The sequence below is a fragment of the Streptodolium elevatio genome (genome assembly GCF_040649515.1).
Classification (GTDB): Bacteria; Actinomycetota; Actinomycetes; order Streptomycetales; family Streptomycetaceae; genus Yinghuangia; species Yinghuangia elevatio.
The window spans coordinates 1-44,593 of sequence record NZ_JBEZFP010000076.1 but is presented as its reverse complement, the minus strand read 5'-3'; the positions used below and the strand labels follow the sequence as shown (position 1 = coordinate 44,593).

The following is a 44,593-nucleotide window of genomic DNA, read 5'->3' as shown; positions in this document are numbered from 1 at the left end:
GCGTGTTCGGCGTGTTCGGCGTGTTCGGCGTGTTCGGCGTGTTCGGCGTGTTCGGGCGCCGACGTCGGTGGCGGCCCCGTGGCACGTTCCGTGGTCGGGAACGCGCCCGGGGCCGCCGGCGTCTCCGCGTCGGCGGGCGCGGTGGTCCGGCGTGGAACCGCAGGTGTTCCTTCGTGTGGGCGTACCGGAAGGCGCCCTAGCTGTTGAGTCGAGCGTTTGATTGCCGTGAGAATGTCCGGCGTCCGCTCGCACCATGATTGACGGTTTGGTTCGGGCGGATTGTCGGCATTGCGACCGGCCGGGTGACGTCAGACGGCTACGCGCGTTGTGGAGAGTGGGAGAAGGTTTCGTCTCGGGCGGCACCACAGCCACATCGCGATGGCACGCTGAGAAGGTGTGGCGGGTGGTCGGGAGGCGCGGCACACTGATGATCCACATTCAGGCCGTACGGCTTCGTACGGACTGGGCGGCCGGGAAGACTCCGGCAGGGGGCGGTTGCACGGAGCGGGACGGGGACTGAGGAGAGCCATGGACGCAACCCCGCGGGGAGTCGGCGACGAACGCCCGGCCCCGCAGGGCAGGGGCGCTGCCGCGACCGGGACGCGCGACGACAGCGCGCCGGTCGCGGGAGCGGCGGATGCGGCAGGCGCCGCGACGGCCGATGCGGCGGGGGCCGAGGGGGCGCGGAGCGACGAGCGGCTTGGCGACAACGGGCTTGGCGACAACGGGCTTGGCGACAACGGGCTTGGTGGCGAGCGCGGTGCGGATGAGCGCACTGTGGACCAGCACGATGTGGACCAGCACGATGTGGACGAGCACGCCGCCGAAGCGCGGCGGGGCGAGCGCATGGGGCGGGCCGAGCGGGTGCGCCGCGCGGTGGAGGCCGAAGGACCGGCAGGTGTGCTGGGCAGCGACCTGAACGGGCGCGCCGATCTGTCGGCGGGTGAGTACGCCGGGGACGGCGTCGTGGGCGGCGCCGACGGCGCGCGTACGCACGATGCCGCCGGTACCGGCGCGGCGGAGGTTCCGTCGGCTTCCGGGGACGGGCCGGTGCCTCGGCGCGAGCGGCCGGGCCGGGTGGAATACCCGTGGCGGTTGGCTCGGTTCGACGACGCCGAGGTCGAAACGGACGACCGCGCGCCCGAGTTCGGGATGGGCGCGGCGGACGGTGCCGAGGGACGCGATACGCCACGCGATATGCCACGCGACGCGCGACGCGACGGACGCGACGGAAGTGCCGGACACGTGTCCGGCGGGCCGGTGTTCGAGCGGTTCGGGGTCGGTTCGTACGCGTCCGACGGGCACGACTCCGGCGGCAACGGAGCGAACGGCCACGAGGCCAACGGGCACGGGGCCAACGGGCACGCCCCCGGTCCTGGATCCGACGGGTATGCGCGCGACGGTCTGAACAAGGCGTACGTGCAGCCTGTTCCCGAGCCGGGGGCGGGCGCGGGGACCGATGCGCGGGCAGGGCGTACGACGCCTTTCGTCGGCGAACCGGCGGACTCCTCCGGCGGCTTCGAGGGCATCGGCTCGGCGGGTGCGCATGCGGGCCCGCCGATCGGGGCGTACCCCGCCCACAACGCGACGCCCGGACCCAACGCGGTAGTGCAACTGGCCGTCGGCGAACACCTGCTCACGATCGGTGGCCCGGACGGCAGTGAGGTCGTACCGCTGCCCGCGACGTCCCGCCCCCTGCCGGTCCGCGCTCCGGTCGCGCCGCGTTCGACCGGGTATCCGCCGCTGGGCAGGCAGGCCGAGATCGAGGAACTGCGCGGACTGCTCGCCCGCGGAACGTCGGTGCGGGTGGGCGGGCCCGCCGGGATCGGCCGCAGCACGCTGCTGAAGTACCTCGCGTCCGGTGATGCCGCCGGCGCGCCGGACGGCGTCATCGCGCTCAGCGGCCACGGGCGCGGTCTCGACGACCTGCTGCAGGAGTTCCACGACGCGTGCTTCTCGGGGGAGCCGTACCGGCCGACGCGCGCAGCCCAAGCCGAACTCCTGTCCGGAGTAGCCGCGTTGGTGGTCGTCGACGACCTCGACCTGTCGCCCGACGAGACCGAGGAACTGCTCGGCATCGCGCCCGAATGCGCGTTCCTGGTGGCGTCCAAGTCCTCGGCGGAGGGGATCGACGCCGCCGTACGCGCGGAGTCGCCGTTCTTCGAGATCACCCTCGGCGGACTCCCGCAGGAAGCGGCGTTCGCGCTGCTCGCGCGGGCGGCCGGACGGGAGTTGGACGACGAGGAGCTCGGCTGGGCGGCGGCTCTGTGGTTCGAGGTCGACGGGCATCCGGGCCGCTTCGCCCAGGCGGGCGCGCTGCTCGCGAGGCTCGGCACCGGAGTGGTTCGGCCCGAGAGCGACTACGACGACGAATTCGGGCTGCCGATACCGGAGTTGCCGTCCCCCGGTGAGCCCCAGTTGTTCGTGCCGAGACTCGTTCCGCTGTTGTCGCGACCGGCTCAGCAGGTGCTGCGACTTGGTGCGGCGCTGGACGGTGTCCTGCCCGACCCCGCGCACCTGCCCGCGCTGACCGGCGCGGTGGACGCGCACGGCGCCGCCGCCGAACTCGTCTCCGCTGGACTGGTCGTCCTGGAGGGCGGTCGCCACCGCCTGGCCGGCGGGGTCGTCGACGAGTCGGTGGGCGTGATGCGCGGCCCGTCCTCGTGGGCGGTCGCCGCGATACAGCACTTCACGTGGTGGGCCTCGCATCCCACGGTGACGCCCGCCCAGGTCGCCGACGAGGCGGACGTGATCCTCGCCTGCCTGCGCGAGGTGGAGCGGCTGGGCAAACTGAGTTCGGTACGCGTGCTCGCGCGCGCCGCCGCACCGGCCTTCGCGTCGGCGTTGCGGTTCGAGGCCTGGCGCGACTGCCTGGAAATCGGCGCCGCGGCCGCGGCGGCTTCCGGCGCGGTCGGCGAACAGGCCTGGTTCCGTCACGAGTTGGCCGTACACGCGCTGTGTACGGGCGAGCCGCAGCGGGCCCGCGAGGAGGCGACCGCGGCGACACGGCTGCGCGACGCGTCGGACAAGCGCGGTCTGGCCGCGGACCGGCGCATTCTCGTACTGTCCGGCGAACGGCCCGGTGCGTTCTCGACGCAGGAGGCCGGTTCCGCGGCGCTCGGTCGGCGCCGGGCAATGTCGGCGTCCATGGCGGGCAAGCGCGGCGTCATGACACTCGGCGCGGCCGGACTGCTTGTGGTGACGCTCGCCGTCGTCGTGGCCCTCGGCAGCGACGCGCCGGGCAGCGGCGGCGGGCCGACCGACGACACGACGGTGAGTGTGTCGGACGTACCGGTGGGAGACGGCAGTTCGCCGGTGGGAGCCGCGGTGCCCCCCGCTTCGCAGGCGGGCCGCGCACCTTCGACGGGGACGTCGGCAGGAGAGTCGGAATCGGCCACACCGACCGGCATACGCAGCACCCCGGGTACCAAGTCTCCGTCCGCGACGGCGACCACCCGGGGTGCGACCACCGCGCCGGCCACCCAACCGGGCCAGAACCCCGGGCCGGGGCCGTCGCAGCCGCCGCCCGTGATACCGCCTCCGGTGACGTCGCCTCCGCCGACGCCGCCCAAGTCGACGCCACCGGCCAGCCCCCCGACGACCACGCCGCCGGTTACGACTTCGGCGCCGACGACGGAGCCCGGGACGGGGACCGCGGAACTGGCGGCAGTAGGTGTCGATTCGTCTGCGAGTTGACGCCGTACATAGCAACTTCGCGCTGGTTGGCTAGACTTCGGGACGCGGCTTTGTGCGGTACTGATGCTTCCAACGGGGGAGGCGAGCACCTTGTATCTGTCGCCTGAGGATCGGGCGTACGTCGGCAAGCTGAAAATGGACCTGGCGTCGCTGACCGAGTTCGAGCGGAGCGTCCGGTCGGCGCTGGACGAACTTCTCGTCGAGACCGGCTCGATGGCCAAGTTCGGCGGACTCGGCGTCGCCGGCGCCGACCATGGAACAGGGTTCAACGAGGCGTACGCGATCGGTATCGTCACCGCCTTTGCCGTCGGCGATGTCAGCGACTTCCTGCGCATGCTCCACCGGCAGATGGAGGCGTTGGCGCTGACGATCAAGATGATCAGCGACGAAACCGCCGAGACCGACGAAGAGCGGCGCGCCCAACTCTCGAAGCTGTTGTACGGCGACAAGCCCGGCAGGGAGCCCTGGAACGCCGACCCGGCGCCGCAGGGTGCCGCCGTTCCGCCCGCCGCCGTTCCGCCGACGAACGCGGCGACACCCGGCAGCGTTGCCGGTACCGATGGCTGAGTATTGCGACCACACGGGGGAGGCGACGGCGCGTGGAGTGGGTGGAAACGAATTTTGAAGTCATGAGTCATGAGGCACTGCTTGGCCTGATCTCGGGAGGACACGGGGAGAGGGTCGCAGCGGTCGGACGGAGCCTGGTCAGTGCCGCGGACAAGATCCAGGAGGCGGCGGACGCGCTGCGGATGAAGTCCGGCCAGGTGGCCTGGGAGGGAGGCTCCGCCCAGGCGTTCCAGTCGTGGACGTCGGACCTGGTCACCGCGGGCTACCAACTGGCCGACTTCACCAGGGGGACCGGGACCAACGTCGAGATCGCCGGCAACAAGCTCGCCGAGACGGTGAAGACGATCCCGAAGATCTCAGCCGAGGACGTGGCGCTCCTGAAGGTGATGGAGGACAACCCCGTCGCGGCCGCGATGTTCGACCCCGTCACCGGCGTGACCGCGTACGACCAGGCCAAGGCGGCAGTGGAAGGACCTCGCCTGGAGGCGGTCCAGCAGATGCACGCGCTCGCGTCGACGTACGTGAGCGCGGCCCAACAGATCGGTCGTCTGCCCAAGCCGCAGTTCAGGCCGCCGCCGAACCCGTTGAACGTCGGCCCGCGGTATGACGAAAACTACGAGGACATCGGTGGTGCCGCCGGTGTCGCGGGTGCCGCCGCCGTTGCCGCCGCGAGCCAGACCTCCCTGGCCGGCGGACCGTCAGGGAGCGGACCCGCCACCCCGTATACCTCGCCCTCGAATTCGTCGGTAGGCGCCTGGCCGCCACCGCAGAGCGCCGGCGCGCCGCCGGTCGTCACCGCCGGTCAGGTCACGCCGGGGGCGCTGCCGCCCGGCTCGAATCTGCTGGCTCGGACGCCGTCCGCGCCCACCACGGCGCGGCATCCGAGCGCGCCGTACCTGGGGCAGGGCAGCGGCTCCGGACCGAACACGACCGGCCCGACCGCGCCAGTGGTCGGTCGGCCGCCGGGGGCGGTTCCGCCGTCAACTGGTCCCGGTCGGGTCGGCGGGACAACCGGGAGCACGAAAGCCTCCGGACCGGTACGCGGCGGGACACCCGGCATGGCCGGGGGGACCTCGGGTGGCCAGGCGCGCCCCGGCACCACGGGAAGCGGACGTACACCAGGGGCTCCCGGCCTGCGCACCGGTGGCATCGAAGGCGGTACGACGCGACCCGGTCAGATGGCCGGGCCGGGTGAAGCCCGCCCCGGGACAACTCCACGGACAGGCGTTCCCATGGGAGGTGTTGGCGGGGCCGGTGCGACCGGCGCCGCCGGGTCCACGAGTCGGACCATGGCAGGACGTCCCCCGATCGGGACGCCGGGCGGCGCGGTCGGCGGGGACCCGGCGCGCGGCGGCACCGCGAGCCGAGGGCAGTTCTCCTCCGGTGGCTCGGGACTGCGTTCTGGACTGGCTCAGTCGGTACACCCGGAAGGCACCACGCCGGGTAGTGCAGGTCAACGCTCCGCCCGCCCGATGGGCGGGATGATGGGGGCGGGCGCAGGCGCGGGTTCCGACGAGCGTGCTCGCCGTCGCCGGGCGGACTACCTCGAAGAGGACGAAGAGACCTGGGGCGACGGGCAGCCCGGCGGAGCCGTACCTCCGGTGATCGGCTGACGTGTGCGCTCTTTACGAAGTGGTCGAAGCAGATTGCTCTGCGGGATGGGTGCGGCGGTTCTGCTGACCGTCACGGGGCTGGTCGCCGTACCGACGGCACAGGCTGCCGTGGAACCGATGCGACCGAAGCAGTGGTACCTCGACAAGTGGAAGATCGACGAGGTATGGAAGACCACGCAAGGAGAAGGGGTCACGGTCGCCCTGATCGATTCCGGCGTCGACTCGACCCACCCGGACCTCGTCGGCCAAGTCGTCGGCGAGCCGTACGGCACCGGTGACGCCGACAGTCCAAGGGGCCACGGGACCGGAATGGCTTCGCTGATCGCCGGTACAGGGCGTGGCGCGGACGGCAAGGGCATCGTCGGGGTGGCACCGAAGACGAAGATCGTCTCGTACAACGTCGTCAGGCCTTCGGGTGGCGTCGACTTCACCTACGAGCAGGCTGTTCGCATGGCCGCGGACTCGCCCGCGAAGATCATCAGCGTTTCCAAGGGAGACGGGCCGTCTCAGTCACTCGCAGAAGCTTTTGCGTACGCTCAGAGCCGCGGAAAACTCGTGGTGGCGGCAAGCGGCAACCGAAATGAAGTGCCGCTGCTGATGCCGCCGTATCCGGCTGGATACCCGGGAGTTCTCGGAGTCGGCGGGTACAGCAACGGCGGCAAGCTCTGGGACGGTTCGGTGCAGGGCTATTGGGTCTCGCTGGCCGGCCCGGCGGAGGATGTCCCGTCCGCGTGTACCGGTCCCACCCGCTACTGCATCGGGGACGGCACGTCCGCCGCGACCGCCCTCACCTCCGGTGTGGCCGCGCTCCTCTGGGCGAAGCACCCCGACTACACGGCCAACCAGATCATCAAGGTCCTGACCGACTCGGCCAACAAACCGCTGGAAGGGCCCGTGCCGAACGACGCCCTCGGCTACGGCAACGTCAGTCCCCGCAACGCCCTCAACTGGACGGGGGATCCGGGCCCGCCCGACGTGAACCCCTTGGTGGGCAAGCGAGGCAATCTCCCGACCACCGCCCCCTCGGGGCAACCCGCGCCGTCGACCGCCCCCTCCGCCGCACCCGCGCCCGCCTCGACCACACCGGCCGCGGACACCGCAGCCGACGCGGCCGCCGGAGACGATGACGGCGGCGGTTCCGACAGCCTCGTGCCGGTCGTCGGGATCCTCGTCGGCGGGGTCGCGGTCCTCACGGTGATCGTGTGGGTGTACGTCCGCTCCCGCACCAAACGCCGAGGCCCTCCCGGGGCAGGCCCGCCGCCCCCGGTGCCGACGTACGGGCCCCCGCCACCACCCGGGCCGTATCGCTGACCCCGGCGGGTCGAACGTTCAACTCTCAGCAGGCCGGGACCAGTTCGGTGACTTCCGCCTCGGTCAGCACCCAGACGTCGGGGACGTAGCCGGTCTTGCCGCCGGGTGTGGTGACCTTGTCCCACAGTGTGGTGGCAAGGCCGTTGCGGCCGTACACCTTCGGCCCGGTGGCGTGGCAGATCAGGGTGACCGCGCTGTCGTACTCGATCCGCACGACGAAGTCACCGGTGTGCGCGGGCGCCGAACGGACAATCAGGCCCTGGGGGTTGCGCGTGTACGCGGTCTTCCCCTGGGCCACGTGTTCCGCCGTCGCCGATGCCGCGCCGGAGGCTCCAGGGGCCGGGGCCGGCTGGCCCGCCGGGGGTCGGCCCGCCTGGGTGCCGGGCGAAGCGGAGGCGGCTCCCGGCGATCCGGGTGCCACCGAACCGGCGTCCGGGGAACTGGAATCGGCGGTATTGGCGGTGGGGGTACCGCCGTTGCCCGAGGTCAGAACCACGATCACCACGACGATTGCGAGCGCAACCGCGATCCACATGCCCCGGGACAACCGGAGTCCGCCCCCCGCGCCCGGTGTCTCGTCCCCATCGCCCTTGGGCCGCCGTTGCACCTGGTTGCGGAGCCAGGAAAACAACGAGGGCGCCTCGTCGGCCACTTATGGCCCTCCTCGGTCGAACTCGCGTGTCCGAAAACCAGGCTACCTACCACGCAGCGATCCGGTACGGGCAAATCCGGCGATTAGCCGGAAAGTTGATCGCCCGTCAGCCGACTTCCATCCAGTCGTTTCGCTTCACGGCACCCCGCGGGCAGGGTCGAGAGCCGTACCACCCGCGGCGGCTCAGCGGCTCAGCCATGCGCCGACGTGCTGCGCGACGTGCTGTGACGTGCTGCAACGTGCTGCGACGTGACGTGACGCGCGGCTGATACGAAGGTGACGCGCGCTAATCCGAGGCGCCAGAAGGCGGCGGAAGGCGGCGCGCGGCCGCTCGATCCACCCGCTAGAACAGCTTGAGCTTGTCGTCCTCGACGCCGCGCAGCGCGTCGTAGTCCAGGACGACGCAGCCGATGCCCCGGTCCGTCGCGAGGACCTTGGCCTGCGGCTTGATCTCCTGCGCCGCGAAGATGCCCTTGACCGGCGCGAGCAGGGGGTCGCGGTTGAGGAGTTCGAGGTAGCGGGTCAGCTGCTCCACGCCGTCGATCTCGCCGCGGCGTTTGATCTCGACGGCCACGGTGCCGCCGTCGGCGTCCTTGCACAGGATGTCGACGGGGCCGATGGCGGTCGGGTACTCGCGGCGTACGAGGGTCCAGCCGTCACCGAGGGTGGTGATGCGGTCGGCGAGGAGTTCCTGGAGGTGTGCCTCGACGCCGTCTTTGACGAGGCCCGGGTCGACGCCCAGTTCGTGCGACGAGTCGTGCAGCTTCTCCTCGATGGTGATGATCAGCTTCTCGCCGGTCTTGTTGATCACCGTCCAGGTGCCCTCTTCCTCCTTGAGGGTGCACGGCGGGCTCATCCAGTTGAGCGGTTTGTACGCTCTGTCGTCCGCATGGATCGACACGCTCCCGTCGGCCTTGACCATGATCAGGCGCTGGGCGGAGGGCAGGTGGGCGGAGAGCCGTCCCGCGTAGTCGACGGTGCAGCGGGCGATGACGAGACGCATGGGCCCCAGCCTAACGGGCGGGGCGACAGTGGCCGCCCGCGACGGCCGGACGGCGGAAGGCTTCGACGCCGCCACGGCACGGGTCGGCAAGTGGCCCGGAGTCGAGAACAACACCATGGATCGCGTGCAGGCGCCGTTCCCATCGAGGGGCGCCGGTGGGACGGGGCGGGCGGTCCGTCGCCGGGTCGGGCGACCCGCGGCTCTGGTACATCCCGTGCCGACTGACTTACGGTGAGTCAAGCCTTCTGGCCCGTAAGCCAGTTGGTGGGAGGGAGTTCAGTATGTCGCTCGATGTGCCGCCGGGTCTTCTGGCGCAGGCCGAAGCCGGGGACGTCAACGAAGCCGAATTCGTCGAATGTATCCGCACTTCCTTGCCCTACGCGTGGGACCTGATCGCCGAGTTGGTCGTCCGACTCGACGTGGACGGCGGGGAGTTCGCCGACAACCAGGTGCCGCCGCCGGATGAGGAGGCGCGGGGGCAACTGCTGCGCGCGCTCGCCAGCGACGCCATCCGGGGTGCGCTGGAACGGCATCACGGTGTGAAGCTGGCGTTCCAGAACTGCCATCGCGTCGGGGTGTTTCCCGCGGGTACGGAGGAGACCGCGCGGTACCGCGCGTTCACGTCGGTCCGCGGTCAACTGCTGAACCAGTCGCCGCTTCTGCGGGACTGCTGAACCGCTTCGACAAGACACCGGCCGGGCCTGTTGCCAGCAGGTCCGGCCTGCGGTTTGCTGAGCTGAGCGAGCGCTAGTAAATGATCTACCGCGGTCTCGACCGCCCCCGCAAGTTCCCTCTTCCGACCTCATCAGGGGAGCTCATGGGCATCATTCAGCCTCTGCACCGCCACGCACAGCAGAGCCCCGACAAGCCGGCGCTCGTCGAGGGCACCGCGACCGTCACGTACCGCGAACTGCGCGACCGCGTCGCCCACAGCGCCGGCGCCCTCCAGGCACTCGGCCTCGGCGACGGCGAGCGCGTGGCGATCCTGTCGCTCAACTCGATCCGCTACATCGAGGTGCTGGCCGGCACGATCTGGGCAGGCGGGGTGCTGAACCTGGTCAACATCCGGTGGAGCCCCATCGAGATCGCCTACTCCCTCGACGACTCCGAGACGAAAGTGCTCGTGGTCGACGACGTGTTCGCCCCCATGGTCCCGAAGCTGCGCGAGCTGAGCAAAAGCCTGGAGACCGTGGTGCACTTCGGCGTCGGGCCGACCCCCGAGGGCATGCTCGCCTACGACGACCTGTTGGCCGACTCCGCGCCCGTCCCCGACGCCGGGCACGGCGGCAGCGACCTCGCCGGCATCTTCTACACCGGCGGAACGACCGGCTTTCCCAAGGGCGTCATGCTCAGCCACACCAACCTGTTGACGTCCGTGATGGGCGGCCTGGTGGCCACCGCGCGCCTGCGCGACGGCGAGGACTCGTCGGTGCTGCACGCGGCGCCCATGTTCCACATGGCGGGCTTCGGCACCTGGCTGATGGCCTCGGTCATGGGCATCAAGCAGATACTGCTGCCGTTCTTCGAGCCCAAGGCGGTCCTGGAAGGCGTCGAGAAGCACCGGGTCACCGAGATTTTCCTGGTGCCCACGATGATCCAAATCGTGCTGGACCACCCGGACTTCGCCAAGCACGACCTGGGGTCCATCCGCTTCCTGTCGTACGGCGCCTCGCCCATCAGCGACGCGCTGCTGGAGCGTACGTCGCAGGCGCTGCCGGACGCGCGGCTGTGCCAGGCGTACGGCCAGACCGAGTTGTCGCCCCTCGTCACCATGTTGCTGCCGGAGGACCACGAGGAGCGGAACCCCGGCCGCCTGCGCTCCGCGGGCCGCCCCCTGCCGCACAACGAGTGCCGCGTCGTCGACCCCGACGACAACGAGGTCCCGCGCGGTGTCGTCGGCGAGATCTGCGCGCGCGGCGACCACATCATGCTCGGCTACTGGAACCGCCCCGAGGAGACCGCGGAGGCGCTGCGGGGCGGCTGGATGCACTCGGGCGACCTGGGGTTCATGGACGACGACGGATACGTGACCGTCGTCGACCGGCTCAAGGACATGATCGTCACCGGGGCCGAGAACGTTTACTCGGCCGAGGTCGAGAACGCCATCAGCGCGCACCCGGCGGTCGCGGCGTGCGCGGTCGTGGGCGTACCGGACGAGCGGTGGGGCGAGCGCGTGCACGCGGTCGTCGTGCTGCACCAGGGCGCCGAGCTGACCGAGCGGGAGCTGCGCGACCACACCCACGGGCTCATCGCGGGCTACAAGTGTCCGAGATCGGTGGAGTTCGTCGACGAAATGCCGCTGACGGCCGCGAACAAGGTCGCCAAGAACGTGCTGCGCGAGCGCGTGAAGGCCGCCGCGGCCGCGACACCCGAGGAGGCCACGTCATGACCACGTCCGTCGAGTCGCCGGCGGTCCAGCCGGTGCGCGAAACGTTTCCCTCGCTGAACCCCGCGAACGGCGCCGAGATCGCCCGCTACCCGGTCGACGGCGAGCCCGAGGTCGCGGACGCCGTAGCGCGCGCCCGCAAGGGTGCCGAGTGGTGGGCCGCGCTCACCGCCGGCGAGCGCAAACGCCGCCTCGGTGCCTGGGCCGCCACCATCACGCGGGACCGGCGGGCATTGTGCGAGCTGGTGCACGAGGAGAACGGCAAGCCGCGCGACGACGCGTTCCTCGAGGTCCTCCTCGCGTTGGAGCAGCTCACCTGGGCGGCGAGCCACGCGGGCCGGGTCCTGCGCCGCCGCCGGGTCGCCGGCAGCCTGGCGATGATGAACCAGGCCGCGACCGTCGAGTACCACCCGCTGGGCGTCGTCGGCGTGATCGGGCCGTGGAACTACCCGGTCTTCACGCCGATGGGGTCCATCGCGTACGCCCTCGCCGCCGGCAACGCCGTCGTCTTCAAACCGAGCGAATTCACCACCGCCTCAGGGGTGTTCCTGGCGGACTCCTTCGCCCGCGCCAACCCCGACGCGGACACCGGCGTCTTCCAGGTCGTCACCGGGTTCGGCGCCACGGGTGCCGCGTTGTGCTCCGCCCGCGTCGACAAGGTCGCGTTCACCGGGTCGTCGGCCACCGGCCGCAAGGTCATGGCGGCGTGCGCGCAGAACCTGACGCCCGTGCTGATGGAATGCGGCGGCAAGGACGCACTGATCGTCGCGGAGGGCGCGGACGTCAAGGCGGCCGCGGACGGCGCCCTGTGGGGCGCGCTGGCCAACGCCGGCCAGACCTGCGTGGGGATCGAGCGCGTGTACGTCGTCAAGGGCCTCGAAGACGCGTTCATCGACGCGATCCGCGAAGGCGCGGCCGAACTCAAAACCGGCGCCGACGCCGAGGACCGGGTGTACGGGCCGATGACCATGCCCGGCCAGATCGACGTCGTACGCCGCCACATCGAGGACGCCATCGCCAAGGGCGCCACGGCCGTGGTCGGCGGAGTCGACTCCGTCAAACCGCCGTTCATCGACCCGGTGGTGCTCGTCGACGCACCCGAGGACAGCGCCGCGGTGTGCGAGGAGACGTTCGGCCCGACCATCACGGTCCGGACCGTCGCCGACGCGGACGAGGCCGTGCGGCTGGCGAACGCGACCGAGTACGGGCTCTCCGCTTCGGTGTACGCCGGCAGCGCCCGCCGCGGCGCGGAGATCGCCCGGCGGCTGCGTACCGGCATGGCCTCGGTCAACGCGGTCATCGCCTTCGCCGGAGTGCCGGGCCTGCCGTTCGGCGGCGTCGGCGAGAGCGGGTTCGGCCGCACGCACGGCGAGGACGGGCTCAAGGAGTTCGCCCGCGCCCAGTCGGTCACGCGCAAGCGCTTCTCGGCGCCGCTCGACCCCACGACGTTCAGGCGCAGCCCCGCGACCATGAAGGTGCTCGACCGGTACGTGACCCTGAGGTTCGGCAGGAAGTAGCCGCAAACACAAGCCGGTTGCCGGTGTGGGGCACGCCTGCGCGCACCGCCGCGGAGGCAAGAGTGCACGGCCCGCCGCGTAGCTGACCGCGTACAGCTGACCGCGTACAGCTGACCGCGTACAGCTGACCGAGTTCAGCTGACCGAGTTCAGCTGATCGAGTTCAGCTGATCGAGTTCAGCTGATCGAGTTCAGCACCGTGCGCACGGCCCCGCACCGGCATTCGGTTCCCGGCTCCGGCACCCGGACGAAGGACGAGACGCCATGCCGTCGCCCCCGCACGACGGCCGTGCGCCGCGACACCATGTCGCGCCCGGTCAGGACCCGCCGCCTCGAAGACGGTCGCGCCGCTACGCCTTGCTCGCGATCGCCTGCGTGGTCGCCGTCGGCGCCGCGGGCTTCGTCACCGTGCGCACCTTCGAGGACGACCGGCCCGCCGGCGACGGATCCCTCTGCTGGGGCACGCTCACTCCCGCCGAAATCGGCGAACTGCTCCCGCAGAGCAAGCAATACCGGGACACCGCAGGGCCGTTGGGCTATCCGGCAGCCCCCGAGGAACGCTGCGCGATCTTCTCCGGCACGACCGGCACGGTGTTCCCCGAGCTGGAGTTCGTCATCTACCGGGGGTACGACGCCCTGGTCCGCGACGACTGGTTCGGCCCCGACTCCTCCGTCTCGACGCCGCTCGGCAACAGCGTGCTGGGCGCGGCGTCCGGCTCTGAGGGGTGGGTCGAACTACCCAAGTGCATGCCGCGGGACGGCGAGCGCTACGCCCAACTCCGGGTCAGGATCCCGGTTGCCCGTCAACTGCTCGCCGAGACGCTGGTGCGGACCGCCAACCGGGTACGGAAGCAGGCAGGGTGCAGCGAAGGCAGCCTCCCGCCGCCCGAACCCCGCCCCGAGCGGCCTTCGTCGTCCTTCGATGCCGCGACACTCTGCGGGATCCCGCTCGCCCCCTCACTGCTCGCTGCGCGAACCGACTGGGTGCAGTTGTGGAGCGGCCGCGACGAGCGGCACGAGGACTGCATCGTCGTGGACGGGTCGGCGGAGACGCCGCCGTCGCAGTCGCAGCCGTTGATCCGCGTCGAGGTCTACCGGGACGAGCTCGCCCGTCTCGAGATCTCCCAGCGGCGCGGCAACCAGAAGGCGGGCGAGGTGGCGGAGGCGACGTACAGCTACGGGGGAACGGCCGCGATGTGGGCCATCTGCGGGAACGGGGCGGTGTCGTACATGGTCGGCGTGAAGGCCGCCGCGGGCCCACCAGGCGCTGCGGGTCCGTCCGACGCCGCACATCCACCCGGCGCGGCGGCAGGCTTGCCCAGCGCGGCCGACCTGCTCTATGCGGTGATCGCGGGCAGTCGCGAACGAGACGGCTGCGAATGGTCGCCCCGCACCCCCACGTCCAACTCCGGCCCCTCGTCTCGGTTCTAGGTCTAGCCCTGGCCCCGGCGTCGGCCCCGGCCCTTGCCTCACCCCGTGGTTTGCCTCACTCCGTGGGCGAGCAGTCGGCCGGCCGACCCGACTCCTGCGGCTGTCGCGCCCGAGCGCGGTCAGCCGCGCCGCGTCGCCAGCCGGTAAGTCAGCGTGCGCCGGGCCCAGTTGGTGGTGACCCGGCCCTCGGCGTTCTTGTACCAGCTGTTGCAGTCGGCGGCGAACGCGGTGTCGCGCAGCGCGGCGGCGAGGCGGTCCTGGTGCCGGTCGAACGCGTCCTGCGCGACCTCGTGGACGCCGCCCTCGCGGATCTTGCCGAGGATGAACGCCGCCTGCGACTCGATCATGTGGATGATCGAGTTGTGGCCGAGGTTGGTGCCCGGCCCGTACAGCATGAACATGTTGGGGAAGCCGGGCACCGTGATGCCGAGGTACGCGGCGGCGCCGTCCTTCCACACGTCCTGTAGCGCCACGCCGTCACGTCCGGTGATGTCCATCGGCTTGAGGAACTCGGTGGCCAGGAACCCCGTTCCGTAGATCACCGTGTCCACCGGGCGGTGTACTCCGTCGACGGTGTCGATGCCGGTCCGGATGACGCGGCCGACCGGTTCGGTGACCAGCTCGACGTTGTCGCGCGCAAGCGTCGGGTACCAGTCGTCGGAGATCAGGATGCGTTTGCAGCCGATGGGGAAGCGTGGGGTGAGCTTCGCGCGCAACGACGGTTCGGTGATCTGCTTTTCCAGGTGCTTGCGGGCTGCGAACTCGGCGAGCTTGGCCAGCCTGCCGCCCCTGATGGCCCAGTAGATGACGGTCTCGGCGCGAACGTACGTGAGGCCGCGCAGGAACAGCCGGACGGGCGCCACTTTGTCACGCAGGGTCAGTTCGCGGCGGCCGAACTCGCGGTCTGGCTTGGGCACCACCCAGTTCGCGGACCGCTGGAAGACGAAGAGCTTTTCGGCCTGCCGGGCTATCTCCGGGACGAACTGCACCGCGCTCGGGCCGGTGCCGATCACCGCGACGCGCCGCCCGGTGAGGTCGTGGTCGTGCCGCCACTCGGCGGAATGGAAGGCGGTGCCGGCGAAGTTCCGGAGGCCGGGGATGTCCGGGTAGCGGGGGCGGTTGAGCTGTCCGACGCCGGAGACGAGTACGCGGGCGGCGTGCTCGTCCCCGGCCGCCGTGCGCAGGCGCCAGACCTCTTCGCTCTCGTCGAAGCGGGCGGAGACGATCTCGGTGCCGAGCCGGATGTGCGCGTTCAGGCCGAAGTCGTCGGCGCAGCGGCGCAGGTACGCCAGGATCTCGTCCTGCCGCGGGAAGCTCCGCGACCAACGGCCGTGCTGGGCGAAGGAATAGGAGTACAGGATGCTCGGGACGTCGCAGCCCGCGCCCGGGTAGGTGTTGTCGCGCCACACGCCGCCCAGGTCGTCGGCCTTCTCGTACACGGTGAAGTCGTCGATGCCCGCCTGGCGGAGCCGGATCGCCATGCACAGTCCGGCGAATCCGGCTCCGATGACGGCGACATGCCGCACCCGTGCGTCCGTCCCGGCGGCGTCCCGCCGCTCCTTCGTCTCCGGCACGATCCGCAAACCCCTCCGTCGGGTCCCGTCACCCGGTGCGGGACGTCACGGCCAGTACGGCTTGAGCACGTCGAACGCGTTGGGCAGTCCGAGCCGGAAGCGCAGGTCGTCCGCCCGCCGGAAGCCGGCCAGCGCGGGTTCCTGGTACATCTCCAGGACCCGTGCCGGCGTCGCCGGCGAACCGGCCGCCGCCAGCACGCCGTTGGCCGCTTTGCGCCCCGCCTCGTTCGCCCCCTCCATGGTGGCCAGGTTGACCGAGACCCGTACATAGTCCCCGGCGAGGAAGAGGTTGGGAATACGCGTCGTCGCCTCCGGCCGGTCGTCCCAGGAGCCGACCGTGTTGACCATCAGCGGCTCGTCGTTGGCGACGGACGGGGTGCCGGGCCCGGTGATGCCCGGGTCGAGGAACCACGAGTGGATCGCGGAGTCCGGTACGAGGGAGGCGCCGTTGTCGAGGTTGCCGCGGACCTGGGCGAGGACTTCGTCGACGATCTGCCGGGGGGTGCACTTGCGTGCGGAGACGCCGTACACGATGCCGGGGGAGTCCCAGTCGGAGAGGTCGAGCGACAAGCAGTCCTGCACGCTGCCGTCGCCGTACGTCGCCGCGAAGTCGTTGCGCCAGAACTGCCCTTGCGTGAGCCCGGTGACGGCCCACGGGGAGTCCATGAAGGCCAGGTGTCCGTGCGTGATGGGCGTCCTGCGCTTGAGGTAGATCATCAGGCCGTTCATCCAGTCGGTCTGGAGGCGGCGCAGGCGGCCGAGAGCGGGGTCGGCGGCGACGAGCGCGGGGCTCATCAGCGGTACGGCCCGCTCGACGGGTACGGCGAGGACGTAGTGGTCGGCGTCGACCGTCCCCGCGTTGCCCTGCGGATCGGTCATGCGCGCACCGGTGACGCGGCCGCCCGCGTAGTCGAGCCCGGTGACGGTCCAGCCGACCTTGAACTCGACGCCCATCGAGGTGAGCAGGGCGTGCCAGGGGTCGATCCAGGCCTCGTTGGTGGGGCCGTTCAGCACGCGGTCGGGTGCGCCGTCGTTGCCGCGGCCGAGCATGGTCCACAGGAAGATCTCCACCATCATGGTGATCGTGCGCGTGCTGGCGACGTTCTCCTTGGCCGCGACGAGAGTCGAAGTGAAGGACCGGACAAGGATGTTGCGGTACGCCTCCGACATCCGGTCCATCTGGAGGTACTCGGAGTACGGCATGTACTCCCACTGGTGCCGCCGCCGCAGGTCGCCGCTGGTGAAGAACACGATCATCTTCTCCGCCCAGAAGGCGATCTCCCACCACGGCACCTGGCCGGCCACACTGGCCATCGTCTTGAGTGCGGCGCGGATCGCCTCCGGGGTGAGGTCGTCGAGTCCGCTGGGCAGGACGAGCCGGTTGTCGGGGCGACCGGCCTGCGCGAAGATCGCCTCGGGCGCGTCCACGAGGTTGTCGTGCACGCCGTTCGGATTGCCGGGGAACGGGATGCGCCGCATCGTGTCCGGCACGTTGAGGTAGAAGCCGGGGAAGAAGCGGAACCCGTGCTCGCCGGGCAGGTCCCGGCGGCCGCCTGTGCCGGTACCGGTGACGGGGATGCTGCGCGCCTTGCCGCCCAGCGACTTGCGCTCGTACACCGTGACCTGGAAGCCGCGTTCGGCCAGTTCGTGGGCCGCGGTGAGACCCGCCATGCCGCCGCCGAGGACGGCGACGCGGCGGCCGGGTGCCGCGGCGACGAGTGGGGCGCCGAACGCGGAGGCGGCGAGGGCACCGGTGCCGCCGAGGGCGACGCCGGCCGCCGCCGCGGCGCCGACGCCCACCGCGCCGGACACGAACTTCCGCCGGGTGGGCGGGATTTGCTCCCGCGTGGTGGCGGGCGGCGCCGCCGTGTGCGGCGCGGTGCGGGGGAGGTGCTGCTCGTGCGTGGACACGGGGCCTCCTATGCGGGGTCTCTCCTCGGATCTCCGAAGACGCGGCCGTCGCCACGGCCGCCCTTGGGCTGTGCGGCGTGTGGAGTGCGGGAGTGCTGCCTCAGACCGGTGCTAACCGACACATGTGTCGGCAGGATGCAAGCCGACTATGGCGTCCGTGATACAGCGGGTCAAGAGATGTACCGTTGCCTGTTTTTGACGGAGCGTCAGTGGATCTCGACAGGCTTCGGAGCGTGCTTCGGCCCGCTTCGGGGGCGTGGAATCCGGCGCCGCGGCAGGTGTGTCGGCAGACGTATCGGCAGGAGCCTCAGAGCGTGTCAGGGGCGAATCGGCTGCCGAATCGGCTCGTGTGGCGCGGCCGGACCCGGTCGTCCGGCGGGCCGGCGAGCCGAAAGGCTAGGCGGTCGGCGAATCCGGGAGCGAATCTGGGAGCGAATCGGGCAGCGAGCCCGGGAGCGAGTCGGGTGCGGCGTCGCCCGGTGGGTTCAGCCGCTCCAGGCCGCCCCAGAGCACGTTCGCGGCCATCGTCTCCAGCGTCGCGCGCGGCGTCTCCGGGTGGTGCGCCCACCACTGGGCGACCCCGTCCAGGCTGCTGATCAGCAGCTCGATCAGCACTTCCGCCTCGGGGGACCGCGGATCCAGGCCGGCCCGCTCGGTGTCGTGCGCCATCATGGCCATCACCGACCGCGTGCGCGTCTGCCGGATTCCCCAGCGGACGGCGCTCAGTTCGGGGTCGCCCTCGTCGGTCTGGTCGAACAGCAGGCGCCGGGCGACCGGGTTGGCCTCGGCGAAGTCGAAGTACGCCGCCACCGTGGCCCGCATGCGGGTGTGCCGGCCGCCGCGTCCGGTGATGGCCGCACCCATGTGCGCGACCAGGGTCGCGTTCTGCTCACCCAGCACGGTCAGGAACAGGACGCGTTTGGTGGCGAAGTGCTCGTACAGCACGCTGCGGGTGACCCCGGCGGCCTCGGCTATCTCGCCCATGGAGGCGGCCCCGTAGCCCTTCGCGCCGAAGACCGCGAGCGCGGCGTCCTCGATGCGGCGCCGACGCGCCGGACCGGGCATGCGGCGGCGCACCGCGGAAGGCGGCGTGGTGGGCGCCCCTGCCGAGGGGCGGTCCGGGTGCGGGAGGGCTGCCATGCGCTCAGCGTAGCCGCGCAGGGGGTCTTGTCCGGGGCGCTGTGCCGGGTTTAGCGTCACCAAGAACCGACGTGCCTGTCGGTTGAGATCTTCCGGTGCGACCTTCCGGTTCCGCGCCCTACCTCAGGTTCCGCGCCTCCTCGCAAGTTCCGCGCCTTCCGCGGGTTCCGTGCCTTCCGGAAGTGACACGTCCCGCAACGGCCCGTTCCCGCACGGCGATTCAGGGGGATTCCGTGAGCGAAGAGCACGTCGACGCCATCGTGGTCGGGGCCCGCTGCGCCGGATCGGCCGCGGCCACCGCACTTGCCAGGGCCGGCCGCCGGGTGGTCGCGGTCGACGCGGGCAGATTCCCGTCCGACACGGTCTCCACGCACCTGCTCTTCGCGGGCGGGGTCGCCGAACTGGACCGGCTCGGCGCCCTCGAACGCGTCGAAAAGCTGGACCCGCCAAAGCACTTCGACGCGTACATCGGGTCTCCCGATGCCGAAGTGCGCGGCACCTACTCGCCCGTGGACGGCATCGCGTACGGCATGTGCGTGCGGCGGCCCGGACTCGACTTCGCGCTGGTCGAGACGGCGCGCGCGGCCGGGGCCGAGGTGCGCGAGGGCGTCAAGGTGACCTCGCTCGTGCGGGAGGACGGCCGCGTCGTCGGCGTACGCGCCACCAAGCGCGGCGTGAACGGCGAACTCACCCTGCGGGCACCGCTGGTGATCGGCGCGGACGGACGGCGCTCGACGGTCGCCCGGCTGCTCGGCGTCGACGTCCCCTACCTGTCCAACGCCAACGAACGGGCCGGCTACTACGCGTACTACGAGGACCCGCGAACCGAATGGCACGGCACCGCCGCGATGTGGCTCGAAGGCCGTGAGCTGGGAACCGCGTTCCCCACCGACGGCGGGCTCGTGCTGGCCCTCTTGATGCCGCCCAAGGAGCGGGCGGACGCGTTCCGCCTCGACCTGGAAGGCGAGTACGACCGCACGGTGGCGTCGATCCCCGGCCTGGCGAAACGCCTCGCCGGTGCCACGCGCGCGTCGAAGATCGTGACCTCGGTCGAACAGCCCTCGTACTTCCGCAAGTCCGCGGGACCCGGCTGGGCCCTGGCCGGAGACGCCGGGCACTTCAAGGACCCGGTCACCGCGCAGGGCATCCGCGACGCGCTGCGCTTCGGCCGTCTGCTGGGCGAAGCGGTGGCTCCCGTACTCGGCAACCCGGAGCGGCTGGACCGCGTGGTACGCGCGTGGGAACGCCGCCTGGTCGCGGAGTGCCGCGAGACGTACCACTGGACCAACCGCTTCGCCCGCTCGGACGCGGTGAACCCCCTCCAGGAGCAGATGCTGCGCATGCTCGCCCGGGAACCGCACGGCTCCCGCCGGCTGCTGGATGTCTACTCGCGCGTGCGTAAGCCGAGCGGCCTGATGACCCCGGGCTTCGTCGCCGCCTGCGCTATCGGTGCGATGCGCCGGCGCGGCACCGACCGCAGGGCCCTCCTGCGCACGATCGTCGGCGAACTGCGCACGGAAGCCGCCGTCAAGCGCGACCTCTCCCGCCTCGCCCGCTCCGACGACGGGACGAAGTGACCGACAGCCAAAGGGCCTTCCCGAACCGCGTGGGACGCGCACCCGATGCGCCGCGCGGGATCAGGCGACCCTGACGCTGTGCGGTCCCACCCGCACGGTCACCTCCACCTCACCCCCGAGCGCGGCGGCGTAGGACCGCAATGTCTCCAACCCCATCTACTCAACCCGGCCCCGTTCGATCTGCGAGATTCGAGCCTGGGTAACCCCGAGAACAGCGGCAACTTCGCTCTGCGTCAGTCCGAGGGACTTGCGGAGCTCGGCAAGGTGGTAGCCGGCGATGTAAGCGGCGGTGGCGGTTTGGGCGGCCGCGAGGACGTCCGGATCGGCCATCTGCGGGCTGAGCCGATACGCATCTGCCTTCACGTCCTGCCAACGACGAGCAGTCACTCGGATTCCTTTCGTTCTTGCAGGTAACGGCCGTAACGCAGCTCTGCCGGCGGGAAGGCATGATCTTTCCGGCGAAGTCGGTGCGCGGCAGATGCGGGTGCGATAGAGCGCGCCAGCGCCGGGCTCTCACTGTTCCGCGTCGGCGCGGATCTCCGGGAGGACCTCTTTCCCCAGCCTGTGGATGTTGTCGAGGGTGCGTTCCGGCCGGCCGGCGCCCTCGGCGAAGAGGAGGTGGCGGCGGATGCCCGTGGCCTCGGTGGTACGGCGCAGCGCGGCGATGACGTCGCGCGGCGTGCCGACCGGGTGGATCTCGCACAGGTAGTCCGTGTACGCGTGCGGGTCGCGCATGGTCCGCGCCCGGCCGTCGACCGTCTGGTGCGCGGACAGCCCCCGGTTGAGCCAGCGCGGCAGGGCTGCCTTGAGCTCGCGGACCGCCTCCGCCCGCGAGTCGGCGACCAGCGCCACCGAGGCGGCGGCGTGCTCGACGCCGCGCGGGTCCCGGCCGCAGGCGCGCGCGGCGGCGTCGTACGCGCTGATCATCTCGGCCTTCTCGCAGTCGTCGGCGTGCATGCCGAGCAGCATCGGCAGGCCCTGCCGGGCCGCCAGCGCGGCGGAGGTGGCCGATGTGCAGGCGATGATCGCCGGCGGGTGCGGTCGCGTCAGCGGCCGGGGCACCACCGGGACCGGCCGGAAGCGGAAGTGCTTGCCCTCGGCGCCCACCCGGCGCAGGGTCAGCCAGCGCATCAGGAGGTCGACGGACTCGGCCCAGCCCTCCTCGTCGTACCGCTCGATGCCGCTGCCGAAGACCTCCAGGTCCACCCAGGGCCCGCCGCGGCCGATGCCCAGCGTGAAGCGCCCACCGGACAACTGGTCCAGCAGCGCCGCCTGCTCGCCGAGTGCGACCGGATGGGTGTTGGGCAGCACACTGATGGCCGTCCCTACTCGCAGCCGGTCCGTACGCCCCAGTAGCATTGCCGCAAACGTGACCGCTGACGGGCACAACCCGTACGGCACGAAGTGGTGCTCGGCGATCCATGCCTCGTCGAACCCGGCCTCCTCCGCGGCGCACCCCGCGTCCATGGCGGAGGTGAGCACCGTCCCCTGGTCTCCGGCCTCGAACTGGGCCGCGAGCAGGAAGATCCCCAACTTCATGTGGGCAGCCTCTCGGTATCCCCGCACCCGTCATAACGGGTGAAATCCCCATTGGGGCACGAACGGCTTGTCCGACCGGTCTGTGCCCGTTCGGCAGGGCCTGCAATACTCCCGGCACAGCGCAGGACTACTTAGCGGTAACCAGTGGGACCCGCACAGCAACCCTCAAGGCGTACTCCCCTCGGGGAGACGGCATTCAAGGAGCGCATGATGGCGCGTGACATCACAACGGTCGGCGTGGTCGGCCTCGGCACCATGGGTGCCGGCATCGTCGAGATCCTCGCCCGCGGCGGCGTCCGCGTCATCGGCGTCGAGGTGGACGACGCCGCGGTCGAACGCGGCCTCGCCCGGATCCGCACCTCCACCGCCCGGGCCGTCGAGCGCGGCAAGCTGACCGAGGACGAGCAGGCCGAGCTGTACGCGCGGATCAGCCTCGGCAGCGACCTCACCGCCGTGGCCGACGCCGACCTGGTCCTCGAAGCCATACCGGAGCAGCTCGACCTCAAGCAGGAGATGTTCGCCCAGCTCGACAAGATCTGCGGTCCGGACACCATCCTCGCCACCAACACCTCGTCGCTGTCGGTCACCGAGCTCTCGGTCGCCACCGGCCGCTCGGCCCGCGTCGTCGGCCTGCACTTCTTCAACCCGGCCCCGGTCATGAAGCTGGTCGAGGTCGTCCGCACGGTCGTCACCGAGCCCGACGTCCTGGAGGACGTCGTGGCGCTCGCCGAGAAGCTCGGCAAGGCGCCGGTCGTCGCGGGGGACCGGGCGGGGTTCATCGCCAACGGGCTGCTGTTCGCGTACCTCAACCACGCCGCGGCGATGTTCGAGGAGAAGTACGCCACCCGGGAGGACATCGACGCCGCGATGCGCTTCGGCTGCGGCCTGCCGATGGGGCCGCTCGCGGTGCTCGACCTGGTCGGCATCGACACGGCGTACAACATCCTCCAGCAGATGTACCGCCAGTCGCGCGACCGCCTGCACGCGCCCGCGCCGATCCTCAAGCAGATGGCCACCGCGGGCCTGCTGGGCCGCAAGAGCGGCCGCGGGTTCTACCGGTACGAGGCCCCCGGCTCGTCCGCGGTCGTCGCCGACACCGCGGTCGGCACCGCGGTCGCCGGGACGCCGCGCGAGATCGACTCCGTCGGCGTCGTCGGCTCCGGCACGATGGCGACCGGCATCGTCGAGGTGTTCGCGAAGTCGGGCTACACCGTGACCTTCGTCGCCCGCAGCGACGCGAAGGTCGGTGCGGTCACCGGCGCGCTCACCCGCTCGCTCGACAAGCAGGTGCAGCGCGGACGCCTCAGCGAGGAGGACCGCGACGCGGCGCTCGGCCGCGTCACCGGCACGACGCGCCTGGAGGACCTCGCGGACGCCGACCTCGTGCTGGAGGCGGTCGTCGAGGAACTGTCGGTCAAGCAGGCGCTGTTCGAGAACTTCGACGAGATCTGCAAGCCGGGCGCGGTGCTCGCCACGACCACCTCCTCGCTGCCGGTCATCGAGTGCGCGATGGCGACGAAGCGTCCCGAGGACGTCGTCGGCATGCACTTCTTCAACCCGGCGCCGGTCATGAAGCTGGTCGAGGTCGTGCGCACGGTCACCACCTCGGACGACGTGGTGGCCACCGTCCACGAGGTGTGCCGGCGTACCCGCAAGCACGCGGTGGACTGCGGCGACCGGGCGGGCTTCATCGTGAACGCGCTGCTCTTCCCGTACCTCAACGACGCGGTCAAGATGCTCCAGGCCAACTACGCGTCGGCGGACGAGATCGACACCGCGATCAAGACCGGCGCGGGCTACCCGATGGGTCCGTTCGAACTCCTCGACGTCGTCGGCCTCGACGTCTCGCTGGCGATCGAGCGGGTGCTGTACGCCGAGTTCCGCGAGCCGGGCTGGGCCCCCGCGACCCTGCTGGAGCACCTGGTCACGGCCGGCTACCTCGGCCGCAAGACCGGCCGCGGCTTCCGCGACTACGCGAAGAAGTAGCGGCCAAGGGCGTCGAGCCCCGCTACGAAGGGCCGGCGGGCCCCGTCCCGGAACGGGGCCCGCCGGCCTTCGCGCGTCCGCCTGCCTTCGCGCGTCCGGCAGCCGGTCCCCGGCCTCGTCCCGCTACCCTTTTCCCGTGCCACGTCGAAATCGCCCGCCGCGACCGGAACGCCCCGACCCGGGGGCCGGCTCCGGCGGCGGGTGGTTCGGGCTGGAGTCGCGGGAGTCGGGCCGCGACGGCGAGTGGATCGTCCGCCCGGTCTCCGGCGTCGCTGCGACCAAGACGTACCGCTGCCCCGGCTGCGACCACGAGATCCCGGTCGGCGTACCGCACGTCGTCGCGTGGCGCGCGGACGGCCTCGGCACGGTCGACGACCGCCGCCACTGGCACCGCGCCTGCTGGAACAACCGCGGCAACCGCCACCTCCGCCGCCGCCCCGGCCGCTGACCCCGCCCGTTGACCCTGCCCGTTGACCCTGTCCGTTGACCCCGGCGCGGTACGCGCGGACAGCCATGCTTCGCCGCGACGTCGCCGGAACCGGTGGTGAGGGCCCGCGGGTCTGTGCGGGAAGGCGGCTTGGGGCGTACCGTTTTCGGTGATCCGGGGTTGCTCGGGGTGGCCGTGGGCGGACTGAGGTGGGGTGGCCGTGGGGCGGGGCGTGCCGGACAGCCGTGACGACGGAATGGACCACCGCGGACTGCTGCTCGGCGACGAGCGGGTGCTCGGCGAGGTGTACGACGCCTACGCGGAGTTCGTGTACGGAGTGGCCCTGCGGGTGACGGCGGATGCGGCCGTCGCCGAGGACGTGGCCTGCGAGGTTTTCGTCGCCCTGTGGGAACGCCCGTACGCCTACGACCCGTTGCAGTGGTCGCTGGCGGCGTGGCTGGTGGCCGCCGCGCATCGGCGGGCGGTCGAACGCGTCGGCCGTGGCGGCCAATCCGCGGCAGGGGTCGGCGGCGAATCCCCGGACGAGGACGCCGTCGCGGCGTCCCTGGCCGGCTTGGCGCCGGACTTACGGGACGTCGTGGAGCTCTCGTACTTCCAGGGGCTGACGTACCGCCAAGTGGCCGCCAAGCTGGGCGTGGTCGAGAGCGTGGTGGCCGAGCGGGTCCGAATCGGCCTGGTGCGGTGGGACGCCGCGGCCCGCGACGGCGCGGGCGCGGTGGCGGATGACGGGACGGAGGCGCGCTCATGACGGGGCTGCCGGCAGCGGTACGGGGGCGTGTCGTCGCCGAGGCCCTGCGCAGACGCGAGCCGTCGATCCCGACCGGAGCGCATGCGCGCGCGTTCGCCGAGGCGTTCGCGGGGCTCGACGCCCTGCTGCGGGACCTCAGCAGCGAGGAGTGGGCGACGCAGGTCGTGCACGACTGGGATGTGCAGCAGACGGTCGTGCACCTGATGGCCGGCGACGGGGCGGTGTGCGCCGCCGCGGGCGTGCCCGAGGCGATCCGACTGCCGCCGTACGAAGGCCCGTTCGCGTCGATGCAGCACTTCGGCGGGCCAGTCGGCGAGTGGGAGGGCCGCAGCCGCTACATCATGGCCCGGCACCACGGCAGGCCGTACCGCATGAGCTGGCACGCGTGGCGCGCGCAGGCGCGGAGCCTGCTGAAGTGCCGGGCGGCCCGGGAGCGCGACGAGACGCCTGTCCAGTACGCGGGACGCATACTGCCGCTGGCCGACGCCTACCTCGCGCGCGGTTTCGAGACGTGGCTGCACGCGGACGACATCGGCCGGGCCGTGGGCAGGCGCTTCCCGGAGCCGTCGCCCGAACCCATGGCGCTGCTCGTCGAACTCGGCGTCGCCACACTGGGTTTGCTGAAGTCGCAGATCGGCGCCGTGCTGGTGATCGACGGGCCCGGGGCGGTCACCGCGGCACTGGGCAGTGGTGAGACCTCGGCCGAACTGCGTTTGAGTTCCTCGGACTTCTGCCGACTCCTGGGCGGAAACCGCAGGATGGACGAGATCGACGTCGAGGTGCACGGGGACCCGGCGACCGCGGCCGCGGCGCTGGCCGCAGTGGCCTCGTTGGCGATTCTGTAGGGCTCCCGTGCGTGTTGCCCTCTGACCGTGCGGGGCCGCCCCGGAGCGCACCAAGAACCGTTCGACAGGCTTCCCCGAGCCGCCTGGCGGCCACCACTGAGCCGTCCGAGAGCCATCCCTCCGGGTGACCCCCGTGAACCGACAAACGTGGTAGAAGAGTTCGGCATGGGTGTTCTCTTCGACTATTTCCGGGCGCCGGACGCCGGTGCCGCAATACGCGCGCTGGAGCGTGACGGCGGACCCAATGGGCGTGGCGGCCCGGGACAACCGGTGTTCGACGCGCTGGACGCCAAGGGCATCGACCACGCCGTCATGCTCACCCAGTTGGTCGACATCATCCGGGGGGAGTCGACCGACTTCACCACCGTCACCGCGTTGGACTTCGTGTCCGTGTGGCCGTCCTCCACTCCGCCGACCGGCGACGAGTGGACGACGCTCCCGGAGGGCTCGCCGTGGCGCGAAGGGCCGTGGATCGACGAGCTGGGGCAGCGCACCCTGGACGGGCTCGCCGACGCCGACGACGCGCGCCTGCCGGAGATCTCCGCGCGCTGGGGGCGGGAAGCCGGCCTCGACGGCGACCTGGCCGAACTCGTCGCCGAGTTCGTCGCGCTGGCCCGGCGGGCCCGCGATGCCGGCGACCGCCTGTACTGCTGGAGCTGTCTCTGACCCGTCTCCGGACCGGTCCCCGTTTCCGACCCGGTCTCCAACCTTCGCCGGTCCCGTTTCCGGCCCAGTGTCCGGCCCGTCTCCGGACCGGTCCCCGTTTCCGGCGCCGCCTTCAGGGCTCGCCCACGGCCCCCGACGGCCCGCCGAGCGCGGCCAGGTACGCGTCCGCCCGCTCCGGGGTGTAGAACCACTCCTCGAAGTCCGCCGGATCGTCGAAGCCGTTGGCGAACCGGTCCGCGACCGCCTGGTGCGCCGTACCCGCGCCGATGAGCGTCAGCACGTGCGCCGGCGGCGGCGCCAGCATCGCGTTCGTCCACTTCGTGACGGCAGCCGCATGCGCCCAGTAGGCCTCGAAGGTCTCCGTCATCCACGCCCGGTCGAACTTCCCGGCGCCGCGCGCCTCGATGGCGGCCAGGTACAGCGCGGCGCACTTGGCCGCGTTGTTGGAGCCCTGGCCGGTGATCGGATCGTTCGCCACCACGACGTCGGCGACGCCCAGCACCAGACCGCCCGACGCGAGTTCCACCACGGGACGGCGCACGGTCGGCGTGTAGCGGCCGGACAGCGTGCCGTGCGCGTCGGTCAGCGCCACACCGCCCGCGGCCCGGTCGTACTCCCACGGCACGAACTGCTTCATCAGCCGGAGTGTGAGGTCCAGGTGTGCCTGCGGGTCGCGGACGCCCTGGAACACGTCCAGCGGCCCGCCCGGCACCCCCTCGAAGAACAGGATGTCGCAGGGGCCGGACAGCGTCAGCGCCGGTATCACGAACAGTTCGCCGACCCCCGGCACCAGATTGCAGCGCACGGCCGGGAAGTCGTGCTCGGGGCGGGGCCCGAGGCCGTGCACGTACGACACCGCCAGCGACCGCATGGGCCGGGTGTACGGCGACCGCTCCGGATCCCGGTCGAACATGCCCGCGAGCGGCCCCTTCCCGGCGGCCAGCAGCACCAGGTCGAACCGGTCCGCGTACCACTCCAGATCGGCCACGCCCACCGGGTGCACCACCACGCTGCCGCCCCGCTCGGCGAACAGGTCCAGCCACGCGGCCATCTTGACCCGCTGGTCCACCGAGTGCGCGTACGCGTCGAGCCGCCCCACCCAGTCGACCGCCCGTCCGCCGTCCGGACCCGCCACCGACACCCCGAGCCCCAGGACGTCGGGGGCGGCCCCCGCCCACAGGTCGAGGCCGAAGTCCCGTTCGTGGGCCAGCGCGGTGCCGAACATGCACTGCGTGGACATGACCCGCCCGCCGCGGATCTCGTCGGCCGTGCGGTCCGAGACGACCGTCACGTCGTAACCCCGGTCCTGGAGGCCGAGCGCGAGCATGAGGCCGGCCTGGCCGGCACCGACTACCAGGATCTTCCGCAAGGCGAACTCGCTTCCGTGCACAGGAAATACCGGTGGGTCCGGGTCCTCCCACCGCACCCGGGTCGAGCCCGGCGGAAACCCGCCGCACCGGCCCGGAAGCTCAACGCGCGATCAGCGCCAGCGCGTGCGCCACCACCGTCACCAGCGTCTGCGCGGCGCTGTGCCGGTCCCGCGCGTCGCATTCCACCAGCGGCGTCGCGGGGCGCAGCGAGAGTGCCTCGCGCAGATCCGCCACCGGGTAGATCGGCGCTCCGTCGAACGTGTTGATCGCGACGACGAACGGCAGCCCGCTCCGTTCAAAATAGTCCACCGCCGGGAAGCAGTCCTCGACCCGCCTGGTGTCGACCAGCACGACCGCGCCGACCGCGCCGCGCACCAGGTCGTCCCACATGAACTGGAACCGGCCCTGACCGGGCGTGCCGAACAGGTACAGCACGAGGTCGTCGTCCAGGGTGACCCGGCCGAAGTCCATCGCCACGGTCGTGGTCACCTTGTCCGGCAATCCGTCGAGCCGGTCCGTCGCCTCGCTCATGACCGTCATCACCGATTCGGTGGTGAGCGGTTCGATCTCGGACACCGACGTCACGAGCGTGGTCTTGCCGACCCCGAAGCCGCCCGACACGACGATCTTCGTCGAGGTGATGGGCGGTGCGCCCCCGCCGCGCCCCGCCACGGGCGGCGGGAGCGGCGGTATGCGGTGCGCGGGAATCGCCTCAGAGCCTGCGTAGTCCACCCAGAAGCCTTTCGAGCAGTGCGCGGTCGGGGGGTCCGGCTTCGCCGGCGGTCTGGTACACGCTGATGCGCCCCTGGGCGGCCAGGTCGCTGATGAGCACCCGGACGACGCCCAGCGGCAGGCCGAGCAGGGCGGACACCTCGGCGACGGAGCGCACGCCCCGGCACAGGACGATGATGGCCCGCACCTCCGGCATGTCGTCGCGCCCGACGTCGAGCGGCGACTCGGCACCGGATTCCGTGCCGGGCTCGCAGTCGAGCGAGGTGACCAGGGTTTCCACGAACAGGACTTCGCTGTAGCTGGTGCGACCGCGGGTCAGGGCGTACGGGCGTACCCGTCCGGTCCGCCCACCGAGCCCGCCCCGTCCCCCGTCGTCAGCGGCCATCGCGACTACCTCCCTGGTGTGGCGCCCGGTTCGTGGCTGCGGTGGAGCTCGGCGCGGAGGGCCGGGGTGAGAACGTGCCCGGCCCTGCGTACAAATGCTGTCATCTGATAGGCGATGACGGCCAGATCGCCGGTGCTGGAAGCGTGCACGCCGAGGCAGGAGCCGTCGCTGATGGACATCGCCACGACGTGCCCTTCGGCCATCGTCACGATCTCCTGGCGCACCTCGCCGAGGTCCATGACGCGGGCGGCCCCCTGCGCGAGACTCACCAGCCCGGACACGATCGCGCCGAGGCGCTCGCCGCCGGAGTCGCTGCCGCCCGCCGACGCGAGCAGCAGCCCGTCCGACGAGACGAGGACCACCTGCCGGATGCCGGGGACGTCCCGAGCGAGGCCGTCCACCAGCCACTTCACGTGGACGACGGCGGTGTCCTGGGTGTTCACCGGTGCTCACCTCCGGGTTCCGGTGCGGCGGATCGCCTGCTGGTGGATGGGGGGACCGCGATGTCGTCGTCGGCGGCCTGCCGGGCGGCCGCGCTGCCCATCTGGAAGCCGCTGAGCCTACGCCGCAGTTCCTCGGCGGCGACAGGTCCGTTGTCCCGCTGCGGCGCGGGGTCCACGGCAGGTGTGGGCGCCTCGTCGGCGGGCCGGGTACGCGGCACGCGCTTGGGCAGGCCCTTGTCGGTGAGGCCGGGGCGCGGTTCCCCTGCGACCGTCCGTGGTTCCCCCGCGTCGGGGCGCGGATCGGCTGCGAGCGACTGCGGATCGGCTGCCGCGGGCTGCGGACCGGACGGCTCGATGCCGCCGGGCGTCCCGACCTCGCGCGGATCGATCGCGCGCAACTGGGCGGTCTCGTCCACCCCCCGGGCGACCCAGCGCTTGGGTAGCGGCGGAGGGCCGCCTGCGGCGTCCGCTGGCGGTGCGGATGTGCCCGCAGCGGCCTCGGTCGCGGCGGCCTTCGCCTTGCCGGGCACGGACCGCTGCGGGAGCGCGCTGCCCGGCGTGGGCGAACTGCCCGATTTCGTACGCTTGTCGGCGTCCATCTTGCCCGGACGCCTCGGCAGCGGCGACGGTCCGCCCGTGCCCGTCGCGTGCCCCGTCTCGCCGATCGGCGTCGGCGGCGCGGTGTCGGGCGTGGCGGACGCGGGGGCAGCGGCGGCTGCGGCCGCCGGGGTCTCGGCCGCGGCAGGCACCGCCGGTGCCGACATCTCCGGTGCCGACACTTCCAGCGCCGACATCTCCGCTGCCGCTGCCGCCGGCTTCGGCGCGGACTGGTGGCGTTCCTGGAGCGTGGACCTGCTCGCCGCCGCCGGGGGACGCCGGCCCGCACCCGAGGGGCCCGCGCGTTCCACGGCGCGTTCGTGGCTGATGTCGGCGGCCGACGGCGACGAGCCGAGCAGCAGCGCGGCGGGCAGCATGACGATCGCGGCGAGGCCGCCCTCGCGGCGCGGGCGCAACTGCACGCGCAGGCCGTGGCGTACCGCCAGCGCACCCACCACGAAGACGCCGAGGCCCGCGAGATCGGACGAGGACGCCGCGGCGCGGCCGCCCTGGAGCTGCGCGTTGAGCTCGGGCAGCCGGTCCGGCGGCACGCCGAACCCCTCGTCCTCGACGGTGAGCAGGATGCCGCGGTTCTCCAGCGTGCGGCCCGCGACGCTGACCCGGGTGCTCGGCGGCGAGTAGGCTGCGGCGTTCTCCAGGAGTTCGGCGAGCAGGTGGCTGATGTCGTCCGCGGTGTGCCCGGCGAGTTCGGCGCGCGGGATGTGCCCGATGTCGACGCGCTCGTAGTACTCGATCTCGGACACGGCGGCGCGGACGACGTCCAGCAGCGTGCCCGGCGGCCGGTGGCCGTGGCGTTCGTCGGCGTCCGCCAGCACGAGGACGTTCTCGCTGTTGCGGCGCATGCGCGTCGCGAGGTGGTCGAGGCGGAACAGGTCCTCGAGGCGCTGGGCGTTCTCCTCGGTGTGCTCCAGCTTCTCGATGACGTCGAGCTGGCGCTCGACGAGCGTCAGCGACCGCATCGACAGGTTGACGAACGACTCCTGCATGCGTTCGCGCAGCAGGTCGTCCTCGGCGAGCAGCAGCTGCTGGCGGCGCGTCAGGTCGGCGATCTCGGCGCCGCGGCGTTCGAGTTCGTCGGTCAGCCGGCGTTGCGCGTCGTCGCGCCGCGAGATCTCGGCACGCAGCGCGGCCACCTCACGGGCCACGAAGCGCCGCTGCAGCAGCGCGGATATCGCCCCCAGGACGATCGAGGGGACGTACAGCAGGGCGACGATCGAGGCGTGCAGCGCCGAACCGTCGGAGGCGAGGGTCAGGACCGAGATGACCGCGGCGATCACCCCGAGCACGGCGGCGGCCGTGGCGACGGCGATCGCGGGGGCGCTGACGGCGTCGACGGCATGCTCGGGCACCCCGCCCGCAAGCCGCTCAGGATCGGCGCCCGGACCGGTCCGGCCCCGCTTTCCCCCGGCCATCTTCGTCCCCTCCCGAAACATGGCTAGCGATCCTATCCTCACACTTCCGGGCCGTATGGTCCCGGTTCCGACAACTCCTTTGCCATGGACGGCTGTACGCAACCGTATGCAAATGGGCAAAAGGAGAGGCCCCGTCGGACGGAAACCGTCCGACGGGGCCTCGACACCCTCGCGGAAGTGTCGTACGCGCGGTCAGGAGTACGCCGTTTCGGCCGCCTGCCCGACGCGGGCACCCACCGCGCGCCGTGTCGTCGGGACGCTCACACGTCCCGCGACTTGAGGAGCGCGGCGGCACCGACAAGCGCCGCGGCGGCGTACCCGGCCATCAGGAGCATGCCCGGCCACGCGTTCAGCGCCGAGTCGATCTCGCCCGCCGGCGCGACCATGTTGATCAGCAGCGTCATCGGCGAGTAGTTGACGACCCATTCGCCGGCCTTGCCGGGGATGAACCCGCCGAAGATCGAGGGGACCAGCATGATGCCGAGCACGGTGGTGATGGCGCCGGCCGAGTGCCGCAGCATCGTTCCGATGCCCAGGCTGAACAGGCCGATCAGTGCCAGGTAGGTGGCGCTGCCGACGACGCCCTTCACGACCTCCTTGTTGGTGGAGTCGCGCACCACGTCGCTCGGGAACATCGAGTCGCCGATGAGGTACGCGAGGTAGCAGGCCACCAGGCCGACCGCGAACATCAGCACGCCGAAGACCACCGTCTTCGCGGCCAGCACCGTGAGGCGGCGCGGGTACGCGGTGAGCGTCGAGCGGATCATGCCCGTCGTGTACTCCGCGGAGATGGTCAGCACGCCGAGCGACGCCGCCGCGATCTGCGCGATCATCACGCCGATCAGGGACAACGACACGCTCGGGTCCGGGCTCTCGTCCTCGTTGGTGACGGTGCCGCCGAGTAGCGCCGCCATGCCGACGATGAGCACGACCATGATGATCAGCGACCACATCGTGGAGCGGACCGTACGGATCTTGGTCCACTCGGACTGGAGCATGCGCGTGAAGTGCAGGCTCCCGGTGTGCTCGTGCCGGTACTGGCCCTGCGGCGCCGGGACCGGCGGGTAGTGCCCGTTGCCGTGCCCGTTCCCGTGGGGCGGGCCCTGCGGAGCGCCGCCGAAGGCGGGGCCGCCCGCGTACGCGCCGGCGGGCACCGGCTGCTGCGCCATCTGCGGCACCTGCGGCATCGCGGACGGCTGGTGCTGCGGCGGCTGCGGCTGCTGCGGCGGTTGGGGAGTGGGGTTGGCCATGGCTCAGCCCTCGCTTCGCTGGATCGGGGCCTGCTGTGCCGACGGTGCCTGCGGGGTCAACTGCGGTTGTCCGGGCGGCGGTGCCCAGCCCTGTTGCTGCGGCGGTCCCCAGCCCTGCGGCGCGCCGCCGTTGTGCGGTGCCGCCCCCGGCATTCCCGCGCCCGGCATTCCCGCGCGGTACTCGACCGAGTGCTGGGTCAGGCGCATGTAGACCTCCTCCAGCGACGCGAACCGCGGCGACAGTTCGTGCAGCGCGATCCCGTGCTCGGCGGCCATGTCGCCGATCGCGGCCGGGGCGGGGCCCGTGACGCGCAGCGCGCCCTCGGTGCCTTCCGGCGTGACCTGGCCGCCCTTGGCGGTCAGCAGCTTGACGAGCTTGTCGGCCTGCGGCGACTTCACGACCGTGTAGGCCTGCGAGTTGTGCTCGATGAAGTCGCGCATCGAGGTGTCCGCGATCAGCCGGCCCTGGCCGATGACGATCAGGTGGTCGGCGGTCACCTCCATCTCGCTCATCAGGTGGCTGGAGACGAACACCGTGCGGCCCTCGGCGGCCAGCGCTTTCATCAGGTTCCGGATCCAGAGGATGCCCTCCGGGTCCAGCCCGTTGACCGGCTCGTCGAACATCAGGATGCCGGGGTCGCCGAGCAGCGCCGACGCGATGCCCAGGCGCTGGCCCATACCCAGCGAGAAGCCCCGCGTACGCTTCTTCGCCACCGCCGTGATGCCGACCAGTTGCAGCACCTCGTCGACGCGGCGGCTGGGCAGCCCGTTGCTCTGCGCCAGGCACAGCAGGTGGTGGTACGCGCTGCGGCCCCCGTGCATCGCCTTCGCGTCCAGCAGGGCGCCGACCTCGCGCAGCGGCGCCGACAGGTGCTGGTACGGGCGGCCGTTGACCAGGACGTGGCCGGCCGTCGGCGCGTCCAGGCCGAGGATCATCCGCATCGTCGTGGACTTGCCCGCCCCGTTCGGGCCGAGGAATCCGGTGACCGTGCCGGGACGGACCTGGAAGGACAGCTGATCGACCGCCAGCTTGGTTCCGTACCTCTTCGTCAAGCCTTGGGCTTCGATCATCTCGTCCTCATAGTCGCTGGGGGCATGTGCGTGTTGCCGGGGTGCCACGGCGGGGGGACCTGCCGCGGGCACCCGGGCGGCCGTCACCAACCCTAGAGAACCGCGGAGATCAGGTCGTGTCCCCTGGGGGCGGATCCTCGACCTTCCGAAGGTCGAGGGAACTCCCTCCGGTCATCCTTGCGGACTAGGGGTCCTCCCGGGGTCACACCTGGTCCTGGCGTGGCGTGACCACCTCACGGAGGATCAGCAGTACTCCCGCGGCGATCGGTATGGCCAGCAATGCCCCGGTGACGCCCAACAGCGCGGCGCCGACCAGCGCCGCGATGATGGTGATCGCGGGCGGCACGTTGACCGCGCGCTTCATGACCCTCGGGTACACGAGGTAGTTCTCGAACTGCTGGTACGCGACGTAGAAGATGACGCACGCCAGCGCCTTGCCCGGCGAGTCGAAGAACGCCACCGCGGAGACCACCACGGCCCCGATGGTCGCGCCGATCATCGGTATCAGGTCGGTCAGCGCGACGACGAGCGCGAGCGGCAGCGCGAACTCCAGGTCGAGGATCACGAGGAAGACGTACGACGAGACCCCGGCGCAGGACGCGACCAGCAGCATCCCGTTGACGTAGCCGCCGATACCGCCGATGATCTCGTCGCCCAGTGCCCGGACGCGCGGCCGGCGCGACGACGGGAACAGGCGGTAGATCGCCTCCTTGATGCTGGGCAGCGAGCCCAGGAAGTACAGCGTGAGGCACAACACGGTCAGGGTGTCGAAGACCGAGTTGAGGATCAGCTTGCCGAATCCCAGCAGACCGCCCGCGACGCTCTCCGCGGTGTTGGCGCTGGCGGCCGCCTCCTTGGCCTTGTCGATGATCGCGTATTTCTCGTCCAGGCGCTTGAATTGCTCGTTGTGCAGCAGCTCCGTGAGCTTGTCCGGAATGCTGTTGATCAGGTCCGTGGTCTGTTCGGTGAGCGGTTGCGCGATGGCGGCGATGAACCCCGCTATCACCAACAGGAAAGAGATCGCCACGGTCGCGACCGACCACTTGCGCGGAAGTCCGAGCTTCTGCAGGCGTTCGACAAACGGGTTCAGCCCGGCGGCCAGGAAGAACGAGATGAGGATCAGGACGAGCACGTCCTTGATGCCCGCGAATGCCTGCGCGAGGAACCACGCGGTGATCAGGCCGAGTCCGCCGACGAATCCGATGTAGAACGGCGACGTACGGCGCAGCGGGCGGCCGGGATGGCCGAAGCGCGGCGCGGGGACGACGGGCTTGCCCTCGTCGTCGCACGCGGCGGCATCGCCTTGCTCGCCCGTGCGCGAGCCCGCGCCCGCGCCTTTGCCGGCGTCGGCGTTGTCGGTGGCGGCCTTGCCCCCGGCGTCGCCGGCGGCCTTGCCGCTCGTGTCGCCGGTGGCGCCGGCGGCCGTGCCGCCCGTGCCGTCGGTGTCGGTGTCGTCGGCGTTCGTGGAAGTGCCCCCTGCGGCCTCGTCGTCCGCGGTGTCCGGCGTGGTCTCGGTGTTCACCGGCCAGACTCTAGGCGGAAACGCCAGGTGGCCGTTCCGAAAAGGAACGGCCACCTCTACAGCGTCGCGCCAAACGTACGGACCCGTGCGGGCGAACTACCGGGTCTGCTGGGCGGGAACACCGCTCAGCTTGTCGTCGTCGTCCCCGACCCCGCCGGCCGCGGCGACCGCCGCACCGGTCAGCGTCGCGAGCATCTCGCGCACGTTGGTCAGCTGGGCGTTGATGCTGTCGCGGCGGTGCGTCAGAGCGGCGAGCTCGCGCTCGGACTCGCTGCGGATGCGGTCGGCCTTCGCGCGGGCGTCCGCGACGATGTCGTCCGCCTGGCGCTGTGCGGTCTCGATGGTCTGACGCGAGCGGCGCTCGGCGTCGGTGCGCAGCTTCTCCGCCTCCAGGCGGAGCTGCTCGGCGCGGTGCTCGACCTCCGACAGGCGCTTCTCGGCCTTGGCCTGACGGGCCGCCAGGTCGCGCTCGGACTGCTCGCGGCGCTTGGCGAGGTTGGTCTCGAAGTCCGCGGCGGCCTGGGCGGCCTTGGCGCGCGTCTCCTCGAAGAGGGCGTCCGCTTCCTCGCGCTTGGTCGCGGCGTCCTTGTTCGCCTCGGCGCGCAGCTGGGCCGCGTCGGTCTTGGCCTTGTCGAGGATGCGGGCGCCCTCGTCCTCGGCCTTGGCCTTGCGCTCCTTGCCGTACTGCTCGGCCTCGGCACGAACCTGCTGGGCGGCCGCCTCGGCGAGTTCGCGGTGCTGGTCCGCCGCGCGGCGGGCCTCCTCGCGCAGGTCCTTGGCCTCTTCCTCGGCCAGGCGCAGGATCTTCTCGACGCGCGCACCGAGGCCGGCGTAGGAAGGCTCGGCATCGGCGAGCTGGGCCTGCACGTTCTGGCTCTCGAGGTGCAGTTCCTCGATCCGCTTCTCCAGCGCGGAGATGCGGGCCAGGGCGCTGTCCCGGTCAGAGACGAGCTTCGTGATGCGATCGTCGACCTGCGAACGCTCGTACCCTCGGCGGACGAGATCGAAGCCGTGCGGAGAGTTTGTGTCGCTCATGGGGTTCCTGTCGTATGACCGGTGCTGTGGATGAGGTGACGGGTGGAATCCTGGCACGAAACAGACGGCTCATCGACCTGCGCGGCGGAGAACAACCGGCATTCATCCCTCAATCGGGTGGTGCTGTGCTCGACCCGCCCCCGCCGGTGCGAGGAGCTGAGTTGCCGCTTTTCCCGGCCGACGAACCCGCCGGTGCGGCCAAAGCGTCCAAAACGCCTTGTACGCGGGCCATTTCCGTCGCGATGTCCTTGCGGCGTCGGTTGAGTTCGTCCAACTTGCGCTGGCCGTCGGCACGCGATCGCTCGGCTTCCCTGCGGGCCTCGCTGCGCAGCCGTTCCGCCTCCCTCCGCGCATCGTCCAGAATCCTGTCGGCGTCGGCCGCGGTCTTCCGGCGAACGGCCTGGGCCTCGCGCTGTGCGGCGGCGATCTGTTCGGCCACCTTGGCGCGCAGGTCGTCCGCACCCTTCTGGGCGTCCGCGAGCCGCTGCTCCGCCTCGGAAAGCAGCGCCTCGGCTTTCTTGACCGCGGCGATACGTACCCTATCGGCCTCGGAGCTCGCCTTGTCGCGGATCCGGTCGGCTTCTTCCATCGCCTCGGACTTGGCTTTCTCGCCGTCCGCAACGGATTTCGCGCACTGTTCCTCGGCGGCCTCGACGAGCGCGTCCACACGTTTGCCCGCGGCCTGGAGGCTTTCGGCGGCCTGCTTGCGGGCGCCTTCGACGGCCTCTTCGGCTTCCTTGTCGGCGCGTTCGCGGGTCGAGGTGGTGTCGCGGCGCGTCTCGGCGATCATCTTGTCCGAGTCGGCGCGGGCCTTCTCTATGACCGCCGCCGCCTCGGCGCGCAGACGGGCGTCCTCGGCCTCGGCGTCGGCCAGGGTCTTGGCGGCCGCCTCGGACGCGGCCTTGAGCTGCTGCTCGGCCTTGCGCTGGGCCTGCGCGACGAGTTCGGTGACGTGGCCCTTGGTCTTGACGAGGGTCTCCTCGGCCTCGTCGACCGCCTTCTCCAGCGTGGCCTTGGCCTTCTCACGCATCGTCGCGGCGTCCGACTCGGCGGACTTGAGCGTCGCGGTCGCCTCGTCGCGTCCCGCGGTACGCACGCGCTCGGCCTCACGCTCGGAGTCCGTCTTCAGACGCTCGGCGTGCTTGCGCGCGGCGGTGACGGTCGCGTCCGCCTCGGCGCGGGCCCGCACCAGGTGCGTCTGCGCGTCGTCGCGCGACTTCGCCAACTCGCGCTCCGCTTCGGTGCGCAGGCGCGCCATCTCCTCGTGCGCCGCCTCCTCTATGCCGGCGACGGCCGCGCGGATCGTCTCCGCCTCGCCCTTCGCGTCGCGCACCAGGCGGGCGGACTCGTCCTCCGCCTTGCGCATCCGGGTCTGCGCGTTCTCGGCGATCTCGCGGGCCTTGGCCTCCGCGGTCTCCAGGAGTTCGCGGGCCCGGGCCTGCGTGCGGTCGCGGAGGTCGACGACTTCGAGGCGGGCCTCCTCCAGGGCCTGGCGCGCGGTCTCGCGTACGTCGGCGGCGGTCTGCTCGGCCTCGGCGACGGTGCGGGTGGCCGCGGACGCCGCATCCTCGCGGGCCTTGCGGGCCGCGGCCTCGGTGTCGGCGCGCAGTTCGGCGGCGTCGCGGCGGGCGGCGTTGCGGATGCCTTCGCCCTCGCCGCGTGCGTCGCCGAGGAGTTCCTCCGCCTCGGTGCGGGCCTTGGCGAGGAGTTCGTCGGCGGAGCGGGCGGCGCTCTCGGTCCGCGCCGCGGCGTCGGCGCGGGCCCGGTCGAGCAGCGTCGCGGCCTCGGTACGCGCGGTCTGGAGCGTCGCCTCGGCCTCGGCGCGGTCGGCCTCGCTGCCGTTGCGCAGCTCGGTCGCCCGGGCCTCGGCAGCGCGCAGCAGCTCCTCGGCCTCGCGGGCCGCGGTCTCGGCGGTCTTGGTGGCCTCGGCCCGTGCGGTGGCGAGGAGTTCCTCGGCTTCGGCGTGGGCGCGCCCGGCCGTCTCGGCGGCCTGCTGCTGGACCCGCTCGGCTTCGGCCTTGGCTGTGGTGAGGAGGTCGGCGGCACCGGTCTCGGCGTTGCCGAGGGTCTCGGCGGCGATGGCCTCCGCTTCCGAGGCGAGGCGTTCGGCCTCGAGGCGCGCCTGCTCCAAACGTTCGGCGGATTCCGCCTGCTGGCGCTGCGTCAGATCGCGCAGGCGGGCGGTGTCGGCGACCGCCTTCTCGCGGAGCTTGCCCGATTCGGCGCGCGCCCGTTCGAGGACTTCCTCGGCCTCGGCCTCCGCACGGGCCTTGACCTCCTCGGTGTGCGTCTTGGCCTCGGCGACCAGGCGTGCGCCGGTCTCCCGGGTGCGGGCCTCGACGGCCTCGGCGTCGGCCTGTGCCCGGGCCCGCAGTTCGTCGGCCTCGGTACGCGCCTCGGACGTGGCCCGCTCGGCCTCCGCGCGGGCTTTGGCGAGGAGTTCGTCCGCCGCGGCGGTCGCGCGCTCCATGCGCTCGGCGGCGCCGGCCTCCGCCTCGGCGAGCATCCGGGCGGCGTCCGCCTGGAGCTTGTCGGCCTCGCCCTTGGCCTTGGCGAGCAGTTCCTCCGCGTTCGCGGTGGCGGCCCGCAGTTGCTCGGCCGCCTCGGTCTCGGCGGCGGCGAGCCGCGCCTCGGCGTCGCCGCGCAGCTTGTCGGCGTCGGAACCGGCCTTGCCGAGCAGTTCGGCCGCTTCGGCCTCGGCCGCCGCGACGCGTTCGGAGGCGGTGGTCTCGGCGGATCCGAGGCGTGCCTCGGCCTCTTCGGCCAGCTGCTCGGCCTCGGCCCGGCGCTCCTCGATCTCGGCGACGACGTCGGCGTGCACGCCGAGGGCCTTCTCGCGGGCGGCTTCCGCCTCGGCGAGGGCGGCGTCGCGGGCCGCCTCGGCCTCGGCGACCGTCTCGGTACGCAGGCGCTCGGCGTCGGCCTCGGCCTCGGTGCGCAGGCGGGACGCCTCGGCCTCGGCCTCCTCGCGCTGCCGGGCCGTCTGCGCCTCGGTCTCGTCCCGCAGCCGGGCCGTCTCGGACTCGGCTTCCGCGCGCAGCCGTTCGGCCTCGGCCCGGGCCTCGTCGCGCAGCCGCTCGGCCGCGGCGGCGGCTTCGCCGCGTACCCGTTCGGCGTCGGCGTCCGCTTCGGTGCGGGTCTGCTCGGCCTCGTCGTCGGCGTCGCCGCGCAGCCGTTCGGCCTCCTCGGCCGCTTCCGCGCGCAGGCGCTCGACCTCGGCCCGGGTGGTCTCGGCGAGTTCGGCGGCCTCGGCCTGTGCCGCGTCGAGGAGTTCCTCGGCGGCGGCGCGTACCCGGGCGGTGTGCGCCTCGGCGTCGGTACGGGCCCGGTCGAGCAGTTCCTCGGCGCTCGCGGACGCGGTCTGCAGCCGCTCGGCGGCGTCGCTGTCGGCGACGTCGAGCAGCGCCTTCGCCTCGGCCTTGAGGCGTTCGGCCTCCGCCTTGAGGCGCTCGGCCTCGGCCCGCAGTCCCTCCGCCTCCGCGTGGTGGCGCTCGGCCTCCGCGGCGGCCTCCGCGCGCAGCCGGGCGACCTCGGCCTGGGTCTCGCGCAGCAGCTTGGCGGTGTCCGCGGAGGTGCCCTCGGCGCGCTCGGCGGCTTCGCCGGTGACGCGCTGCGCCTCGGCGACCGCTTCGTCCCGGATGCGCTCGGCTTCGGCGCGGGCCTCGACGACCAGGACCTCGGCCTGGTTGCGGGTGCCGGTCTTGATCTGCTCGACCTGGGCGCCGACCGACTCGGCGCGCTCCTGCGCGACGGCGAGCATGCGGTCGGCCTCGGCCTGGGCGCGGGCCAGGACGGCGTCGGCCTCGGCCCGGGCGGCCTGCGCGGCGCCGCCGGCCTGGTCGCGTGCCGCGGCGGCCTGGGCGGCCGCGTCGGCGAGGAGGCGCTCGGCCTCGGCGCGGGCGCTCTCGACGAGTTGGCGGGCGCGTTCGTCGGCCTGCTGGCGTACCTGTTCGGCCCAGGCGACGTTCTCGCCCACCCGGGCCTCGGTGGCCTGCCGGGCGTGGGCGAGTTCTTCCTCGAGGCGCCTGCGGCGGGCCTGGAGCTCGGCCTGCCACTCCGCCTCGTGCTGGGCGGAGCGCTGCGCGGCCTCCTGCATGATGCGTTGGGTGTGCGCGCGCGATTCCGCCAGTTCGCGTTCGGCGTCGGCACGGACCTGGTCGGCCTGGAGCTGGGCGTTGCGCAGCATCTGCTCGGCCTGGCCGCCGATGCTGCCGAACTGCGGGGTGGCGAGCTGCCGTCTGAGGTCATGCAGCTTCGCGCGAAGGACCTCGACCTGATATCCGAGGTCTTCCGCGTGCGCGACGCTTTCCTCGCGCTCAGTCCTCAGCCGCTTCATCTCGGCTTCGATCTGGCCGAGGCCGTCGTCAACCTCGTAACGGTCGTCGTAGCCCCGCACTGTGGGGTCCCACTCCATCCCCTGGCCGCGTCCTCACCAGCGCCGTCACCGTATCCGAACCTCACGCCGGGCCGGTCGGCCCGATGGGCCCGACGAGCCCGCCCGAGCACCCGGATCCGGCAGATTCTGTCGGAATCTGTCGGAACCCGGCCACTCCTGCCGGTTGGGACCGGTCAGGCAGCCACCGTAGTCCGCACCGCGCGTGTCACGGTGTCCACCAGGGAAATGGTGTCAGATCCCGGGAAAGCTTAGTGCCGCGTCAGGCAACGAATTCCCTGACGCGGCACCAGCCAACGCTATGTCAGGCCGCGGTCGCCCCTACTCGGTGCGGTTCGGGTGAGAGGGGTCACACGTTGCGGAAGCGGTTGATCTCCTTGATGTGCTTCGCGCGCAGCTCGTGGTCGCGTACGCCCAGGCCCTCCTCGGGCGCCAGGCACAGCACGCCGACCTTGCCCTGGTGCAGGTTGCGGTGCACGTCGTACGCGGCCTGGCCGACCTGGTCCATCGAGTAGCTGCGGGACAGCGTCGGGTGGATCTTGCCCTGGGCGATCAGGCGGTTGGCCTCCCACGACTCGCGGTAGTTCGCGAAGTGCGAGCCGACGATGCGCTTGAGGTTCATCCACAGGTAGCGGTTGTCGTACTCGTGCACGAAGCCCGACGTGGACGCGCAGGTCACGATGGTGCCGCCCTTGCGGGTGACGTACACCGAGGCGCCGAAGGTCTCGCGGCCCGGGTGCTCGAAGACGATGTCCACGTCCTCGCCGCCGGTCAGCTCGCGGATGAGCTTGCCGAAGCGGTTCCACTCCTTCGGGTCCTGGGTGCGCTCGTCCTTCCAGAACTTGAAGTCCTCGGCCCGGCGGTCGATGACCAGCTCGGCGCCCATGTCGCGGCAGATCTGCGCCTTGTCCTCGGAGGAGACGACGCAGATCGGGGTGGCGCCGCCGTTGAGGACGAACTGCGTGGCGTACGAGCCGAGGCCGCCGGAGGCGCCCCAGATCAGCACGTTGTCGCCCTGCTTCATGCCGGCGCCGTTGCGCGAGACGAGCTGGCGGTACGCGGTGGAGTTGACCAGGCCCGGGGACGCGGCCTCCTCCCACGTGAGGTGGGCCGGCTTCGGCATGAGCTGGTTGCTCTTGACCAGGGCGATGTGCGCCAGGCCGCCGAAGTTGGTCTCGAAGCCCCAGATGCGCTGCTCGGGGTCGAGCATCGTGTCGCTGTGCCCGTCCGGGCTCTCCAGCTCCACGGAGAGGCAGTGCGCGACGACCTCGGCGCCCGGCTTCCAGGCGTTCACGCCGGGACCGGTACGCAGCACGACGCCGGCCAGGTCCGAGCCGACCACGTGGTACGGCAGGTCGTGGCGCTTGGTGAGCGGGGAGGTCCGGCCGTACCGCTCGAGGAAGCGGAAGGTCGAGACCGGCTCGAAGATCGAGGTCCACACGGTGTTGTAGTTGATGGCCGAGGCCATCACCGCGACGAGCGCCTCGCCCGGACCCAGCTCGGGCAGCGCGACGTCTTCGATGTGCAGCGCCTGGCGCGGGTCCTTCTCGCGGGACTCGAGTCCGTCGAACATCGTCTCTTCGTCCTTGTGGACGGTGACGGCGCGGTACGACTCGGGCAAGGGAAGGGCTTCGTACGCTTCCTGCGGGGTGTCCCCAGCGAGGATGGCGTCGAGGATCTCCTTCATCGTCGGCCTCCAGGGTCGGCGTTGGGAGTGTGAGGGTTTGTCGGTCGGCCGTGCCCGGCCGAAAATTACCCACCGGTAACGTAAGGGGCGCGACCGGGGTGTGCCAAGGGGCGGGCCCGTAGGAATCCCGCCCCCGAGTTGACGTTCTGTCAGCCGCCGTGCGGTGCGCGGAGGGTTGTCGCGGACCGGCGGCGGCGCGTGGTCAGTGCTCGGCGTCGGCCGGCGCCGAGGTGACGAGCTCGGTCAGCACGCCGTGGCAGTCCTTGGGGTGCAGGAACGTGATGCGCGAGCCCATGGAACCACGGCGCGGCTCGTCGTACAGGACCCTGACGCCCTTGCCGCGGATCGCGTCGGCCTCGCCGTCCACATCCGCCGTGCCGAAGGCGATGTGGTGCACGCCCTCGCCGTTCTTCTCGAGCCACTTGGCGACCGTGGAGTCCTCGCGGATCGGCTCGAGCAACTGGAGGTAGGACGCGCCGCCGTCGTCCGTCTCGTTGATCTTGAGCATGGCCTCGCGGACGCCCTGCTCCTCGTTGACCTCGGTGTGGAAGACCTCGAAGCCGTAGGTCGCGCGGTAGAACTCCACGGTCTCGTCGAGGTTGCGGCAGGCGATGCCGATGTGGTCGATACGCGTGAGCACGTTGCCCTCCCGGGTCTGGCGGGTTACCTCTCGGTAGGTACCCTGAATGTCGAAGCGACACTAGAGCGACACTATGAATGAGACCGCATCCGGTCTCCCGGGCGGGTCGTGCGTTCCATCACACCGGGACCCCTGCCGACCATGACCTGGCGGCCGGTATGTTTCCGCCCACACCCTCGCAATTTGCCCCCTGCAATTTGCCCCTCGCAAGTTTCCTCATCAGGGCTCACCTTCTTAGGAGGCCACTGTCATGGCCGGTTCTGTCATTGTCGCCGGGGCGCGGACCCCGATGGGCCGTCTGCTCGGCTCGCTCAAGGGCTTCTCCGCCACCGACCTCGGCGGCATCGTGATCAAGGCCGCACTGGAGCGCGCCGGCGTCACCGGCGACCAGGTGCAGTACGTGATCCTCGGCCAGGTGCTGCAGGCCGGCGCCGGCCAGATGCCGGCCCGCCAGGCCGCGGTCAAGGGCGGCATCCCGATGAACGTCCCCTCGCTGACGATCAACAAGGTGTGCCTCTCCGGCCTCGACGCCATCGCGCTCGCCGACCAGCTCATCCGCGCGGGCGAGTTCGACATCGTGGTCGCGGGCGGCATGGAGTCGATGACCGGCGCCCCGCACCTGCTGCCGAAGTCGCGCGAGGGCTTCAAGTACGGCGCGATCGAGATGCTCGACGCCATGGCGTACGACGGTCTCACCGACGTGTTCGACAACATCCCGATGGGCGAGTCGACCGAGCACCACAACGCCAAGCTGGGCATCTCGCGCGAGGAGCAGGACGCCTTCTCGGCCCTCTCGCACCAGCGCGCGGCGGCCGCGCAGAAGAACGGCCTCTACGACGACGAGATCGTCCCGGTGGCCGTTCCGCAGCGCAAGGGCGACCCGATCCAGTTCACGACGGACGAGGGCGTGCGCGCGGACACCACCGCGGAGTCGCTCGCCAAGCTGCGCCCGGCGTTCACCAAGGACGGGACCATCACCGCCGGTTCGGCCTCGCAGATCTCCGACGGCGCGTGCGCGGTCGTGGTCATGTCGAAGGCGAAGGCCGAGGAGCTCGGCATCGAGTGGCTCGCCGAGATCGGCGCGCACGGCAACGTCGCGGGACCGGACAACTCGCTCCAGTCGCAGCCCTCCAACGCGATCCGGAACGCGCTCGGCAAGCAGGGCCTGGAGGTCTCCGACCTCGACCTGATCGAGATCAACGAGGCCTTCGCGTCGGTCGGCATCCAGTCGATGCGCGACCTCGGCGTCACCAGCGACAACGTCAACGTCAACGGCGGCGCGATCGCGCTGGGCCACCCGATCGGCATGTCGGGCGCCCGCGTGGTTCTGATGCCGATGGAGCGAGTTACAGATTGCGTTCATGCGGGTTGTGCGGGACGTACGGGTTCTTCGGAATGTTCGGGAGGTACCGGCCCCGCGGGTGAG

General features: G+C 71.5%; 34 protein-coding genes. 15 read left to right on the top strand and 19 right to left on the bottom strand.

From position 1 onward, the window contains the following. Positions 1 to 528 precede the first annotated feature (528 nt). From AB0C36_RS26185 to AB0C36_RS26170, 4 genes are all read left to right on the top strand, one after another. Positions 529 to 3,696, top strand: a complete 3,168-nt coding sequence (locus AB0C36_RS26185) for a hypothetical protein (RefSeq protein ID WP_358358188.1) — start codon at positions 529 to 531, stop codon at positions 3,694 to 3,696. 90 nt (positions 3,697 to 3,786) lie between these two features. Then, positions 3,787 to 4,263, top strand: a complete 477-nt coding sequence (locus AB0C36_RS26180) for a hypothetical protein (protein ID WP_358358185.1) — start codon at positions 3,787 to 3,789, stop codon at positions 4,261 to 4,263. Between the two features lie 62 nt (positions 4,264 to 4,325). Further along, positions 4,326 to 5,876, top strand: a complete 1,551-nt coding sequence (locus AB0C36_RS26175) for a WXG100 family type VII secretion target (RefSeq protein WP_358358183.1) — start codon at positions 4,326 to 4,328, stop codon at positions 5,874 to 5,876. 117 nt (positions 5,877 to 5,993) lie between these two features. Continuing rightward, entirely contained in the window at positions 5,994 to 7,187 is a 1,194-nt protein-coding gene (locus tag AB0C36_RS26170) for a S8 family serine peptidase (RefSeq protein ID WP_358358180.1), read from the top strand. Positions 7,188 to 7,212: 25 nt separating this feature from the next. Here AB0C36_RS26170 and AB0C36_RS26165 read toward each other — a convergent pair whose 3' ends face one another. Together AB0C36_RS26165 and nucS are read right to left on the bottom strand one after the other, a co-directional pair. Further along, complete coding sequence (locus AB0C36_RS26165; protein ID WP_358358177.1) at positions 7,213 to 7,839, bottom strand: SH3 domain-containing protein; 627 nt, start codon at positions 7,837 to 7,839, stop codon at positions 7,213 to 7,215. Between the two features lie 343 nt (positions 7,840 to 8,182). Then, positions 8,183 to 8,842, bottom strand: a complete 660-nt coding sequence (gene nucS, locus AB0C36_RS26160; protein WP_358358174.1) for an endonuclease NucS — start codon at positions 8,840 to 8,842, stop codon at positions 8,183 to 8,185. 281 nt (positions 8,843 to 9,123) lie between these two features. Between nucS and AB0C36_RS26155 the strand changes: the two genes are divergently transcribed. From AB0C36_RS26155 to AB0C36_RS26140, 4 genes are all read left to right on the top strand, one after another. Further along, positions 9,124 to 9,516 carry an SCO5389 family protein gene (locus tag AB0C36_RS26155; RefSeq protein ID WP_358358171.1) on the top strand — a complete coding sequence of 131 codons (393 nt, stop codon included), beginning with the start codon at positions 9,124 to 9,126 and terminating at the stop codon, positions 9,514 to 9,516. 143 nt (positions 9,517 to 9,659) lie between these two features. Then, positions 9,660 to 11,231 (top strand): acyl-CoA synthetase, encoded by a 1,572-nt coding sequence (locus AB0C36_RS26150; protein ID WP_358358168.1) that lies wholly within the window; start codon positions 9,660 to 9,662, stop codon positions 11,229 to 11,231. Next, positions 11,228 to 12,745 (top strand): aldehyde dehydrogenase family protein, encoded by a 1,518-nt coding sequence (locus AB0C36_RS26145; RefSeq protein WP_358358165.1) that lies wholly within the window; start codon positions 11,228 to 11,230, stop codon positions 12,743 to 12,745. Before AB0C36_RS26150 ends, AB0C36_RS26145 begins: the two co-directional genes overlap by 4 nt. A gap of 263 nt (positions 12,746 to 13,008) precedes the next feature. Continuing rightward, positions 13,009 to 14,175 (top strand): hypothetical protein, encoded by a 1,167-nt coding sequence (locus AB0C36_RS26140; RefSeq protein WP_358358163.1) that lies wholly within the window; start codon positions 13,009 to 13,011, stop codon positions 14,173 to 14,175. A gap of 119 nt (positions 14,176 to 14,294) precedes the next feature. Here the strand turns inward: AB0C36_RS26140 and AB0C36_RS26135 are convergent, their stop codons facing one another. The 3 genes from AB0C36_RS26135 to AB0C36_RS26125 form a co-directional block, all read right to left on the bottom strand. Next, positions 14,295 to 15,749 carry a flavin-containing monooxygenase gene (locus tag AB0C36_RS26135; protein ID WP_358358160.1) on the bottom strand — a complete coding sequence of 485 codons (1,455 nt, stop codon included), beginning with the start codon at positions 15,747 to 15,749 and terminating at the stop codon, positions 14,295 to 14,297. A gap of 45 nt (positions 15,750 to 15,794) precedes the next feature. Further along, positions 15,795 to 17,660: a hydroxysqualene dehydroxylase gene (locus AB0C36_RS26130; protein WP_358358158.1), complete on the bottom strand. Its 1,866-nt coding sequence runs from the start codon at positions 17,658 to 17,660 to the stop codon at positions 15,795 to 15,797. 396 nt (positions 17,661 to 18,056) lie between these two features. Continuing rightward, positions 18,057 to 18,800 carry a TetR/AcrR family transcriptional regulator gene (locus AB0C36_RS26125; RefSeq protein ID WP_358358156.1) on the bottom strand — a complete coding sequence of 248 codons (744 nt, stop codon included), beginning with the start codon at positions 18,798 to 18,800 and terminating at the stop codon, positions 18,057 to 18,059. 233 nt (positions 18,801 to 19,033) lie between these two features. On the opposite strand from AB0C36_RS26125, the gene AB0C36_RS26120 reads away from it, so the two are divergent. Next, positions 19,034 to 20,377 carry an NAD(P)/FAD-dependent oxidoreductase gene (locus AB0C36_RS26120; protein ID WP_358358154.1) on the top strand — a complete coding sequence of 448 codons (1,344 nt, stop codon included), beginning with the start codon at positions 19,034 to 19,036 and terminating at the stop codon, positions 20,375 to 20,377. A gap of 156 nt (positions 20,378 to 20,533) precedes the next feature. Here the strand turns inward: AB0C36_RS26120 and AB0C36_RS26115 are convergent, their stop codons facing one another. Together AB0C36_RS26115 and AB0C36_RS26110 are read right to left on the bottom strand one after the other, a co-directional pair. Then, positions 20,534 to 20,764, bottom strand: a complete 231-nt coding sequence (locus AB0C36_RS26115; RefSeq protein WP_358358152.1) for a helix-turn-helix domain-containing protein — start codon at positions 20,762 to 20,764, stop codon at positions 20,534 to 20,536. A 126-nt stretch (positions 20,765 to 20,890) separates the two neighbouring features. Next, positions 20,891 to 21,916, bottom strand: a complete 1,026-nt coding sequence (locus AB0C36_RS26110; RefSeq protein WP_358358149.1) for an LLM class flavin-dependent oxidoreductase — start codon at positions 21,914 to 21,916, stop codon at positions 20,891 to 20,893. A 210-nt stretch (positions 21,917 to 22,126) separates the two neighbouring features. Between AB0C36_RS26110 and AB0C36_RS26105 the strand changes: the two genes are divergently transcribed. From AB0C36_RS26105 to AB0C36_RS26085, 5 genes are all read left to right on the top strand, one after another. Continuing rightward, positions 22,127 to 23,902, top strand: coding sequence for a 3-hydroxyacyl-CoA dehydrogenase family protein (locus AB0C36_RS26105; protein ID WP_358358146.1), 1,776 nt, complete (start codon positions 22,127 to 22,129; stop codon positions 23,900 to 23,902). Between the two features lie 136 nt (positions 23,903 to 24,038). Then, positions 24,039 to 24,350, top strand: coding sequence for an Rv1322 family protein (locus tag AB0C36_RS26100; protein WP_358358143.1), 312 nt, complete (start codon positions 24,039 to 24,041; stop codon positions 24,348 to 24,350). A gap of 211 nt (positions 24,351 to 24,561) precedes the next feature. After that, positions 24,562 to 25,098, top strand: a complete 537-nt coding sequence (locus tag AB0C36_RS26095; protein WP_358358140.1) for a sigma factor — start codon at positions 24,562 to 24,564, stop codon at positions 25,096 to 25,098. After that, complete coding sequence (locus tag AB0C36_RS26090; protein ID WP_358358137.1) at positions 25,095 to 25,943, top strand: maleylpyruvate isomerase family mycothiol-dependent enzyme; 849 nt, start codon at positions 25,095 to 25,097, stop codon at positions 25,941 to 25,943. Before AB0C36_RS26095 ends, AB0C36_RS26090 begins: the two co-directional genes overlap by 4 nt. A 165-nt stretch (positions 25,944 to 26,108) precedes the next feature. Next, the gene (locus AB0C36_RS26085) at positions 26,109 to 26,609 is read left to right on the top strand and encodes a hypothetical protein (protein WP_358358134.1); all 501 of its coding nucleotides are present in this window, start codon (positions 26,109 to 26,111) and stop codon (positions 26,607 to 26,609) included. Between the two features lie 112 nt (positions 26,610 to 26,721). Here AB0C36_RS26085 and AB0C36_RS26080 read toward each other — a convergent pair whose 3' ends face one another. The 12 genes from AB0C36_RS26080 to mce all read right to left on the bottom strand — a co-directional run bounded on the left by AB0C36_RS26080 (position 26,722) and on the right by mce (position 43,167). Next, positions 26,722 to 27,978: a styrene monooxygenase/indole monooxygenase family protein gene (locus tag AB0C36_RS26080; RefSeq protein WP_358358193.1), complete on the bottom strand. Its 1,257-nt coding sequence runs from the start codon at positions 27,976 to 27,978 to the stop codon at positions 26,722 to 26,724. A 100-nt stretch (positions 27,979 to 28,078) separates the two neighbouring features. After that, on the bottom strand, positions 28,079 to 28,711 hold the full coding sequence (locus tag AB0C36_RS26075) for a GTP-binding protein (protein WP_435839119.1): 633 nt from the start codon (positions 28,709 to 28,711) through the stop codon (positions 28,079 to 28,081). Continuing rightward, positions 28,692 to 29,096: a DUF742 domain-containing protein gene (locus tag AB0C36_RS26070; protein WP_358358131.1), complete on the bottom strand. Its 405-nt coding sequence runs from the start codon at positions 29,094 to 29,096 to the stop codon at positions 28,692 to 28,694. Before AB0C36_RS26070 ends, AB0C36_RS26075 begins: the two co-directional genes overlap by 20 nt. Before the next feature lie 5 nt (positions 29,097 to 29,101). Beyond that, positions 29,102 to 29,539: a roadblock/LC7 domain-containing protein gene (locus AB0C36_RS26065; RefSeq protein WP_358358128.1), complete on the bottom strand. Its 438-nt coding sequence runs from the start codon at positions 29,537 to 29,539 to the stop codon at positions 29,102 to 29,104. After that, positions 29,536 to 31,569, bottom strand: coding sequence for a sensor histidine kinase (locus AB0C36_RS26060; RefSeq protein WP_358358125.1), 2,034 nt, complete (start codon positions 31,567 to 31,569; stop codon positions 29,536 to 29,538). Before AB0C36_RS26060 ends, AB0C36_RS26065 begins: the two co-directional genes overlap by 4 nt. Positions 31,570 to 31,829: 260 nt before the next feature. Then, a complete protein-coding gene (locus AB0C36_RS26055; protein ID WP_358358123.1) occupies positions 31,830 to 32,819 on the bottom strand; it encodes a hypothetical protein in 990 nt (329 codons plus the stop codon). A gap of 3 nt (positions 32,820 to 32,822) precedes the next feature. Then, entirely contained in the window at positions 32,823 to 33,890 is a 1,068-nt protein-coding gene (locus AB0C36_RS26050) for an ABC transporter ATP-binding protein (RefSeq protein WP_358358120.1), read from the bottom strand. Positions 33,891 to 34,092: 202 nt separating this feature from the next. After that, positions 34,093 to 35,412, bottom strand: coding sequence for an AI-2E family transporter (locus AB0C36_RS26045; protein ID WP_358358118.1), 1,320 nt, complete (start codon positions 35,410 to 35,412; stop codon positions 34,093 to 34,095). A 96-nt stretch (positions 35,413 to 35,508) separates the two neighbouring features. Continuing rightward, a complete protein-coding gene (locus AB0C36_RS26040) occupies positions 35,509 to 36,447 on the bottom strand; it encodes a coiled-coil domain-containing protein (protein ID WP_358358115.1) in 939 nt (312 codons plus the stop codon). Between the two features lie 109 nt (positions 36,448 to 36,556). Then, the gene (locus AB0C36_RS26035; RefSeq protein ID WP_358358113.1) at positions 36,557 to 40,861 is read right to left on the bottom strand and encodes a polarized growth protein Scy-related protein; all 4,305 of its coding nucleotides are present in this window, start codon (positions 40,859 to 40,861) and stop codon (positions 36,557 to 36,559) included. Positions 40,862 to 41,189: 328 nt separating this feature from the next. Further along, positions 41,190 to 42,527, bottom strand: coding sequence for a crotonyl-CoA carboxylase/reductase (gene ccrA, locus AB0C36_RS26030; protein ID WP_358358110.1), 1,338 nt, complete (start codon positions 42,525 to 42,527; stop codon positions 41,190 to 41,192). Between the two features lie 202 nt (positions 42,528 to 42,729). Continuing rightward, positions 42,730 to 43,167 carry a methylmalonyl-CoA epimerase gene (mce, locus tag AB0C36_RS26025; RefSeq protein WP_358358108.1) on the bottom strand — a complete coding sequence of 146 codons (438 nt, stop codon included), beginning with the start codon at positions 43,165 to 43,167 and terminating at the stop codon, positions 42,730 to 42,732. Between the two features lie 250 nt (positions 43,168 to 43,417). On the opposite strand from mce, the gene AB0C36_RS26020 reads away from it, so the two are divergent. Continuing rightward, a partial coding sequence (locus AB0C36_RS26020) for an acetyl-CoA C-acetyltransferase (RefSeq protein WP_358358105.1) occupies positions 43,418 to 44,593 on the top strand: 1,176 nt, incomplete at its 3' end.

Bases quoted from the DNA above. Each gene is read 5' to 3' on its own strand.
- AB0C36_RS26185 (WP_358358188.1), top strand. From the start codon at position 529: ATGGACGCAACCCCGCGGGGAGTCGGCGACGAACGCCCGGCCCCGCAG.
- AB0C36_RS26175 (WP_358358183.1), top strand. From the start codon at position 4,326: ATGAGTCATGAGGCACTGCTTGGCCTGATCTCGGGAGGACACGGGGAG.
- AB0C36_RS26170 (WP_358358180.1), top strand. From the start codon at position 5,994: ATGCGACCGAAGCAGTGGTACCTCGACAAGTGGAAGATCGACGAGGTA.
- nucS (WP_358358174.1), bottom strand. From the start codon at position 8,842: ATGCGTCTCGTCATCGCCCGCTGCACCGTCGACTACGCGGGACGGCTC.
- AB0C36_RS26155 (WP_358358171.1), top strand. From the start codon at position 9,124: ATGTCGCTCGATGTGCCGCCGGGTCTTCTGGCGCAGGCCGAAGCCGGG.
- AB0C36_RS26150 (WP_358358168.1), top strand. From the start codon at position 9,660: ATGGGCATCATTCAGCCTCTGCACCGCCACGCACAGCAGAGCCCCGAC.
- AB0C36_RS26145 (WP_358358165.1), top strand. From the start codon at position 11,228: ATGACCACGTCCGTCGAGTCGCCGGCGGTCCAGCCGGTGCGCGAAACG.
- AB0C36_RS26140 (WP_358358163.1), top strand. From the start codon at position 13,009: ATGCCGTCGCCCCCGCACGACGGCCGTGCGCCGCGACACCATGTCGCG.
- AB0C36_RS26125 (WP_358358156.1), bottom strand. From the start codon at position 18,800: ATGGCAGCCCTCCCGCACCCGGACCGCCCCTCGGCAGGGGCGCCCACC.
- AB0C36_RS26110 (WP_358358149.1), bottom strand. From the start codon at position 21,916: ATGAAGTTGGGGATCTTCCTGCTCGCGGCCCAGTTCGAGGCCGGAGAC.
- AB0C36_RS26105 (WP_358358146.1), top strand. From the start codon at position 22,127: ATGGCGCGTGACATCACAACGGTCGGCGTGGTCGGCCTCGGCACCATG.
- AB0C36_RS26090 (WP_358358137.1), top strand. From the start codon at position 25,095: ATGACGGGGCTGCCGGCAGCGGTACGGGGGCGTGTCGTCGCCGAGGCC.
- AB0C36_RS26085 (WP_358358134.1), top strand. From the start codon at position 26,109: ATGGGTGTTCTCTTCGACTATTTCCGGGCGCCGGACGCCGGTGCCGCA.
- AB0C36_RS26070 (WP_358358131.1), bottom strand. From the start codon at position 29,096: ATGGCCGCTGACGACGGGGGACGGGGCGGGCTCGGTGGGCGGACCGGA.
- AB0C36_RS26060 (WP_358358125.1), bottom strand. From the start codon at position 31,569: ATGGCCGGGGGAAAGCGGGGCCGGACCGGTCCGGGCGCCGATCCTGAG.
- AB0C36_RS26055 (WP_358358123.1), bottom strand. From the start codon at position 32,819: ATGGCCAACCCCACTCCCCAACCGCCGCAGCAGCCGCAGCCGCCGCAG.
- AB0C36_RS26050 (WP_358358120.1), bottom strand. From the start codon at position 33,890: ATGATCGAAGCCCAAGGCTTGACGAAGAGGTACGGAACCAAGCTGGCG.
- AB0C36_RS26040 (WP_358358115.1), bottom strand. From the start codon at position 36,447: ATGAGCGACACAAACTCTCCGCACGGCTTCGATCTCGTCCGCCGAGGG.
- AB0C36_RS26035 (WP_358358113.1), bottom strand. From the start codon at position 40,861: ATGGAGTGGGACCCCACAGTGCGGGGCTACGACGACCGTTACGAGGTT.
- ccrA (WP_358358110.1), bottom strand. From the start codon at position 42,527: ATGAAGGAGATCCTCGACGCCATCCTCGCTGGGGACACCCCGCAGGAA.